Here is a 54,352-nt window from a genome sequence, read left to right on the forward strand (position 1 = left end):
GCGGCCCGTGCGGCGACGCCGGCGGGAAGGCCCCACGGTGCTGGACCGGCTGCGGGAGCGGGCCGGCAGCCTGCGCGCCGGTCCCGTGGTGGTGCTGGAACACCCCGAGGACGCCGTACCGGAGCCCGCGCCGCCGGAGGGGCGTCTCCCCGGCGACCTGGTCGTGCGCACCACCCCGGACCTCCGGCTCCAGCACGGCATGCAGGTGCCCCTCCTCGTCGACCTCGCCCACCTCTTCGTCTTCGACCAGCACGGCGACCGGATCTGCCCGTCCCCCGACCGGCTGCCCGACCTGGACGAGTGACCGCCCGCGGGGGAGGCGATGATGTCCCGGGACGCCGACGCCCCGGCCCGCCCGCCACCACGGGGGCGTCCGGCGGCCGAAGGGATGTCTGGCGCGCGAAAACTAACAGCGCTAGTTTGTGTGCCGGACGACGCAGCCCCGCCGGGAGGAAACGCAGCATGAAGGCACACGACGGCCTGTACATCGACGGCGCCTGGCGCCCGGCCGCGAGCACGGACGAGATCGAGGTCGTGAACCCGGCCGACGAGCGGGTCATCGCCAAGGTCCCGGCGGGCGGCGCGGCGGACGTCGACTCCGCCGTACGCGCCGCGCGCGCCGCCCTTCCCGCCTGGGCCGCCACACCGCCGGCCGAGCGGGCCGCACGTCTCACCGCCCTCCGGGACGCCCTCGCGGCCCGCAAGGACGAGATCGCCGAGACGGTCACCGCGGAACTGGGCTCCCCCCTCGCGTTCTCCCAGGCGGTGCACGCGGCCGTACCCCTCGCGGTCGCCGGCTCCTACGCCGAGCTGGCCGCCACCCACTCCTTCGAGGAGAAGGTCGGCAACTCCACCGTCCTGCACGAGCCGATCGGGGTGGTGGGCGCGATCACCCCCTGGAACTACCCCCTCCACCAGATCGTCGCCAAGGTCGCCCCGGCGCTCGCCGCCGGCTGCACGGTCGTCCTCAAGCCCGCCGAGGACACCCCGCTCACCGCCCAGCTGTTCGCCGAGGCGGTGCACGAAGCGGGCGTACCGGCAGGCGTGTTCAACCTGGTCACCGGCCTCGGCCCGGTCGCCGGCCAGGCCCTCGCCGAGCACCCGGGCGTGGACCTGGTCTCCTTCACCGGCTCCACGGCGGTCGGCCGGAGGATCGGCGCGGTGGCCGGCGGCGCCGTCAAGAAGGTCGCCCTGGAGCTGGGCGGCAAGTCCGCCAACGTGATCCTGCCGAGCGCCGACCTCGCCAAGGCGGTCAACGTCGGCGTCGCCAACGTGATGTCCAACTCCGGCCAGACGTGCAGCGCCTGGACCCGCATGCTGGTCCACCGCGACCGGTACGACGAGGCCGTCGAGCTGGCCGCGGCCGCCGCCGCGAAGTACGGCGACCGCATCGGTCCGGTGGTGAGCGCCGGGCAGCAGGCCCGGGTGCGCGGTTACATCGAGAAGGGTGTCGCCGAGGGTGCCCGCCTCGTCGCCGGCGGCCCCGACTCCCCGCGCGAGAAGGGCTACTTCGTCGACCCGACGGTCCTCGCCGACGTCACCCCGGAGATGACCGTCGCCCAGGAGGAGATCTTCGGCCCGGTCCTCACCGTCCTGCGCTACGAGGACGAGGAGGACGCCCTGCGCATCGCCAACGGCACGGTGTACGGCCTCGCGGGCGCCGTGTGGGCCGCGGACGAGGCCGAGGCCGTCGCCTTCGCCCGGCGCATGGACACCGGCCAGGTCGACATCAACGGCGGCCGGTTCAACCCCCTCGCGCCCTTCGGCGGCTACAAGCAGTCGGGCGTGGGCCGGGAACTCGGCGCGCACGGCCTCACCGAGTACCTCCAGACCAAATCCCTCCAGTTCTAAGAGGAGTCCGTCCGTCATGGCCGTACGTGCCGCCGTCCTGCCCGCCATCGGCGCCCCCCTGGAGATCACCGGGATCGAGCTGCCGGCCCCCGGCCCCGGGCAGGTCCGGGTCCGCCTCGCCGCCGCCGGCGTCTGCCACTCCGACCTGTCCCTGACCAACGGCACCATGCGGGTGCCGGTGCCGGCCGTCCTCGGCCACGAGGGCGCCGGCACGGTCGTCGCCGTGGGGGAGGGCGTCCCCCACCTCGCACCCGGTGACCCGGTCGTCCTCAACTGGGCGCCCTCCTGCGGCACCTGCCACGCCTGCGCGCTGGGTGAGGTGTGGCTGTGCGCCAACGCGATGAACGGCGCCGCCGCCGTCCACGCCCGCACCACCGACGGCACCGAACTGCGCCCCGGGCTGAACGTGGCCGCGTTCGCCGAGGAGACCGTGGTCTCCGCGTCCTGCGTGCTGCCCCTCCCGGAGGGCGTGCCGCTCACCGACGCTGCCCTCCTCGGCTGCGCCGTCCTCACCGGCTACGGAGCCGTCCACAACGCGGCGCGGGTCCGGCCCGGCGAGACGGTCGCCGTGTTCGGCGTCGGCGGGGTCGGCCTCGCCACCCTCCAGGCGGCCCGGATCGCCGGCGCGTCCCGCATCGTCGCCGTCGACGTCTCGCCCGAGAAGGAGGAGCTGGCCCGCGCGGCCGGCGCCACCGACTACGTCCTCGCCTCCGAGGGCACCCCGCGCGAGATCCGCTCTCTCACCGGCAAGCAGGGCGTCGACGTCGCCGTGGAGTGCGTGGGCCGCGCCGTCAGCATCCGCGCGGCCTGGGAGTCCACCCGCCGGGGCGGCCGTACGACGGTCGTGGGCATCGGCGGCAAGGACCAGCAGGTCACCTTCAACGCCCTGGAGCTCTTCCACTGGGGCCGCACCCTGTCCGGCTGCGTGTACGGCAACACCGACCCGGCCCGCGACCTGCCCGTGCTCGCCGCTCATGTGCGCGAGGGGCGCCTGGACCTCTCCGCGCTGGTCACCGAACGCATCGGCCTGGAGGGCATCCCGGCCGCCTTCGAGAACATGCTCGCGGGCAAGGGCGGCCGGGCGCTGGTCGTCTTCTGACGCTCAGGGCACCTTCTCGGGTCGCGGCTCCCCGGCCGCGACCCGGGTCGAGGGGCCACCGCGCGCCCGGGACCGCGACACCGCCACGCCCGCCAGACACAGCACGCCGCCCGCCAGGGTGAGGACCCCCGGTACCTCGCCGAGCGCCAGCCACGACATCAGCACCACCAACGCGGGCACGGCGTACGTCGTCGCGCCCATCCGGCTGGCGGTGGTGCGGGCGAGGGCGTAGGCCCAGGTGGTGAAGGCGAGAGCGGTGGGGAAGACACCCAGGTAGACCATGTTCAGGGTCGCCGGCAGGGGGGCGCGGGCGGCCTCGTGCACCAGCTGCCCGGCGAAGGGCAGGCAGGCCACCGCGCCCACCAGGCACCCGAACGTCGTCACCTGCAACGCGCTCGCGCTGCCCAGGGCGGGCTTCTGCGCGACGACACCCGAGGCGTAGGCCACGGCCGCGAGCAGGCACAGCGCCACACCGAGCAGCGAGGACCCGCCGCCGCCCGACATCGACAGCCCCACGGTCACCGCGCCCGCGAACGACACCGCCATGCCCGCGAGCAGTCTCGGCGGCATCGGATCCCCGAGCAGCCGCGAGCCCAGCAGGGCGATCAGCAGCGGGCCGATGTTCACGACCAGGGCCGCCGTCCCCGCGTCCACCTGCTGCTCGCCCCAGTTCAGGACGACCATGTAGAACCCGAACCACAGCAGCCCGGAGAGCAGGATCCCCCGCCAGGCGGCCCTGGGCGGCAGTCCTCCCCTGCGTACGGTCCAGATGACCCCCAGGGCGAGGGCGCCGGACGCCAGCCGGCCGAGGGCCAGGGCGCCGGGGGAGTAGGCGCTGCCCGCACTCCGGATCGACACGAAGGCGGAGGCCCACAGGACGACGGTGAGGGCTGCGGCGCCGGTGGCGAGTATGTGCGGACGGTTCCGGTCGAGCTTCATCATGCTCCCGAGGCTAGACAGACGTCAGAACAGCAGGCTGGCGGAATCCGGACACCTGCCCGCCGAGCCGCGCGAGGGTGGGACAGAACCATCACAGGGGCGCGAGGAACCGCGCGACCGGCCACAACGCCCCCGCACCCGACACACCACCGGAACTTCCGTCCCCGTGGCCGCGCTCACCGCAGGTCACCGGGCGCGATGCCCAGCAGGGCCGACAGCGCCCGCTCTCCTGAGGGAGTCACCTTCACCGCCCGCTCCGAGCCGATCCGGACGCACCACCCGGCGGCCAGCGCGTGCCCGCACAGCGCCGCCCCCGCCACCCCGGCGAGATGAGGCCGCCGCTCGGTCCAGTCGAGGCACGCCCGGGCCACGGGGCGCCGGCCCGAGCGGTCGAGGGAGATGCCCGCCGCGTCGAACCACTCCGTCCCCGCGTCCGTCAGCGCGAACCCCGTGTCCTGCCGCAGCAGCCCCCGCCGGGTCAGCGCGTCCGTGACCGCGATGCCCAGCCGCCCGGCGAGATGGTCGTAACAGGTGCGGCCCCGGGCCATGGCGGAGCCGGCACTCGACTCGCGCAGCGTCCGGGGCGGGCGCCGGACGTTCCGGGCCGGCACCTGCGCGACGAGGTCCTCGACGAGCTGCGCCACGCGCGCGTCGGCCAGCCGTACGTACCGGTGCCGGCCCTGCCGTTCCTCGGTGAGCAGGCCGCCGGCCACCAGCTTGCCCAGGTGCTCGCTCAGCGTGGAGGCGGCGACACCGGCCTGCCGGGCCAGCTCCCCGGCGGTCCAGGCCCGCCCGTCGAGCAGCGCGAGCAGACAGGCGGCCCGGGTCTCGTCCGCGACCAGCGCGGCGAAGGCGGCGAGGGCCGCCGCCCGGGAGTCCCTGGCGGAGTCCTTGGTGGTCATGGACCCAGCATGCGACACCGTCGCTTCGGCGCACACCGAAGTGCCGGAGGCCGGCTCACGCACTCTCCCGTGCCTGTTCGTACTGCTGCGCCAGCCCGTCGAGCAAGGCGCTCAGCCCCGTCTCGAAGGCGCGCTCGTCGATCTTCTCCTGCTGCTCGGAGAGCAGATGGGCCTGGCCGAGGTGCGGGTAGTCGGCGGGGTCGTACGCGCTCGCGTCGTCGACGAAGCCCCCGGCGAACGAACCGAGCGCGGAGCCCATGATGAAGTACCGCATCAGCGCGCCGATGGAGGTCGCCTGCGCCGGTGGCCAGCCCGCGTCGACCATCGCGCCGTACACCGCGTCGGCGAGCCGCAGGGCGGCGGGGCGGCGGCCCGGGCCCCGGGCGAGGACCGGGACGATGTTCGGGTGGTCGCGCAGGGCGGCCCGGTAGGAGACCGCCCAGTCGTGCAGCGCGGTCCGCCACTCCCGGCCGTCCTCGAACATCGACAGGTCCACCAGACCGCTGACCGAGTCGGCGACCGCCTCCAGGATCTCGTCCTTGGTGCGGAAGTGGTTGTAGAGCGAGGGTCCGCTGACCCCCAGCTCGGCGGCGAGCCGACGGGTGGAGACGGCCGCCAGGCCCTCCCGGTCCACGAGTTCCCGTGCCGTCTGGACGATCCGGTCGGTGCTGAGGAGGGGCTTGCGCGGTCGGGCCATGGCGCACATAGTAGGGCTGCGACTGGAAACTAGCAGTGCTAATTTAAATGTACGGCTTTCAAGATCCATCTGTGTGGGGTGATCTCGTGGTGAACCTGGGGCTCGACGAGGAGCAGGCGGCCGTACGGCGGCTCGCCCGGGACTTCGTGCAACGGGAGATCGCCCCCCACGTGGTCGCCTGGGACCGCGCCGAGGAGGTCGACCGGGGCATCGTGAAGAAGCTCGGCGAGGTCGGCTTCCTCGGTCTCACCGTCGCCGAGGAGTACGGCGGCTCCGGCGGCGACCACCTGTCGTACTGCCTGGTCACCGAGGAGCTCGGGCGCGGGGACTCGTCGGTCCGCGGAATCGTCTCCGTCTCCCTCGGCCTCGTCGCCAAGACGATCGCCGCCTGGGGGAGCGAGGAGCAGAAGCGGCGCTGGCTGCCCGGGCTGACCGCCGGCGATTACGTGGGCTGCTTCGGCCTCACCGAGCCGGGCACGGGCTCCGACGCGGGCAGCCTCACCACCCGGGCCGTCCGCGACGGCGACGAGTACGTCGTCAACGGCTCGAAGATGTTCATCACGAACGGGACCTGGGCGGACGTCGTCCTGCTCTTCGCCCGTTCCACCGACGCCCCCGGGCACAAGGGCGTGTCCGCCTTCCTGGTGCCCACCGACACCCCCGGGCTCACCCGCCGCACCGTGCACGGCAAGCTCGGCCTGCGCGGCCAGGCCACCGCCGAACTGGTCCTGGAGGACGTCCGGGTGCCCGCCTCCACGATGCTGGGCGCGGAGGGCAAGGGCTTCTCCGTGGCGATGTCCGCGCTCGCCAAGGGGCGCATGTCGGTGGCCGCGGGCTGCGTCGGCATCGCCCAGGCCGCGCTGGACGCGGCCGTCGGGTACGCCGGTGAGCGCGAGCAGTTCGGCAGGCCGATCGCCCACCACCAGCTGGTGCAGGAGCTGATCAGCGACATCGCGGTCGACGTCGACGCGGCCCGGCTGCTGACCTGGCGGGTCGCCGACCTGATCGACCGCGGTGAGCCCTTCGCGGTCGAGTCCTCCAAGGCCAAGCTGTTCGCCTCCGAGGCCGCCGTCCGTGCCGCCAACAACGCCCTCCAGGTCTTCGGCGGCTACGGCTACATCGACGAGTACCCGGTCGGCAAACTCCTGCGCGACGCCCGTGTGATGACCCTGTACGAGGGCACCAGCCAGATCCAGAAGCTGCTCATCGGCCGTGCGCTGACCGGGGTTTCGGCCTTCTGAGTACCAGCCTGAGTATTCCGGCGGATGTGGCGCGGACCACGTCCGCCGATCCTGGACGGCATGAGCGAGACAGCGGACAAGTCCCAGAACACGGCGGCCTTCTACGGCCAGGCCGTCGCATCCTTCGCCGTCGCCATGGCCGCGACGGCCATCGGCATCTTCAAACTCCACGCGGACGCCTGGGTCCGGGCCTTCCTCGGCATCGCCGTCCTGTACCTGGTCACGTCCGCCTTCACGCTGGCGAAGGTGATCCGGGACCGGCAGGACGGCGCACGGCGGGCGTACAACCCCTTCGAGAAACTCTGAGCCTCCGGCGGCGCCGGTGGGCGATCGGACTAAGCGCTCGCTCACCATCAGCGGTATGGTGGTGCTCCTGTGACCGAGAGGGGCCAACGAGCGATGAGTACGGCGGAGGAGACGACCGGCGGCGAAGTGGAGCCGTGGGAAGAGGTCACCCCTGACGCGGCCCGGCGTCTGCTCGTCGCCGCCGTGGAGGCCTTCGCCGAGCGCGGCTACCACGCGACGACGACCCGGGACATCGCGGGCCGCGCCGGCATGAGCCCGGCCGCGCTCTACATCCACTACAAGACCAAGGAAGAGCTGCTCCACCGGATCAGCCGCATCGGCCACGACAAGGCCCTCGACATCCTGCGCACCGCGGCGGGGCGCGAGGGCAGTGCCCGGGAGCGGCTGGCCGACGCCGTCAGCTCCTTCGTCCGCTGGCACGCGGGACGGCGCACCACCGCCCGGGTCGTTCAGTACGAACTCGACGCCCTCGGTCCCGAGGCCCGTGCCGAGATCGTCGCGCTGCGTCGCCAGGTGGACGCCGAGGTCCGCGGGATCATCGAGGACGGCGTGGCCGCGGGCGAGTTCGACGTGCCGGACGTACAGGGCACCACGCTCGCGGTGCTCTCCCTGTGCATCGACGTGGCCCGCTGGTTCACCGTGAACGGCCCGCGCACCCCGGAGCAGGTCGGCGCGCTCTACGCCGACCTCGTGCTCCGGATGGTGGGCGCCGGGTAGGTCCTCAGAAGTAGTACCGGGCCACCGACTCCGCGACGCAGACCGGCTTGTCGCCGCCCTCGCGCTCGACGGTGAAGGCGACGCTCACCTGCACACCGCCGGCGACCTCTTCGACGCCGGTGATCGTGGCGGTCGAGCGCAGCCGGGAGCCGACCGGGACGGGGGCGGGGAAGCGGACCTTGTTCGTGCCGTAGTTGACGCCCATCCGCACGCCTTCGACGCTGATCAGCTGCGGGCCGAACAGCGGCAGCAGGGAGAGCGTCAGGTAGCCGTGCGCGATCGTGGTCCCGAACGGACCCGCCGCGGCCTTCTCCGGGTCCACGTGGATCCACTGGTGGTCCCCGGTGGCCTCGGCGAACAGGTCGATCCGCTTCTGGTCGACCTCCAGCCAGTCGGTGTACCCCAGCTGCTCGCCCACGGCCGCCTTCAGCTCGTCGGGGGAGGTGAAGGTCCTCGGTTCTGCCATGTTCCCGGCCTCTCGCTCGCGTCTCTAAGCAACTGCTTAGCATGGTCGGGTGAGGAGTCGATGTCAACGGATCCCGGGACGGCCGGGTGGGTAATCTTTGAGGAGTGCCCCAGATTCCCGAGAAGATCCACGAGCTGACCGTCGGCCAGCTGTCCGCGCGCAGCGGCGCCGCCGTATCCGCCCTGCACTTCTACGAGTCCAAGGGCCTGATCGCCAGCCGTCGCACCACCGGCAACCAGCGCCGGTACGGCCGTGACACCCTGCGCCGGGTCGCCTTCGTCCGGGCGGCCCAGCGGGTCGGCATCCCGCTGGCCACGATCCGGGACGCCCTGGCCGAGCTTCCCGAGGAGCGGACGCCGACCCGCGAGGACTGGGCGCGGCTGTCGGAGAAGTGGCGCTCCGAACTGGACGAGCGGATCAGGCAGCTGAACCGGCTGCGCGACCACCTCACCGACTGCATCGGCTGCGGCTGCCTGTCCCTGGAGAACTGTGTCCTGTCCAACCCGGACGACGTGTTCGGCGAACGCCTGACGGGCTCGAGACTGCTGGCGGAGAACCGCTGAGCGCTGCGCCGAGCTGCGCGGCTTCGGCCGGGGTGGGTGCGGTTCGTCGCCGGGTGCGGGGCGGTCGTGGCCGGTCGCGCAGTTCCCCGCGCCCCTTCGGGGCGCGGGGACGGTCGCGCTGGTGCTCGCGCCCCTTCGGGGCGCTTGTGGGGGTCACTCGTACTCGGTGCCGCCCTTGCGGGTCAGGTAGGCGGGGCTCACCGCCTTGGCGATGGTGCGGCCGCCCGTCACCGGGCTGTGGCGCTCCACGGCGGGGCGGATCACCACGCCCTCCCGCAGGTGCAGTTCCCGGCCGGACACGGTCTCCCGGCCGCTCGCGAACTCAAGCACCCGCGCGACGTCGTACGGCCCCGCGTACAGCCGGGGCACCACCGGGACCTCCCCGGCCAGCAGCTCCGCCGCGTCCAGCCAGCGCACCGTGCCGTCCACCTCCGCCGCGACGTCGAACGCCGCGTACCCGAGCGTGTCCCGCCGTCCGTCGGCCCCGTACGACAGGTCCTGCACCCCCGCGCCGAACACCTCCCCGAAGATGCCGACCCGGCGGGCGCCGAGCCGCTCGGCCAGCCGGGCCGCCGCCTCGGCGACCCCGTGCCCGCGCACCGCCCGCCAGTACAGGTTCCGCGGATCCTCACGCAGGGCGAGGGACTTGGCCCCGAAGCCCTTGGAGGACACGTACCCCCGTCCCTCGTCGGTGATCCAGGTCAGCAGGCACGCCGAACCGTGCAGCTTCTCCGTCAGGACGACCGGCTCGCCCGGTGTGAAGATGTCCGGATACCGCTGGATGTTCTCGATGTCGACCCACGGCAGCAGACCCGGCGCCGACTCGACCTCCCCGCTCATCGTCGGCGGGACCGGCGGCACCCACTTGACGATGCCCAGCCGTTCCGCGAAGTCCGTCCCCTCGGCCGCCGCCCGCACCAGGTCGACCTCCGCCAGTGCGTTCGGCCGGCACACGATGCCCTGCGACAGCTCGCCGCGCAGCCGCACCGCCCTGACCCGGTTGGCCTCACCGCCCGCCAGCCGCCCGGTCAGCCCCAGTTCCTCGATCAGCGCGGCCGGGAGCACGGCCTGCTCGGGGATGTAGACGGCGGCCTCACCGGTGCGGTACGCGCCCTTGGCGACGACGGCCCGGTACAGGCCCACCTGGGCCAGTTCGAGCGCGTCCGCGTTCGGATGCTCGTGGACGGTCAGCACTTCGGCGGTGACGCGCAGCGTCGACATCGCGAACTCCTCGGGTGGGCGGGCACGTCGGTGCCCGTCAGGCGTGTCTCATCACCTCCCACTGTCCGCACGGGAAACGGGTGGAGCCACCGGATTCGGGCCTGCTACCGTCCACGCCGCCACCAACTCGGCGTTCGAGGCGGCCCGTCGGCCGTCCGGCAGCAGCAGCGTGTCCTCCAGGCCGATACGCGTCACCAGGCCGAGCCGGCCGGCCAGCCGCAGCACCGGCCAGGTGCCGCCCTCCTCCCCGTGCAGCAGCACCGGGCGGCCGGCCGCCGTGCCCAGCCGGGCCAGCAGGGCGCGTGCCGAGGCCTCGGCGGTCGCCGGGTCGGGATCGGTCACCTCGGCCAGCACCCGCAGCACCCGGGGCGCGAGCGGTGAGGCCGCGAACCGGGCCGCGCCGTCGGTGCCCGACCAGATGCCCGCCTCCACCCCCACACCCCGCTCCAGCAGGTGACCGGCGACGTCCTCCGCGCCCGGCTCATGCCAGTTGACCGACGCGAAGTCGGGCAGCACCGACCAGTCGCGCACCCGCGCGAGCCGGGCCGCCGGGTCGGGCTCCGCCCACGCGCCGGTGGTCACCCCGACCGGCACCCGCACCCGCGCCCTGATCGCCTCCAGCGCCGACGCGAGCACACGCGGGGAGAGACTCTCGTGGCCGCAAGGAGTCCTCGGGTGGACGTGGACCGACGTGGCCCCGGCCGCCACGGCGTCGGCCGCCGAACGGGCCAGTTCCCCGGGGGACATCGGGACCGCCGCGCCGTCGGCTGCCGACCGGCGCCCGTTGAGACACACCTGCACCATGTCACGATGGTGCCCACCGGCCCGGCGGTCATCCCGGACCGCCTCGAAGCCGGGAGTGCGGCATCCCCTGCGCACCCCCGGTGGAACCCGGCCCCTCAGGCCGACATCAGCAGCCGTTCACGCCGGGAGGACGCCAGCGCCCGCGGGGTGAGCACGGGCCGCGGCACCAGGATCCCGCAGTCCGTGCAGACCGGGCCGGACGACGGCTCGTGGTCGAGGCCGTACCGCCAGACCAGGCGCTGTCCGTCGCACACCGGGCAGGAGGAGCCCGGTGCCCGCTCCAGCGCGGCGATCAGCCGGCGCAGCACCTCGGCCAGCGGCTCGTCGGGGTGGACCCGCGGGTCGTCGCACCACGCGACCCCGAATCCGCCCCAGGTCAGCCGGTGCCAGTCGTCCACGCTGCCCGGCCTGCGCAGCCCGTCGTGCTTCTCCTTCCTGCGCCGCTCGGTGAACTCCGTCTCGTACGCGAACCAGACCGAACGGGCCTCCTCCAACTCCTCCAGCGCGGCCACGAGCCGCACCGGTTCGGGGGAGCGGTCCTCGGGGCCGAAGCCCGACCGGGAGCACAGATGGTCCCAGGTCGCCCGATGCCCGTAAGGGGCGAACTTCTCGAGGCACTTGCGCAGTGAGTACCGCCGCAGTGCCAGATCACAGCCCGGATCGCGTACCTGTCTCGCCAGACTCCGGAAACCGGCCATCGCCCTGCACCTCCGTCACACCTGCACCTGCACTTCGGTCACTTCGGCGTCGTCGCAAGGACGTCGTCGAGTAGACGTATCGACAGGCGAATCGGCTCCATCTCTTCTCGGGTTCTGCTTGCCGGACTTCAAAAACTGACGCATGTTCATCTTTGAACTGGGGGATACCGGCGGTAACGTTCGGCCACCCCTGTCGCTAGGAGCTGCCATGCCACGGCGAACCCCACGTAACGCCCTTGACAGAGTGAGAACGTCCCGCCGTCTCTTCGGGTTCCTGAAGACGGCGTCCGTATGCGTCCTGACGGCCGCACTTCTCTCCCCGCTCGGCCAGACCCCCGCCTCGGCGGCCGGCGCGGCCGCCGCCCCCGACTACTGCGGCGGCCGGTGCTCGGACATCCTGCCGCCCGGTGAGAACGGCAACGCGACACTCGCGCAGATCCTGCTCAACCAGGCCTTCGGCACCCAGCCCGCGCACGCCGAGGACCAGCTCGGACCGTACGCGGGGCTCGCCACGGGCTACCCGGCCCTCACCGACGCGAAGATCAACACCTTTTTCGGCGACGCCTCCTTCGGCGTCCCCGCGGACCAGATCGCCTCCACCGAGAAGCCGGCCGGCCGCGGCGATGTGACGATCGTCCGCGACAAGAAGACCGGTGTGCCGCACATCACGGGCACCACGCGCTACGGCACCGAGTTCGGCGCGGGATACGCGGCCGGCGAGGACCGGTTGTGGCTGATGGACGTCTTCCGGCACGTCGGCCGCGGCCAGCTCACGACCTTCGCGGGCGGCGCGGCCGCCAACCAGGGCCTGGAGCAGCAGTTCTACCGGAACGCCCCCTACACCGAGGCCGACCTCCAGGCGCAGATCGACAACGCGGTCGCGAAGAACGGCGCCCGCGGCCAGCAGGCGCTCGCCGACGTCAAGGCCTATCTGGACGGCATCAACGCCTACATCGACGCCTCCGACAGCGGCCGCTACTTCCCCGGCGAGTACGACCTGACCGGCCACAAGGACGTCATCACCAACGCCGGCACGATCGAGCACTTCAAGGTCACCGACCTGGTGGCGCTCGCCTCCGTGATCGGCTCGCTGTTCGGCTCCGGCGGCGGCGGCGAGGTCGACAACGCCCTCTCCCTGATGGCCGCCCAGGCCAAGTACGGCGTCGAGGAGGGCACCCGCGTCTGGGAGGCCTTCCGCGAGCGCAACGACCCCGAGGCCGTCCTCACCGTGCACGGCGGTGAGAGCTTCCCGTACGGCGCCAGGCCCGCCGACGCCCAGGGCGCGGCCCTGCCCGACGCCGGCTCGGTCGTCTCCGAACCGCTCGTCTACGACCGCACGGGCACCGGCGCGACCGCGAGCGCGAGAAGCATGTCCGCCACGGCCGCCAGGACCTCGCTCGGCTCGGCCCGGCGCGGCATGTCCAACGCCCTCGTGGTCAGCGGCAAGTACACCGCGAGCGGGCACCCCATCGCCGTCTTCGGCCCGCAGACCGGCTACTTCGCCCCGCAGCTGCTCATGCTCCAGGAGATCCAGGGCCCCGGCATCAGCGCCCGCGGCGCCTCCTTCGCGGGGCTGAGCATGTACGTCGAACTCGGCCGCGGCCAGGACTACTCCTGGAGCGCGACCACCTCCGGCCAGGACATCATCGACACCTACGCCGTCGAGCTGTGCCAGGACGACTACCACTACCTGTACCGCGGCACCTGCACCGCGATGGAGAAGCTCGAGCAGAAGAACGCCTGGAAACCGACCACGGCCGACGGCACCGCGGCCGGCTCCTACACCATGCGGGCGTGGCGCACGAAGTACGGACCGGTGGCGTACCGGGCCACCGTCGGCGGCAAGAAGGTCGCCTACACCACCCTGCGCTCCTCGTATCTGCACGAGGCCGACTCGATCGTCGGCTTCCAGATGCTGAACGACCCCGACTTCGTCAAGGGACCGCAGGACTTCCAGAGCGCGGCGCAGCACATCAACTACACCTTCAACTGGTTCTACGCCGACTCCCGGCACACCGCCTACTACAACAGCGGTGACAACCCGGTCCGGGCGGACGGTGTCGACGCCGAGTTCCCGGTGTGGGCGCGGCCCGCGTACGAGTGGCGGAACTGGGACCCGGCCGGCAACACGGCCGACTACACCCCGGCCTCCGCCCACCCCAACTCGGTCGACCAGGACTACTACGTCTCCTGGAACAACAAGCAGGCCAAGGACTACACGACGGCGTCCTGGGGCGACGGCTCCGTGCACCGCGGCAACCTGCTCGACGACCGGGTGCGGAGACTGGTCGCGGCCGGCGGGGTGACCCGCGCCCAGCTGGTGCAGGCCATGGCGGACGCGGCCCTGGCCGACCTGCGCGCCGAGGACGTGCTGCCCGACCTGCTCAAGGTGATCGACTCCTCGGCGGTGAGCGACCCCACGGCCGCCGCGGCGGTGGCCAAGCTCCGGGCCTGGGTGGGCGCGGGCGCCAGGCGCACCGAGACGTCGGCCGGCTCCAAGGCGTACGCCGACGCCGACGCCGTCCGCATCCTGGACGGCTGGTGGCCGCTGCTGGTCAAGGCCGAGTTCGAACCGGGGCTCGGCAGCGATCTGTACACGGCGATCACGCACAGCCTGCCCGTCGACGAGGCCCCGTCCGCCGGACACGGCCCGACCGGCTCGCACGCCGGCAGCTCCTTCCAGTACGGCTGGTGGAGCTATGTCGACAAGGACGTACGAGCGGTGCTCGGGGAGCACGTGCGGGGCGGCCTCGGCCGCACGTACTGCGGCGGCGGCAGCCTCACCGCCTGCCGGGACACGCTGATCAGCACGCTGAAGCAGGCGGCCGGTCTGACCGCCGCGCAGGTCTACCCGGGCGACGACCAGTGCTCGGCGGGCGACCAGTGGTGCGCCGACTCGATCGTCCAGCGCACCCTGGGCGGCATCAAGCACGGCCGGATCGGCTGGCAGAACCGGCCCACCTTCCAGCAGGTGGTGGAGTACACCTCGCACCGCTGAGGCGACACGGGCGGCGGGTCAGGCGATACGGCCCGCCGCCAGTACCACTCTTGCCAGTTCGGGGTGCACGATGTCGCTGTGCGCCCCGCTCGGCGCGCCCCCGCGCCGGACCACGGCCGCCACGTCGACGCTCACGCACCCCGACGCCGGCAGCGGCCCGGCCAGGGCCGCCGCGAGGTCCAGCCGGGCGGTGCCGGAGACCGCCTGCACCCCGTCGTGGCCCATGGCGCCCCATCGCGGGCCCAGCACGGCCGCGATCTCGTTGCCCGTGCAGGACCGGTCGTCCCCGGCCAGCCGGGACGCCAGCGGGTAGAACGTGCCGAGGGCCGAGTCGAAGTGCGAGTGACAGCACACGAGCGGGCCGTCGATCCGCCGTTCCCGGCCCTGGAGCGCCCCCGCCCGGTCCGGGGCGTGCGGCAGCCGGGCCGCGAACGCGTAGTGCGAGAAGGCGCCCTGGAGCAGCGTCACCGACTTCACGGCCCGCACCCCCTCGGGCAGCCCGCGCAGCGCGAAGGCGACCAGCCGCCCGCCGAAGCTGTGCCCGACCAGATGCACCCGTACCCCGGGTGCCGCCTCGGCCAGCCGCCCGACGAGCGGTCCGAGTCCGTGCTCGCCGACCGCGCCGGCCCGGCGTTTCATCGTGTGGTACGTCGCCTGCCGGAGCAGTTCCTTGGCGCCGTCCCAGGGGTTGGGGAGACCGAATCCCGCGGTCTCCCCCACCGGGTCCAGCGCGGCCAGGGCCCCGGCGAGTTCCTCGCAGACGCCCGCCGGGTCCAGCGTGAAGACGGCCGGCTCGCCCTCCTCGTCCGTGTCGGCGCCGCCGCGCCTCCCCTCGTCGACCAGCAGCCGCACCAGCCCGCCGAACTCCGTCAACCCGGCCTCGCCGCCCGGCCGTTCGTCGAGCATCCGGGCCAGCCGGTCGACCACCGTCGTCCGGTCCGGGAAGGTCTCCAGCAGTGCGCGCCGGGTGTCCTTGTCCAGTGCCGGGCGTGGTGCCGCCCCGGCCTCCTCGGCCGCCACGGACCGGGGGAAGTCCGGGATCGGTTCGTCGCTGAACCGCATCGACGGCCAGATCACGCCCACGTACCCGAGGCGTGCCCGGGGGGCGAGCTCCGGGACCGGGGCGAAGAAGCGCCGGTACAGCGCGGTCGCGCCCGAGCGGTCGTTGTTCCAGCCGTGCGCGAAGACGACCAGGTCACGGACCCCGCGGTCCCTGACCTGTGCCGTCAGCCGGTCGCGTTCGGGGCCGTCCACGTCCCCGTCCGCGTCGAAGGTCAACTCCCAGTAGGGAGTCACGCTCATCCCAGGATCCGCCATGCCAGGCTCCCTCGTCCCACCCCCGGAAACGACGCGTTACGGGCGTATCGTCCTGCGGCGGGACGGAGTTGGCCATACACCGCGTCTCACTTGTACAGCAGATACTCCTGACGGGTCCGCCGGAACGCGGCGAGTTCCTCCTGCCAGGCACCGGTCACCTCGTCGGTGCCGGCGCCCGCGTCGATCATCGTGCGTACCCGCGTGGAACCGGTCAGCTTGTCGATCCAGTCGTCCGACCGCCAGGCGAAGCCGTCCCACACCTTCCGTGCGGTCACCAGCAGCCCGATGCCCGTGCGCACGGGGTCGTAGGCGGCCCGGTCGTGGACGTGGATCTGCACCCCGCCGACGGTCTTGCCCTGGAACTTGGAGAACGTCGGCGCGAAGTACGCCTCCCGGAACCGGACCCCCGGCAGCCCGAGCCCGTTCGCGGCGGCGGCCCAGCGCCCGTCGACCCCCTCCGCGCCGAGCAGTTCGAAGGGCCTGGTCGTGCCCCGGCCCTCGGAGAGGTTGGTGCCCTCGAACATGCAGGTGCCGGAGTACACCAGCGCCGTGTCCGGGGTGGGCATGTTGGGGCTCGGCGGCACCCAGGGCAGTCCGGAGGCGTCGTAGAAGTCGGTGCGCCTCCAGCCCGTCATCAGCACGGTCTCCAGCGGGACCGGCGCGGCGAGGAACTCCCCGTTGAACAGCCGGGCCAGCTCCGCGACCGTCATGCCGTGCGCCTGCGCGATCGGCCGGCGGCCGACGAACGTGGCGAACTCCTTGTGCAGCACCGGGCCCAGGGCCGCGCGCCCGGTCACCGGGTTCGGGCGGTCGAGGACGACGAAGCGCTTCCCGGCGAGCTGCGCCGCCTCCATGCAGTCGTACAGCGTCCAGATGTAGGTGTAGAAGCGTGCGCCCGCGTCCTGGATGTCGAAGACGACCGTGTCGACACCGGAGGCGGTGAAGACGTCGGCCAGTGGGCGGCCGCTCTTGAGGTATGTGTCGTAGACCGGCAGGCCGGTCGCGGGGTCGTCGTAGCGGCCCTCGGAGCCGCCGGCCTGGGCGGTGCCGCGGAACCCGTGCTCGGGACCGAAGACGGCCGTCAACTGCACGCGGGGATCGGCGTGCATGACGTCGACGACATGGCGGACGTCCCTGGTGATGCCGGTGGGGTTGGTGACGATGCCCACACGCCGGCCGCTGAGCAGGGCGTATCCGTCGGCCGCGAGTCTCTCGAAACCCGTGCGCAGGCGACCGGTTGCGGCTGCCGTCGGCGGTCCGGGCGAGGCGGTGGCCGTGGCCGCTGCGAGTAAGGCTCTTCTGGACAGGTGCATGAGGTGACCTCCACGTCGAGCGCTTCCGCAGGCAGTGTGGCAGGCTGCGGGCCGTCTGTCGTTGATCGCGCAGTTCCCCGCGCCCTTGGTGGGTCGACCCTTCCGTAGCTACATACCGACTGGTTAGTCTGGCCCCGCGGAGCCGATGTGTGCCGCGCGACGTCGTGCCGAAGGAGACCGATGGTGAAAGCCGTGCTGGATGCGGGAGTGGTCGTCACCGGAGCCGGTGGCGGGATCGGGGCCGCGCTGGCCAGGCGGTTCGCCGCCGAGGGAGCCCGGGTCGTGGTGAACGACCTCGACGCGGACAAGGCCGCGGCGGTGGCCGAGGAGATCGGCGGGACCGCCGTCCCCGGCGACGCCTCCGCGATCGTCGCCGACGCCCGGGACGCGCTCGGCGGCACCGTCGACGTCTACTGCGCCAACGCCGGGGTCGCCTTCGAGGACGGCGGTGCCGACGGCCCGCTGGACGAGAGGACCTGGGGCCTGTCCTGGGACGTCAACGTGATGGCCCACGTCCGCGCCGCCCACGAGCTGCTGCCGGGCTGGCTGGAGCGGGGCGGCGGCCGGTTCGTCTCCACCGTGTCGGCCGCCGGGCTCCTCACCATGATCGGCGCCCCCTCCTACAGCGTCACCAAGCACGGCGCCTACGCCTTCGCGGAGTGGCTGTCCCTCACCTACCGCCACCGCGGCCTGAAGGTGCACGCGATCTGCCCGCAGGGCGTCCGCACCGACATGCTCGCCGCCACCGGCAGCGCCGGCGACCTGGTGCTCCACCCGACCGCGATCGCACCGGAAGCCGTCGCGGACGCCCTGTTCCGGGGCATCGAGGAGGACCGCTTCCTGATCCTGCCGCACCCCGAGGTGGCCGGCTTCTACCAGGCGCGGGCCGGCGACCCCGACCGCTGGCTGGCGGGCATGAACCACCTCCAGCGCACGTGGGAGGAGACCCGATGACCGCCCCCCGGTACGCCGACCGCCCCTGGCTGGCCCTCCTCGACGACGCCCAGCGCGCCCCCGTGGAGCCGGCCGACTCCCTTCTGCACGCCCTGCGCGACGCGGTCGAGGCGACCCCCGACCGGACCTTCCTCGCCTACTTCGACGCCCGGCTCGACTACCGCGAGGTGGACGAGCTGAGCGACGGCGTGGCGGCCCATCTCGTCGCGCGCGGGCTGGAGCGCGGCGACCGGGTGGCCGTCCTGCTGCAGAACTCCCCGCACTTCGTGCTGGCGCTGCTCGGCGCCTGGAAGGCGGGCGCGACCGTCGTCCCGGTCAACCCCATGTACAAGGCGGGCGAGGTCGCCCATGTCCTGCGGGACGCCGAGGTGTCCGCACTGATCTGCTCGGACCGGGCCTGGGAGTCGTACCTCCGGCAGACCGCGGCCGACTCGCCGGTGCGGATCGTGCTCACCGGCTGCGAACTGGACTTCCAGACCCGCGGCGACGCACGGGTGCTCACCTTCGAGCGGCTGCCGAAGCCCCCGGACACCGACGACCTCGTGGCGGTCGCCCGGCAGGGCGGCCGGGCACCCGGGGGCCGCACCCCGCGCCCCGACGACATCGCCCTGATCAGCTACACCTCGGGCACCAGCGGCGCCCCCAAGGGCGCCACCAACACGCACGGCAACATCATGCACAACGCCGAGCGCCAGCGGACCGGGCTCGACCTGCCCGACGCCCCCGTCTACTACGCGCTCGCGCCGCTCTTCCACATCACCGGCATGGTCTGCCAGCTCGGCGCCTGCCTGAACAGCGCGGGCACCCTGGTCCTCGCCTACCGCTTCGACCCCGGCGTCGTCCTGGAGGCGTTCGCCGAGCACCGCCCGCACTACACGGTCGGCCCGTCGACCGCCTACATGGCGCTCGCCGCCCACCCGGACGTCACCCGCGAGCACTTCACCTCCTTCGTGAACATCTCCTCGGGCGGCGCTCCCGTGCCGCCGGCCCTGGTGGACCGGTTCCGCGAGCGCTTCGGGCCGTACATCCGGGTCGGCTACGGCCTCACCGAGTGCACCGCCCCCTGCGCCTCCGTCCCGCCCGGTCTGGAGGCCCCCGTCGACCCCGTCTCCGGGACGCTGTCCGTAGGCCTGCCCGGCGCCGACACCGTCGTGCGCATCCTGGACGAGCGCGGCGCGGAGGTGCCGTTCGGCGAGCAGGGCGAGATCGTCGTACGGGGACCCCAGGTGGTCCCCGGCTACTGGCGGCGCCCCGAGGCCACCGCCGAGACCTTCCCGGACGGGGAGCTGCGCACCGGCGACATCGGGTTCATGGACGAGCGGGGCTGGCTGTACGTCGTCGACCGCAAGAAGGACATGATCAACGCGTCCGGCTTCAAGGTGTGGCCGCGCGAGGTGGAGGACGTCCTGTACACGCACCCCGCGGTGCGCGAGGCGGCCGTCGTCGGCGTCCCCGACGGCTACCGTGGGGAGACCGTCAAGGCCTATATCAGCCTCCGTCCGGGCGCCGCGACGGACCCGGACGAACTCTCGGAGTACTGCAAGGAGAGACTGGCCGCCTACAAGTACCCGAGGCAGGTGGAGATCCTGCCCGACTTGCCGAAGACGGCGAGTGGGAAGATCCTCCGTCGGGAACTGCGTTCCCGCGCGCAAGACGACAACGACGCCGGTCAGTAGGCGACGAGGAAAGGCAGGTGGCGGCAGTGCCCAGGACGACGGACGGAGACGGGACGCCCGTTCCGCAGCGGCTGCTGGCCGCCGCCACCCGGCTCTTCGCGGAGCAGGGTTACGACCGCACCTCGGTGCAGGAGATCGTCGAGGCGGCAGGCGTCACCAAGGGGGCGCTGTACCACTACTTCGGCTCCAAGGACGACCTCCTGCACGAGGTGTACGCGCGCATGCTCCGCGTCCAGCAGGAGCGGCTGGACGCCCTCGCGGACGCCGACGAGCCGGTGGAGAAGCGGCTCAGAGCCGCGGCGGCGGACGTCGTCGTCACCACCATCGAGCACCTCGACGACGCGATGATCTTCTTCCGCTCGATGCACCAGCTGAGCCCGGAGAAGAACAAGCAGGTCCGCGCCGAGCGCCGCCGCTACCACGAACGGTTCCGCGCCCTCGTGGAGGAGGGCCAGAAGGCGGGCGTCTTCTCCACGGCGACCCCGGCCGACCTGGTCGTGGACTACCACTTCGGCTCCGTCCACCACCTGTCGACCTGGTACCGCCCCGACGGCCCCCTCACCCCCCAGCAGGTCGCCGACCACCTCGCCGACCTGCTGCTGCGGGCGCTGCGGCCGTAGGACCGCCCGGCACGAGCGAGGGGCGGCCGCGCCTGCGGCCGCCCCTCGCGCACGTGCGCCTACAGGTACTTCTTCAACTCCCGCCGCGCCAGCGACCGCTGGTGCACCTCGTCCGGGCCGTCGGCGAGCATCAGCGTGCGGGCGCTCGCGTACAGCTCCGCCAGCGGGAAGTCCTGGCTCACGCCGCCCGCTCCGTGCAGCTGGATCGCGCGGTCCAGGATGCCGACCACCGCACGCGGAGTGGCGATCTTGATCGCCTGGATCTCCGTGTGGGCGCCCTTGTTGCCGACCGTGTCCATCAGCCAGGCCGTCTTCAGCACCAGCAGCCGCAGCTGTTCGACGGTGACCCGCGCGTCGGCGATCCAGTTCTGCACGACGCCCTGCTGGGCCAGCGCCTTGCCGAACGCGGTGCGCGAGACGGCCCGTCGGCACATCAGCTCGATGGCCCGCTCGGCCATGCCGATCAGCCGCATGCAGTGGTGGATCCGGCCCGGCCCGAGCCGCGCCTGGGCGATGGCGAAGCCGCCGCCCTCCTCGCCGATCAGGTTCGTGACGGGTACGCGGGCGTGGTCGAAGACCACCTCGGCGTGGCCGCCGTGGGAGTGGTCCTCGTAGCCGAAGACCTGCATCGCGCGCCGCACGGTGACGCCGGGGGTGTCGCGCGGGACCAGGATCATGGACTGCTGGCGGCGGATGTCCGCGCCGTCCGGGTCCGTCTTGCCCATCACGATGAAGACCTTGCAGTCCGGGTTCATCGCCCCGGAGATGTACCACTTGCGGCCGGTGACGACGTACTCGTCGCCGTCCCGCTCGATGTGCGTGGTGATGTTCGTGGCGTCCGAGGAGGCCACGTCCGGCTCGGTCATCGCGAACGCTGAGCGGATCTCGCCGGCCAGCAGCGGCTCCAGCCACTGCTTCTTCTGCCGCTCGTCGGCGAACTGCGCCAGCACCTCCATGTTCCCGGTGTCGGGCGCGGCGCAGTTCGTCGCCGTGGGCGCGAGGTGCGGGGAGCGGCCGGTGATCTCGGCGAGCGGCGCGTACTGGAGGTTCGTCAGCCCGGCACCGTACTCGGTGTCGGGCAGGAAGAGGTTCCACAGCCCCTGCCTGCGTGCCTCCGCCTTCAGCTCCCCGACCACGGCCGGGGTGTCCCACGGCGAGGCCAGCGCGGCCCGCTGCTCCTCGGCGACCGGCTCGGCCGGGTACACGTACTCGTCCATGAAGGCGAGGAGCCTGGCCCGCAGTTCCTCGGTGCGCGCGTCGAACGCGAAGTCCATGTCGGGTCAGCCTTCCTGAAGAGTGGTCAGTCCGTGGTCGATGAAGACGGGCACGAGCTCGCCGATCCGGTCGAAGCCGCGGCCGACCGTCTGGCCGAGCGTGTACCGGTAGTGGATGCCCTCCAGGATCACGGCGAGCTTGAACCAGGCGAACGCCTCGTACCAGGAGACGGCGGAGACGTCGCGCCCCGAGCGCGCGGCGTACCGCTCGACCAGCTCCCGCGGGGAGGGGTGGCCCGGCGCCTCGGCGGTGGTGGAGACCGGGGAGTGGGGCGTGCCGAGCGGCCGGCTGTACATCACCAGCAGACCGAGGTCGGTCAGCGGGTCGCCGAGGGTCGACATCTCCCAGTCGAGGACCGCCTTGATCTCGTCGTCGTCCCCGATCAGGACGTTGTCCAGCCGGTAGTCGCCGTGGACGACGGTGGGGGCGGGGGAGGCGGGCAGCTCCCGGCCGAGCGCCGCGTGCAGTTCGTCGATGCCGGGCAGCTCGCGGTTGCGGGAGGCGTCCAGCTGCTTGCCCCAGCGGCGCAGCTGCCGGTCCAGGAATCCCTCGGGGCGGCCGAAGTCCGCGAGCCCCACCTCGGCGGGGTCCACAGCGTGCAGCTCGACCAGCGTGTCCACGAGGGACAGCACCGCGTTTCGGGTGCGCTCCTCACCGAGCGGCGCGAGCTGCTGGGCGGTGCGGTACGGGGTGCCCTCGACGAACTCCATGACGTAGAACGGCGCCCCGAGCACCTCCTCGTCCTCGCAGAGCAGCACCGGGCGCGGCACCGGCACCCGGGTGGGGTGCAGGGCGTCGATCACGCGGTGCTCGCGCTTCATGTCGTGCGCGGTGGCCAGGACATGGCCGAGCGGCGGCCGTCGTACGACCCATCGGGAGGTGCCGTCGGAGAGCGCGTAGGTGAGGTTCGACCGTCCGCCCTCGATCAGCCGGCCGGTCAGCGGGCCGGTGACCAGACCGGGGCGCTCGCGGTCGAGCAGGGCGCGCAGCCGGTCCAGGTCGAGTCCGGGCGGGTGGTCGGCGCTCATACGTCACTCCTACGAACGGGCGAACAAGACCCGACTCATGATGCCGACCGGTCGGTATGTAGTCCAGTACGTGTGCCGAACACGGCGCGAAACGTGACCGGAGCCACCATAGGCCGACGGCTCCCCGGCCGGTGTGCGGGGGAGCCGTCGGCCCTGCGTCGCGAAAGGGGCGGAGGGTCAGTGATCGTCCCAGTGGTCGCCGTGCTCGGCGTGCCGGTGCCCGTCGTGCAGGTAGTCGACGTGGTCCCCGTGCGGCACCTGGGCGTGGCCGCACTCGTCGTGGTGCACGTGCTCGTGACCGTCGTGCGTGGTGTGCCCGGCCGGTTCGCACTCGTCCCAGTGGCCCTCGTGCTCCCGGTGCAGATGGCCGTCGTGCGCGTAGTCGAGGTGGTCGCCGTGCGGTACGGCCGGATGTCCGCAGTCCGGGCCGTGGGCGTGCGTCCCGTGTTCGGTGTGTTCCTGGTGAAGGGCGGTCATGGTGCTCACCTTCGAGGGGTACGGGGTGCTGACGACGGACAGGCTGTCACGCGAAAGCCGCATAGAGGGACATACCGGTTGCGTGGCGCACGAGTACCCCGGAGGGTCGAGGACATGAAGGGCATCAGCTACACCCGCTACGGCGGTCCCGAGGTGCTGGAGTACGGCGAGGTGCGCGACCCCAAGGTCGGCCCCGACCAGGTACTGGTCGAGGTGCGCGCCGCGGCCGTCAACCCGGTCGACTGGAAGTGCCGCGAGGGGTACCTGGACTCCGTCCTGGACGCCGTCTTCCCCGTCGTCCCCGGCTGGGACGTCAGCGGGGTGGTCGTCCGGCCCGGGCCCGCGGTCACCGAGTTCGCCGCCGGCGACGAGGTGATCGGATACGTCCGCGAGGACTTCCTGTCCCGGGGCACCTTCGCCGAGTACGTCGCCGCGCCCGTGCGCACGCTGGCCCGCAAACCCCCGGGCCTGTCCTTCGAGGAGGCCGCCGGACTCCCGCTTGCCGGGCTCACCGCCTACCAGGTGCTGGTGAAGGCGCTGGAGGTCGGGCGCGGGGACACGGTGCTGGTGCACGCGGCGGCCGGCGGGGTCGGCTCCCTCGCCGTGCAGATCGCCGCCCACCTCGGCGCCCGGGTGATCGGCACGGCGAGCGAACGCAACCACGACTTCGTGCGCGGCCTCGGCGGCGAACCCGTCGCCTACGGGGACGGCCTGGCCGAACGGGTGCGCGCACTGGCCCCCGCGGGGGTCGACGCCGTCTTCGACACCATCGGCGGGGACACCCTCCGGACGTCCGCCGAACTGCTCGCCCCCGGGGGCCGCCTGGCGTCCATCGCCGACCCGGAGGTGCTCGGCCACGGCGGCCGGTACTGCTTCGTCCGCCCCGACGCCGAGGACCTGGCGACCCTCGCCGGGCTGGCGGAGCAGGGTGTCCTCACCGTCCACGTCGAGGAGACGTTCCCGCTGGAGCGCACGGCCGACGCCCACCGCCGCAACCAGGAGGGCAGCACCCGCGGCAAGATCGTCGTCACGGTCGACCGGACCACCGGCGACGCCCCCTAGACCACCAGCACGGCCGCGCACACGGCCGTCGCCACCGCGCACAGCACCGCCGCGGCCGCGTGCCGGGGGGTGAACGCGGGCGGCGGGGTGCCGGCCGAGAGCGTGCGGATGCGGTGATGGGCCACACCGAGGAAGCCGAGCCACAGGGCACAGCACACCGCGCCCATCACCACCCCGGTCGCCGACCCGTCACGCAGCGCGGTCCGTACCGCGAGGACGGCGGCCACGGCGGCGGACAGGGTGGTACGGCGCCAGGCCAGACGCGTGCGCTCCGGCTGGAGCCCCGGGTCCCGGCCCGCCGTGCTCACCCCTCCCATCCGACCAGCACCACCACGACCATCGCCACGGCGACCACCGCGACGACCAGGCTCAGCAGGGCCGGGAACCGGGACGCGGGCAGATCCTCGCCGCGCCGCATCGCCCGCTCGCAGCGCACCCAGTGGTTCAGCGCCCGCAGGGAACACAGCACACCGGCGCCCAGCAGCGCCAGCGCGAGACCGACCCGCCAGCCCCAGCGCAGGTCCGGCAGGAACTGGTCCACCGCGAATCCGCCGCCGATCAGCGCGAGCGCCGTCCGCAGCCAGGCCAGGAAGGTGCGCTCGTTGGCCAGTGAGAACCGGTAGTCGGGCGTGCCACCCTCTTCCCGCACCTGCTCCGGCGCGAACCACAGCCGGATGTTGCGTACGAATTCGCTCACGCCGACGACCCTACCGGCGCCTCAGCCACCGGCCCGGAACGCCCGCAGCCGCTCATGGGCGGCCAGCCCGTCGGGCACCCACTCCCACTCGCCGAGCCGCCGCCCGACCTCCTCCTCGGACAGGAAGCCGTACCACTGGACCTCCTCGGCCTGGGGTTGTACGGGCAGCTCGCAGCGCACCTCGTACACCGCCGACCACCAGCTCTTCCCGGCCCCGTCGTCGTACAGGAACTTGAAGAGGAACGCCGGCCGGGGCAGTCCCCGCACGCCCAGCTCCTCCTCGGCCTCCCGCAGGGCCGCCTCGTCGTAGGACTCGCCCGCCCCGACGACCCCGCCGACGAACAGGTCGTACAGGGAGGGGAACACCAGCTTGCCGGCCGTGCGCCGGTGCACGAAGAGCCGGCCGGCCGCGTCCCGGGCCTGGACGAACACACAGCGGTGGCGCAGCCCGAGGGCGTACGCCTCGCCGCGCGGGCGCCGGTCGACGACCCGGTCGTGCTCGTCGACGATGTCGAGGATCTCGTCAGCGGGGTTCATGCCCCCATCCAAGCAGCCGGGTTCAGCGCCGCTGTAGGTCACCGCGGCGCGTCTCCGGGGTGCCGCAGGGCATCGCCGGGTGCAGACCGAGCAGGACGATGCCGGTGACGACGGCCGCGAGCCCGGCCGCCTCCCAGGCCAGCGCCCCGGTGTCGGTGCGCAGCCGGTCCCCGAGGAAGCCCACCCCGCACAGGATCCCGGCGAGCGGCTCCGCCGCGGTGAGCGCGGGCAGCGACATGCGCAGCGGCGCGGTCTCGAACGCGCTCTGCACCAGGATCAGCCCGCTGACGCCGCACGCCAGCACACCGTAGGGCTGCCAGCCGGTGAGCAGCTCGGTGAAGCCGCCGTCGGAGAACAGCGTGCCGCTGACCCGGGTCAGCGCGTCCTGCACCCCGTACAGCAGCCCGGCGGCGGTGGCCAGCAGGACCGGCCCCCAGTTGAGCCGGGAGCGCTTGCCGTACGTCGTCAGGACGAGCGCGGCGCCCACCATGGCACCGATGATCAGCCAGTGCCGCAGCGGATCGTCCACGGCGCTGCCGCCGCGCGGTTCGCCGGCCATGATGAACGTGCTCACGCCGCCCGCGAGCAGCAGCAGACCGGCCCAGCCCTGGCGGCCGAGCGGCTGTCTGGTCTGGTGGCGGGAGAGGGCGAGCGCGAACAGCAGGTTGGTCGCGAGGAGCGGCTCGACCAGGGAGATCTCCCCCTTGCCGAGGGCGATCGCGCCGAGAACCATGCCGGCCACCATCAGGCCGAGCCCGCCCAGCCAGCGCGGCACCCGCATCAGGTCCAGCAGCAGCCGGAACGACAGGTAGTCGCTCAGCGGTGCATTCTGCGCCGCGTTCTGCTGGAGCACGAAGCCGAAGCCAAGACAGCAGGCAGCACTCACGGCGAGAAGGAGAACCAGAACGGACACGCTGCGTACCTCGATCATCCGGCCGGACCACGGACGCGTAGTCGCCGACTGTAGCGCTCCCGGGACCCCGTCGACCCGGAGAGTGCCCGGAACCGGGCAGTTGACTCGGTCACGCCACCCGGTCGGGCACAAGGCGCACCGAGGCGGGGGCGTACGTCCGGCCATGGTCCGTGGCCCGGCCGCCCGGCGCCATGGCGTACGCCACAGATCGCCGCCGAAAGCCCCGCAGGAGGCTCCCCACCTGCACCCCTGATTCTCAAGTTCCGTTTCACGCAAGGTAGTTCAAGGAGGCAACACCGCGGTTCCGCTTGACGCCATCCATGGCGGGGGGTTTGCTGTGCGTGATCGGTCGATGGCAGCCCGAGAAACAGGAAGTCCCGCGGTGCCCCCTCTCCCGCCCCTGCTCGGCGCACGCCGGGCCCGCACGGACCAGTCCGGCGACGCGCCGGACGCACCCGGCGCCTTCGACCACGCCCTCGACGACGAGGGGCTGCGCACCGCTCGCGCCGCCCTCGCCCAGGGCCGTCGGCAGGCCGCCCGCTCCCTGCTGCTGCACACCGGTGACGACTGGGACCGCCGAGCCCACCGCCTGACCGTCCTCGCGCGGGAACCGTACGCCGCCGCCTGGGCCCACGACTGGGCGCAGGCCGAGCCCGGCTCCGCCGACGCCGCCACCCTGTACGCCCTGGCCCTCGTACGACGCGCCCTGCGCGGCAAGGAGGACCCTGGCGGCGCCCGCGAGGCCTGTGACACGGCCGCTGCGCTCGCCCCGGCCGACCCCACCCCATGGCTCGGCCTGCTGCTGCTCGCCCGCCGCCTCGGCACCGAGCGCGAGGTGCTCGGCGCCTTCGCCGAGATCCGCCGCCGGCACCCCGAGCACCACCACGCCCACCACCTGCTGATCGCCCGCCTCGCCGAACGGCCCCCGGGCGGCCGGCCCGAGGCCCATGAGGCGTACGACGTCGCCGAACGGGCCGCCGCCGAGGCCCCCGCCGACTCCCCGCTGGCCGTCCTCCCGGTCGTCGCCCACGCCGAGCGGTTCCGCGTCATCACCGCCGCGGGACTCGCCCCGGCCGCCTCCGGGCACTGGGCCGGCCCCCGGGCCCGCGGCGTCCTGCGCGCCTGCTTCGACTGGTGGCTGGAGTGGGAGCACGACGACCACCCCCGGCGCCACCTCGACCTCAACCACCTGGCCTTCGCCTTGTCCTCGGCCGGCCGTCCGGCCGAGGCGGCACCCCTGTTCCAGCGCATCGGCGAGCACGTCACCGCGGCGCCCTGGTCGTACGCGCACCCGGACCCCCGCGCCGCATTCCATGCGGCCCGCGCCCGCGCGCTCGGCCGGTGAGCGGCCGCCGTGGGTGAGAAGTGATGACGGAACTCTTACCGGTGACCCGATTCCCTGGCCCCGCCGGGTCCCGAGTGTTCGAATGAACAGGTGAACCCCGAACGACCCGAACCACCGGAGGAACCGGACGGACGCCCGATCGGCCGCCGCGTCTTCCTCGGCACCCTCGGCCTGGGCGCGCTCGGCGTGGCCACCGCGCCCGTACTCCAGCGCGGCCTCGAAGGACTGCTCGGCTCCGTCGCCGGCAAGGACCCGACGGGCCTCACCGGCCTGCTGCCCAACGGCGGCGGCTTCCGCTACTACTCCGTCGCCGCCTCCGTCCCGCACCGGAGCGCGGCCGACTACCGCCTCACCGTCGACGGGCTGGTCGACCGCCCGCGCGGCTACACCCTCGCCGAACTGCGCGCCCTGCCGCAGACCCGGCTGGTCAAGGACGTCCAGTGCGTCACCGGCTGGCGCGTCCCGGGCACCCCCTTCCAGGGCGTACGGCTCGCCGACCTGCTCGACGCGGCCGGCGTCCGCCCGTCGGCCAGGGCCATCCGCTTCACCTGCTTCGACGGCACGTACACCGAGAGCCTCACCCTCGCCCAGGCCCGCCGGCCGGACGTCCTGGTCGCCCTGCGCATGCAGGACAAGGACATCGGCCACGACCACGGGGGTCCCGTCCGCCTCTACGTCGCCCCGATGTACTTCTACAAGTCGGCCAAGTGGCTCTCCGGCATCACGGTCACCGACCGGGTCCGGCCCGGCTACTGGGAGAACCTCGGCTACGACGTCGACGCCTGGGTGGGCCGCTCGAACGGACGGACCGATGAGCCTACGAGCTGAGACCCCGGCCCCGCCGGGCGCCCGCGTCCGCCGCTTCGGCCGGTCGCAGCGCTGGGTGCACCGCACGACGGCGGCCCTGATGGGGGTGTGTGTGGTGACGGCGGCCGTCCTCTACATCCCGCAACTGGCGGTCATGGTCGGCCGCCGGGCCCTGGTGGTCCGGGTCCACGAGTGCGCGGGCCTCGCCCTGCCGGTACCGGTGCTGCTGGGCCTCGTCTCCCGGGGCTTCCGCGCCGACCTGCGCTTCCTCAACCGCTTCGGCCCGCACGACCGGATCTGGCTGCGCGCCGCGCTCCGCCGCGACCGGTCGCCCGCCTCGCGCCCGGCCGGGAAGTTCAACGCGGGCCAGAAGGTCTACGCCGCCTGGATCGCCGGTGCGACGCTGGTCATGCTCGGCACGGGCCTGATGATGTGGTTCACGCGGCTCACCCCGCTGGTGTGGCGCACCTCGGCGACCTTCGTCCACGACTGGCTGGCCCTGACCATCGGCGTGGTCCTCGCGGGTCACATCGGCATGGCGCTGGGCGACCCCGAGGCCAGGAGGGGCCTGCGGACGGGATCGGTGAGCGGGGAGTGGGCGGAGCGGGAGCACTCCCTGTGGCGCCCCTGACGGCGACCGGACTCCGCTGAGGGAGTGCGGCCGGCACAAGGGCGACACGGCGCACGACGACGGTATTTGGCCCCCGCGCGGCCCGCCGTCCCGGGACCGGCGGGCCGACGGCGCCTCAAGGGGCGCCGACGCGGGGTAACCGGAACCTACGCTTCCCAAAAGCAAAAGGGAAGCCCTCATTCCTGTTGACCGCTCGACGTGCGGCGACGCACTCTGAACCCCACGCGCCACAGAGGAGGAGCACGATGAGCCGAGCCACCGACACCGTCCGCGTCGTCGAGTACTGGACGGACCGGGACACCCACGTGATCATTCCCGTCCAGCGCTGCGAAGAGGTCGACCGCATGAGCGACGCGCAGCTGATCTCACGGTTCGGGGACCCCGAGCACGGGACGGTCGCCCGCATCGTCCACTAGGGACACGCAGGGACGCGCCGGGACACGCGGATACGCCGGTGGCACCCCGCTCAGTCGGTGAAGTCCAGCAGCACCTTGCAGGACCGCTCCCGGTCGGCGGCCAGCGCGAACGCGGCCTCCGCTTCGGCCACGGGCGTGACGGCGCTGATCAGCCCGTCGAACTCACCGCGGGCCGCGAGCAGTTCGAGGGCGTCGTCGAACTCGTCGGCGAACCGGAACGACCCGCGCAGCTCGATCTCCCGGCTCACCACGAGGTTGCCGGCGAACGGGCTCCACCCCGGCGGCAGCATCCCGAGCTGCACGACCACGCCTCCGCGCCGCACCAGCCGCAGACACGTGTCCAGACCGGCCGCGACCCCCGAGGCCTCGACGGCCACGTCCACGTCCTCCGGCCACCCGGAGTCGCCGGCGTCGTCGGCCCGTACGAGCGTGTCGGCGCCGGCGACGGCCGCGTACCGCAGCGCCTCCGGTACCAGGTCGGTCACCGTCACCCGGGCCGCACCGGCCGCCTTCGCCGCCGCGACCACCAGGCATCCGATCGGTCCGGCCCCGGTCACCAGCACATGCAGCCCGGACACGTCACCGGCCCGCCGCACGGCGTGCAGGGCCACCGACAGCGGCTCGGCGAGCGCGGCCCGCCGCAGTCCGAGACCGGCCGGCAGCTCCCTCAACTGCTCGGCCGGTACGGTCACTTGTGCGGCGAACCCGCCCTGGACGTGCGGTGTGCGGGCCGCGCTGCCCAGATAGCGGGTGTCACGGCACACGTTCGCCCGCCCGTCGGCGCACTCCGGACAGACGCCGCACGGCGTGGCCGGATGCACGGCGACCGCCGTACCCGGGGCCGGACCGGCCGCGTCCGCCCCGTAGGAGACCACCGTCCCCACCACCTCGTGACCGAGGACCAGCGGCTCCCGGAGCCGGAAGTCCCCGACCCCGCCATGCCGCCAGTAGTGCAGATCGGACCCGCACACCCCGCCGTACCGGACGGCCACGAGCGCCTCACCGGGCCCCGGTTGGGGAGCGGGCAGCTCCGTCACCCGGAGGTCGCCGGCACCGTGGATCACACAACCCAGCACACCCACCGCCCCCTTCACAGCACGCTCGTCATGCCGCCGTCGACGTACAGCACCTGGCCGCCGACGAAGTCCGCTGCGGGCGAGGCGAGGAAGAGCAGTCCGCCCACCAGGTCCTCGGTACGGCCCCAGCGGCCGGCCGGGGTGCGCCCGCGCACCCACGTGCTGAACTCCTCGTCCGCCACCAGGGGACGGGTCAGCTCGGTCTCGATGTAGCCGGGGCCGAGGCCGTTGACCTGCACACCGTACGGTCCCCAGTCCGCGCACATGCCCTTGGTGAGCATCTTCAGCGCGCCCTTGGTCGCCGCGTACGGCGCGATGCCCGGCCGGACGACCTCGCTCTGCAGCGAGCAGACGTTGACGATCTTGCCGTGGCCGCGTCGCGTCATGCCCCGGGCGGCCTCCCGGCCGACGAGGAACGCACTCGTGAGGTTGGTGTCCAGCAGGCGGTGCCAGTTCGCGTCGGTGAATTCCAGCAACGGGGCGCGCAGCTGCATGCCGGCGTTGTTCACCAGGATGTCGAGCGGGCCCACCCGCTCCTCGACGTCGGCGATCCCGGCGGCCACGGCCGGGCCGTCGGTCACGTCGAACACCGCCGTGCGGACGTCACCGGGCAGCTTCGCGGCGGCCTCGGCCAGCCGGTCGCCGTCGCGCCCGTTGAGGACCACCGTGCAGCCGGCCTCGGCCAGGCCCCGCGCCAGCGCGAGTCCGATGCCCCGGCTGGAGCCGGTGACCAGGGCCGTGCGGCCGCCGATGTCGAAGAGGGGGTGAGCCGTCATCGCCGTAACGCTCCTAGATCACCAGGGACAGCAGCAGGATCAGGCCGCCGGCAACCACCGAGATGATCGTCTCCATCACCGACCAGGTCTTCACCGTCTGCCCGACGGTCAGCCCGAAGTACTCCTTCACCAGCCAGAAGCCGGCGTCGTTGACATGGCTGAAGAAGAGCGAGCCCGCGCCGATGGCCAGCACCAGCAGGGCCGCGTGGGTGGTCGACATGTCGGCCGCGAGCGGCGCCACCAGACCGGCCGCCGAGACCGTCGCCACCGTCGCCGAGCCGGTCGCCAGCCGGATCGCCACCGCGATCAGCCAGGCCAGCAGCAGCGCCGGGATCGACCAGTCCTTGGAGACGTCCAGGATCATCTGGCCCACCCCGGAGTCGATCAGCGTCTGCTTGAAGCCGCCGCCGGCACCCACGATCAGCAGGATGCCCGCGATGGGCATCAGGCCCTTCTCGACGGTCTGCTGGAGGCGGTCCTTGCCGAAGCCGGCCGGCCGGCCCAGCGTGAAGAAGCCGACGAGGACGGCGGCGAGCAGGGCGATCAGCGGGGAGCCGATGACGTCGAAGACCCGCTGCGTGGAGTTCGCGGGGTCGTCGATGACGATGTCCACCAGCGCCTTCGCCAGCATCAGCACCACGGGCAGCAGCATGGTGAACAGGGTCGCGCCGAAGCCCGGGCGGCGCTCCAGCTCGTCCGAGGCGCGCTGGGGCAGCATCCGGTCGGGCGCCGGGACGTCGACCCAGCGGGCCGCGACCTTCGAGAACAGTGGACCGGCGATGATCACCGTGGGGACGGCGACCAGGAGACCGAGCGCCAGCGTCACACCCAGGTTGGCCTTGACCGCGTCGATCGCGACCAGCGGGCCGGGGTGCGGCGGGATCAGGCCGTGCATCACGGACAGACCCGCGAGGGCGGGGATGCCGATGCGCATGACGGAGTAGTTGCCGCGCTTGGCGACCATCAGCACGACCGGGATCAGCAGCACGATGCCGACCTCGAAGAACAGCGGCAGGCCGATCACGGAGGCGATCAGCACCATCGCCCAGGGCATGGCACGCCCGCCCGCCTTGGCGAGGATCGTGTCGACGATCTGGTCGGCACCGCCGGAGTCGGCGAGCAGCTTGCCCAGGATCGCCCCGAGCGCGATCAGGACGCCGACGCCGGCCACGGTGGTGCCGAGCCCGGTGGTGAAACTGACGATGGCCTTGTCGAGCGGCGCTCCGGCGACCGCACCGAGCACCAGTGAACCGATGGTCAGGGCAAGGAAGGCATGCAACTTGAACTTGGTGATGAGCAGGACGATCACGGCGATGCCCACCAGGACGGCTATGCCCAGCTGGGCATGTCCGGCGGAGGTGATCGGCGCGGGCGCGTCCGCTGCCAGCATCTCGACGCTGAGTCTGGTCACGGGGGTTCCCTTGTGAAGACGGGGGGGACGGGGGTGAGGTGTTACTCGGATGCGAGGGGAAGCGCGTCCAGCGCCCGTACGGCGCGTTCGGTGATCTCCTGGCGGCTGCCCGCGACGTCCACGGCGACTCCCGCCTCGTCCGCCCCCAGCGGCTGCAGCGTGGCGAACTGGGAGTCCAGCAGCGCGGTCGGCATGAAGTGCCCCTGGCGCTGCGTCATCCGGTCCTCGATCAGCTTCCGGTCACCGGTGAGATGCACGAACACGACGCCCGGGGCCACGGCCCTGAGCCGGTCGCGGTACGACCGCTTCAGCGCCGAGCTGCTGACCACCCCGCCGAGCCCGGCCCGCCCGTGCGCCCAGTGCCCGATGGCCTCCAGCCAGGGCCACCTGTCGCTGTCCTCGAGCGGGATCCCGGCGGACATCTTGGCGATGTTGGCCGGGGGGTGGAAGTCGTCGCCCTCGGCGTACGGAACGCCCAGTCGCGCGGCGAGCAAGGGACCGATGGTGGTCTTGCCCGTCCCCGCGACGCCCATCACGACGACGACCTGGGGGGTACGCATCACTGCCTCGCTGTCTTCCTCGACATCCGACGCCACGTCGGCGTCGCCACACTGAAACCTATTAGGTACGACGAATTCAAGAGTGTGTGACGTATAAGTCTGACTTTTTGTCTCCGTGATCCAGGTCGTACGCTGAGTGCATGACCACACCGGGCCGGGGGCTGCACGGCCACGTACTGGACACCCTCGGCCCCGCGATCACCGCGGGCGAGTACCCGCCGGGCAGTGTTCTGCGCACGGACGAACTCGCCCAGCACTTCGAGGTGTCACGCTCCGTGATGCGCGAGGCGGTCCGTGTCCTGGAGTCCATGCACCTGGTCGAGTCCCGCCGCCGCGTCGGCGTCACGGTCCGCCCGAAGGCCGAGTGGAACGTCTACGATCCGCAGGTCATCCGCTGGCGCCTGGCCGGCGCCGACCGCCCGCACCAGCTGCGCTCCCTGACCGTGCTCCGCTCGGCGGTCGAGCCCCTGGCCGCGGCCCTGGCCGCCCGGCACGCCACGGCGGAGCAGTGCGCCGAACTCACCGAGTGCGCCCTCGGCATGGTGGCCAACTCACGCGGCCACCGGCTGGAGAAGTACCTCATCCACGACATCGCCTTCCACCGCGTCGTCCTCAACGCCTCGGGCAACGAGATGTTCGCCCGCCTCGGCGACGTCGTCGCGGAGGTCCTCGCGGGCCGCACCCATCACGAGGTCATGTTCGAGGACCCCGACCCGGCGGCCGTGACCCTGCACGTACAGGTGGCGGAGGCGGTCCGCGCCGGCGACGCGGCACGTGCCGAGGAACTGACCCGCCAGATCACCGTGGGCGCCCTCCAGGAACTGGACATCCTGGCGCCCTAGCCGGTCTCACTCCCGCTCTTCGGGAAACTCCCCGTCCACGTACACCCACGCCCCGTCCACCCGCTCGAACCGGCTCCGCTCCAGCAGCGAACCGCCCCGGTAGGACGCCCGGAAGGTCACCGTGCCCGCGCTGTGGAAGGCCGACCCGTCGGTGGCGTCCAGGATCTCCAGACCCGTCCACCTCGTCCCCGGGTCGAGCTCCAGCCGCCCGGGCCGGGTCCGCGGATGCCAGGTGCGCAGCAAGTAGCCCGCGTCCCCCTTCACGAACGCGCTGTACCGCGAGCGCATGAGCAGCTCCGCGGTCGGGGCGGCCGTCGAGCCGCCGTGGAAACGGCCGCAGCAGGCGTCGTAGGACGCGGGGAGCCCGCAGGGGCAGGTGCGCGAGGTCATGACGCACATTCTGCCCGGACAGGGGAGGCGTCCACCGCGGCCCGGGTGCACAGTGGAAGGGGCGTGGTCGCCGCGCCCCGCCAAGGCGCGGGCAACCGCGCGACCAGCCACGACGGACCGGCAGGCGACCGGCGGCCCGTAGCGGCCCGACCCGCGGAGCGAGGTGGCGGACGATGACCCGACCGGTGAGCAGCCGTGCTCCGGCCATCAAGGAATGGCGGCTGAACCTGTACCTGTCCGAGCACGACCCGGACACCACTGCCCGGATCGTCCTCGACACCGGCGACAACGTCCTGGAGAGCCACGCCGAGGCCCGGCGCAGCCCCTACGACCAGGCGATACCCGACATCGGCGACGAACTCGCCGCCGGCCGCGCCCTCATCGCCATGGGCCGCCTGCTGCTGCGCGCGGCCGACGGGGACATGAGGGAGACGGGAGCCGCCGACGCGGAGGGCCCCTCCCCGCTCTGGCTGGCCCGGGAGTGACGGAGCGGCACCATGCTCTTCACCGACCGGACCGAGGCGGGACGGCAGCTGGGCAGCCGCCTGCGGCACCACCTCAGGGGCCAGGACGTCGTCGTGCTGGGGCTGCCCCGCGGCGGGGTACCGGTCGCCGCGGAGGTCGCCGAGGCACTCGGCGCGCCGCTGGACGTCTGCCTGGTCCGCAAACTGGGCGTGCCCTACCAGCCCGAACTCGGCATGGGTGCCATCGGCGAGGACGGGGTGCGGGTCGTCAACGAGGAGGTACTGCGGCACACCGGCGTCGGCCGGGCCGACCTGGACCGGGTCGAGGCGCACGAGCGTACGGTCCTCGACCGGCGGGCGGCCCGCTACCGCGGTGCACGCGCCCCCGTCACGGTCACCGGCCGGACCGCCGTGGTCGTCGACGACGGAGTGGCCACGGGCTCCACCGCCAGGGCCGCCTGCCGGATCGCCCGGGCCCGCGGGGCGGCCCGCATCGTGCTGGCGGTACCCGTGGCACCACGGGACCTCGCCCGCCGGCTCGGCGACGACGCCGACGTCGTCGTCTGCCTCGACACCCCCGCCGACTTCTTCGCCATCGGCCAGTTCTACGGCGACTTCACCCAGGTCGACGACGAGGAGGTCACCGCCTGCCTGCGACGGGCCGCCGCCCGCCACGGCCGGGCCACCGGCACCCCCGGCCATGACCACGAGGTCGAACCGGTCGCCGGCACCGTACGCCTGCGCGGACGGCTCACCCTGCCGGCCGGCGCCACCGGCGTCGTCGTCTTCGCCCACGGCAGCGGCAGCAGCCGGCACAGCCCCCGCAACCGGTTCGTCGCCCAGGGACTGAACCGGGCCGGACTCGGCACCCTGCTCTTCGACCTGCTCACGGAGGACGAGGAACGCGACCGGGCCAACGTGTTCGACATCCGCCTGCTCGCCGAACGGCTGGCCGGCACCACCGACTGGCTGCGCGGCCGCCCCGGCGCCGAAGGGCTCGCCGTCGGCTACTTCGGCGCCAGCACCGGCGCCGCCGCCGCCCTGTGGGCCGCCACCGAACCCTCCGCACGCCCCGCCGCCGTCGTCTCCCGCGGCGGCCGGCCCGACCTCGCCGGGGCGCGCCTGCCCGCGGTGACCGCGCCCACCCTGCTCGTCGTGGGCGGCGCCGACCCGCTGGTCCTCGAACTCAACCGCGCGGCACAGGCCCGGCTGAGGTGCGAGAACCGGCTGGAGACCGTCCCCGGTGCCACCCACCTCTTCGAGGAGCCCGGCACCCTGGAGCGGGTGACCGACCTGGCCCGCGACTGGTTCACGGACCACATGGCTCCCGCGCACGTGTAGGCCGGACCGTGCACGAGGGACGCCTCACCCTCTTCCTCGCCGGTGACGTCATGCTCGGCCGGGGCGTCGACCAGATCCTCGCGCACCCCGGCGACCCGGCCCTGCGCGAGGACTGGGTGCACGACGCCCGCGACTACGTCGCCCTCGCGGAGGCCGCGAGCGGCCCGATACCCCGGCCCGCCGATCCGGCCTGGCCGTGGGGCGAGGCACTGCCCGCCCTGGACCGCGCCGCACCCGACGTCCGCGTGCTCAACCTGGAGACCGCCGTCACCGCGGACGGCGACTTCGCGCCGGGCAAGGGCGTCCACTACCGCATGAACCCCGCCAACCTGCCCTGCCTGGCCGCGGCCCGCCCCGACGTCTGCACCCTCGCCAACAACCACGTGCTCGACTTCGGGCCGCGCGGCCTCGCGGACACCCTCGAGGCGCTGACCGCGGCCGGCCTGCGCGCGGCCGGCGCCGGCCCGGACCCGGACACCGCGTGGCGGCCCGCGGCCGTCCCCCTGCGCACCGGCGGACGCCTGCTGGTCCTCTCCTTCGGCATGCCGTCCAGCGGCATCCCGCACAGCTGGGCCGCCACCGCCGAGCGGCCCGGGGTGGCCCTCGTGGCCGCTCCCACCGAACGCGCCGCGGCCCTCCTCGCCGGCCGGCTGCGAGCGCGAAGACGGCCCGGCGACCTCGTGGTCGCATCCGTCCACTGGGGCTCCAACTGGGGACACACCGTCACCCGCGCCGAGATCCGCTTCGCCCGCGCGCTCGTCGACGCCGGGGTCGACGTCGTCCACGGCCACTCCTCGCACCACCCGCGCCCGGTCGAGGTGTACCACGACCGGCTCGTCCTCTACGGCTGCGGCGACCTCGTCAACGACTACGAGGGCATCGGCGGCCACGAGCTCTACCGGGACGACCTGCGACTGCTGTACCTGGCCTCCCTGGACGGCGGCACCGGCCGGCTGACCGGCCTGCGCATGGTGCCCCTCCTGGCGCGCCGGATGAGCCTCACGCACGCCTCCGCCCGGGACACGGCCTGGCTGCGCGCCACCCTCGACCGGCACGGCCGCGACCTGGGCACCCGCATCGACCTCGGACCCGACGGCACCCTCACCGCACGGCCCCTGCGCCCGGGCCCGCCCCGCTGAACGCGCCACCCGGGCGGGCGGGGCGGACGCCGGGCAACGCAAAAGGCCCCTGCAGAGCAGGGGCCTCGCTGGTGTCCGAGGGGGGACTTGAACCCCCACGCCCGATAAAGGGCACTAGCACCTCAAGCTAGCGCGTCTGCCATTCCGCCACCCGGACAAGGTGTCTGTCGCGCGGGGTTTCCCTCGCGGCGACGAAGGAAACATTACCAGGCTTTCGGGGGTGCCTGATCACACCCCGTCCGGGCAGCGGCCCGGCGTGAACGGCATGTGACGGGCCGGTACCGGTCTTTGGCCCGGGCAGGGGGCGGAGAGAGGATGAGGTGACCACCGGCAGGGACGCCGCCGGCACGACGGCGGACGGGACGACCGGCGGACAGGCAGCAGTGACAGCGGGAGGAAGCAGCGTGAGCGAGACGGACACGGCCAGGAGCGTCACCGGCGAGGACGAGGTCGTGGACCTCTGCCGCGAGCTGATCCGGTTCGACACCAGCAACTACGGCGACCACTCCGGACCCGGTGAGCGCAAGGCCGCCGAGTGGGTGGCCGAGAAGCTCGCCGAGGTCGGCCTGGAGCCACAGATCTTCGAATCGCATCCGGGGCGCGCCTCGACGGTGGCCCGCATCGAGGGCGAGGACCCGTCCCGGCCCGCGCTGCTCATCCACGGGCACCTGGACGTCGTACCGGCCAACGCGGTCGACTGGACCCACCACCCCTTCTCCGGCGAGATCGCCGACGGGTGCGTGTGGGGGCGCGGAGCGGTCGACATGAAGGACATGGACGCGATGACCCTCGCGGTCGTGCGGGACCGGCTGCGCAGCGGACGGCGGCCCCCGCGGGACATCGTGGTCGCCTTCCTCGCGGACGAGGAGGCCGGCGGCACCTACGGCGCCCGGCACCTGGTCGACAACCACCCCGAGCTGTTCGAGGGCGTCACCGAGGCGATCAGCGAGGTCGGCGGCTTCTCCTTCACGGTCAGCGAGCAGCGGCGGCTCTACCTGATCCAGACCGCCGAGAAGGGCATGCACTGGATGAAGCTGACCGTGGCCGGCACCGCCGGGCACGGGTCGATGATCCACCGCGACAACGCCATCACAGAGCTGTCGGAGGCCGTCGCCCGGGTCGGCCGGCACACGTTCCCGGTCCGTGTCACCAAGACCACCCGGGCCTTCCTCGACGAGTTGGGCGACGCCCTCGGCACCGAGCTGGACCCGGAGGACATGGAGTCCACCATCGCCAAGCTCGGCGGCATCGCCAAGCTCATCGGCGCGAGCCTGCGCAACACGGCCAATCCCACGCAGCTGAACGCCGGCTACAAGGTCAACGTCATCCCGGGCGAGGCCACCGCCCACCTCGACGGCCGGTTCCTGCCCGGCCACGAGGAGGAGTTCCTCGCGGACCTCGACCGGCTCCTGGGCCCGAACGTGCGGCGCGAGGACGTGCACTCCGACAAGGCGGTGGAGACCACGTTCGACGGGGCGATCGTCGAGGCCATGCAGTCCGCGCTGCTCGCCGAGGACCCGGCGGCGAAGGCGATCCCCTTCATGCTGTCCGCCGGCACCGACGCCAAGTCCTTCGACGACCTGGGCATCCGCGGCTTCGGCTTCGTGCCCCTCAAGCTGCCGCCGGAGCTGGACTTCGCGGGCATGTTCCACGGGGTGGACGAGCGGGTGCCGGTGGACGGGCTCCAGTTCGGCGTGCGGGTGCTCGACCGCTTCATCGACGCCTCGTGAGGCCTTTTCACCGGGTAATCGGCCAGTCGTACGAGATCGACTGAGAAGGGTGAATGCGACGATAGGCTCGTAGCTTCATTAGTTCCTCCTCGTTACTGGTGATGTGACTCCGCACCTTGGAGTCGCATTGCCAACGAGGAGGAACAATGATCAAGAAGGTCGTCGCTGCTGCGGCTGCCACCGGTGGGCTGGTTCTCGCGGGTGCGGGCCTCGCCGTCGCCGATTCCGGTGCCCAGGGTGCCGCCGTGCACTCCCCGGGTGTCCTTTCCGGCAACGTCATCCAGGTGCCCGTGCACGTCCCGGTGAACGTCTGCGGCAACACGGTCAACGTGATCGGGCTCCTGAACCCCGCCTTCGGCAACACCTGCATCAACAAGTGACGCCGGCTCCCTGAGGGGGCGTCTTTTTGCGAGCCGTCGGCCTCGGAGCGCGCGCCATGCGCTCCGAGGCCGACCGGCCTTTCTGCACCGTTCCATGTCCCGGACCGGTGTACGCGGAATTTCGAAGGCAGGGGGGAACTCAGCATGCGACAAGGCACCCGCAAGGGCCTGATGACCATGGCCGCGGCGACCGGTGTGATCGCCGCCGCGAGCGGCTACGCCCACGCCGACTCGGGCGCGCACGGCACCGCCGGCGGCTCACCCGGCGTACTGTCCGGCAACACGGTGCAGGCGCCGGTGCACGTGCCGGTGAACGTCTGCGGCAACACCGTCGACGTCGTCGGGCTCCTCAACCCGTCGGTCGGCAACACCTGCGCCAACCGGGGCGGTGGGTCCGGGGGTTACGGCGACTCGGGCCACGGCGGTTCGGGCCACGACGGCTCGCACGCCGGCGGCCGCACCGGCGGCTCACCGGGCGTCGGTTCCGGCAACACCGTGCAGGTACCGATCGACGTCCCCGTGAACGTCTGCGGCAACAGCGTCGACGTCATCGGCGCCGGAAACGCCACCACGGGTGACGACTGCGTCAACGGCGGAGGCGGTCACCACACCCCGCCGGGAGACGGCCACGGCAACCCGCCCGGCCACCCGGGGCAGCCCGGGCATCCCGGCCACCCGGGGCACCCCGGAACTCCCGGTCACCCCGGCACCCCGGGTCACCCGGGTACTCCCGGTCACCCCGGCACTCCTGGTACGCCGGGCCACCCCGGAGGGGGCACGCCCGGCAAGGGCGGCCACACGTCCCACGGGTCCACCCAGGTCCACGCGCAGACCGCCGGTTCGACCCGGACACCCGCCACCGCTCAGCTCGCCCACACCGGCAGCGACGTCCCGCTGGGCCTGGCCCTGCCGGTCGGCGCCGGGGCGCTGCTCGCGGGCGCGGTCCTCTACCGCAAGGCACGGGCCGCGGCGTAACCCGACGCCGGACACGCAGCGGGCCCCGCCGTCCCGGCGGGGCCCGCTGCGTTCACCTGTCCTGTCCTGTCCGGTTCCTGTCCGTCCGTCTCACCAGGTGGCGCGCACCTGGCGGATGATCCGCCGGCGCAACCGCACCCTGCGGCTGCCGTCGCGCAGCAGGCTCAGTCGGTCCAACTCCCAGTGTCCGTACTCGGCGTGGTCGGTCAGCAGACGCGTGGCGTCCTTGCGGGACACCCCGCGAGGCACGTACACGTCGACAAATTCGTATTCCGGCATCGCATCTATTGTGCGGGCTGGTGCCCGGTACGGATAGCGTCTGCACTATGTCTGATGCTGCGCAGCCCACCGCTGCCGAGGTACGCGCCGCCGCCGAAGCGGTGAAGACCGCGCTCGACCGTCACCTGGCTGCGGTCGAAGGCCGGTCGGGGGAGGACGACCCGGCCGTCTCCGAGGCGTTCAACCAGCTGGCCGCGGCCGCCGAGGCGTACGACGAGGTGCTCTACGACCGCTACGACGAAGTCACCCCCTTCGAGATCCCGGGTGCGGAGGACACGCTGCCGCCCTACGCCGGGCCCGAGGAGCCGAACGCGATCAGCGTGCTGATCCGCCGCGACTACACCGTGGCGGAACCCCAGCGGCTGCTGGCGCAGGCCCAGCGGGTCGAGGCGGCCGAGTACGAGGACGTCGGCGGCAACGGAAACGGTGCCGGCACGACGCTCCCCGGGTCGCTGGGCATCCTCTTCGGCGAGTTCGAACCGGACGAGATCGCTTCCCGGCACAAGGAGTTCGGCCTCGAGGAGGGCGACTCCACGCTCTGGGTCACCGCGACCGACGAGGCGCCCGAGGCCGGGGAGTGGCTGGAAGCCCCGTTCGAGCAGGTCGATCCGCAGCAGGTGGTGTGCCGGTTCGACGTCAGTGCCGTCTTCGACGACGAGGACGACGACCAGGACGACGAAGACGATCTCGAATTCGTCGAGGACACGGGCGACGTGGACGAGGCCGTGGACGCGGACGAGGCCGAGGACGCCGGGAAGTGATCCCGGCCCGCGGTGCCGTCACGGCCACTGGCCGGCACGGCACCGCCGGACCCCGCCGTCGCGGCTGACGGCCGCCGCGACGGGGGAGCGGGACGGCGTCAGTCCGGCGTCGGCACCTGCGCGCGCAGCAGCGTCTGGAGCCGGGTCGTGCGCGGCTTGGCCGTGATCTCCGCGACCGCCTTCGGCAGCGCCTGCTCCACTCCGTGCACCACGGACAGATGCCGCTCCGCCCGGCCGAACGCCGTGTACACCCAGGGCCTGCTGAGGGCCTGTGCCGCGTCGCCGGGCAGCACCACGACGGCCGCGGGCCAGCGCGCGCCCACCGCCTGGTGCGCGGTGAGCGCCCAGCCGTGCCGGACACATGCCTCCACCCGCTCCCTCGGTACGACCACGGGGGCGCCCGCACAGGTCAGATGCAGCCCCTCGGTGTCGGCCTTCACCACCACGCCCGGGACGGCACGGCCCGGCGCGGGGGAGTGGACGATCCGGTCGCCCGGGTCGAAGCCGCCGAAGCGGCCCGGACCGGGGTTGAGCCGCTCCTTCAGGGCGGAGTTGAGAGCCCGCGTGCCCACGGCACCGCCGTGCCCCGGGGTGATGACCACGGTCTGCTCGGCCGGGACGCCGATCGCCCGCGGTACCGAGTCGGCGACCAGCTGCACGGTCCGGTGCACGGCCTCGCCCGCGTCCCGCACCGGCACGATGACGATCTCCTTGCCGGGCGCGTCCACCTGGTTCAGCTCGCCCACGCCGACACCGGAGACCAGTTCGCCCAGCGGGCCGGGGTCGGGGACGCGGGAGGCGACCTGGGGGCAGCAGCGAGCGGCGAGGAGATCTGTGAAGACCCGCCCCGGACCGGCCGACCACAGCACACCGGGATCGCCGCTGAGCAGCAGCCGGGCACCGTCGGGCAGCGACTCCACCAGCATCGCGGCGTGCTCCACGTCCAGCTGGGGCGCGTCCATCACGATCAGCAGATCGAGTTCCAGCGCACCGTCGGCGTCCCGGCCGGGCCCCTCGGCGCCGGACAGCAGACCGTCGACCGTGCCCACACCGTGCTCCGCCGGCTCCCGGCCGGAATGCGCCGCGAGGCGGTCCCGCCCGTACGCGGTGTGACAGGCGGCGAAGGCCCGCAGGCCCGCGGCACGGGCGGCGTCGAGCAGCGCGGCCGGTTCGGCGCGGGCCGCCTCCCCGCCTGTGTGCAGCACCAGGCCGTGCGCCGCGACCGCGCGGACCAGCTCGGCCGGGCCTCGGGACACCCCGGCGACGGCCGCCTCCCAGGCCTGCTCGGCCTCCTTCGACGGGGAGTTGACCAGCCGGGCCAGGCCGTCGGCGAGGCTCTCCTCCGCCATCGCGTACCGCTCCAGGGCGACGAGGACCCGGACCGGCCGCTCGGCTTCCTCCTCCTCGGCGTCCTCCGCCCGCACCGCCGGGGCGCCGGGCTCGTCCAGCGGGTCCTGGAACATCAGGGCCTCGCCCTCGGCGAGCGCTTCCTGCACCGCCTCGTCCGGGCCGGGCACGCCCTGCCGGCCCAGAGCCGTGGTGAGCGTGGACAGATCCAGGGCGGTGTGGCCGGCCGCTGCGGCCTGCTCCAGCAGCCAGACCGTGAGCGCGCGGCCCCGCCGCTCGTCGTCCGGACCGCACGCGGCACCGAGCAGCGCCCGCGCGAAGCCGTCGGCCTGCTCGGGCCTGACACCGGCGGCCCGGAGCAGCTGCCACGGGTCCTCCCTCAGTGCCGTGTCGGCGCCCTCACCGAGAGCCGCGGCCACCTGGTAGGCCAGGGAGTCCGGTGCGCCGCCCTCGGTCAGCACCCGGCGCGCGGCCTCCACGACCTGCGGGGCGGGCGTGTCGGACACGACGGGCGCGACGGGCACGGCAGGGCCAGGGACGGGCGCGGGCTGTGGACGCCGGACGGGCTCCGGAGCCGGGTCCCGGGGGGCGGGCGCCGGTCCGGCCGGCACCGCGGCCACCGGTTTACGGCCGCTCTCCACGGCGCGTACGGCCGCGAGCAGGTCGGCCGCCGTGCCGCTGAGCTTGGCACCGCTCGCGATCGGGGCGTCGCGTTCGGCCTTGCGCCGCTCGATGCGCTCCCGCTCGACCCGCTGCGCGGCCAGCTCGGCCGCCGCCTCGGACTGCCCGGCGGAGGCGCTCTCCTCGCCACCGGCGAGGCCCGCGTCCCCCTCGGTGCCGCCGGTGCCGCGGGTCTCCCCGGTGTCCTGCCCGGACCCCTCCGGCTCCCCGGTGTCCTGCGCACGGCTCTCCTCGGGCGCCGCTTCCCGGCCGGCGGTCTCCGGATCGTCCGGCGTCCCCGGCCCGGCTTCCTCCGTGGTCTCCGGCTCCGTGCTCACAGCGTGCTCCAGTCGTGATCGGGATAGCGGTGCACGGGCGCCGACACATCGTCGAGCGCCCGGCAGATCTCGTCAGGAAGACTAAGGGCCTCCACTGACAATGCGGCCGTGAGCTGCTGCGCGTTGCGCGCGCCGACGATCGGCGCGGCCACACCCGGCCGGTCCCGGACCCAGGCGAGCGCCACCTGGAGCGGGGTGACCGCGAGCCCGTCGGCGGCGGTCGTCACCGCGTCCACGATGCGCGTCGCCGTGTCGTCGAGGTACGGCTCGACGAACAGCGCCAGATGCTCGGAGGCGCCGCGCGAGTCCGGGGGAGTGGCATGGCGGTACTTGCCGGTCAGCACCCCCCGCCCGAGCGGCGAGGACGGCAGCAGACCGACACCGAGATCGAGCGCGGCGGGCAGCACCTCGCGCTCCGCGCCCCGCTGGAGCAGCGAGTACTCCAGCTGCGTGGCGGCCAGCCGGGTCCGGATGCCCGGCGCCGCGAGCTGCCAGGTGGCCGCCTTGGCGAGCTGCCAGCCGCAGAAGTTGGAGACGCCCGCGTACCGGGCGCGCCCGCTGCTGACCGCCAGATCGAGAGCCTGGAGCGTCTCCTCGAGCGGGGTCTCGGGGTCGTAGGCGTGCACGTGCCACAGGTCGACGTGATCGGTGCCCAGGCGGGCCAGGGACGCGTCGAGCGCGGCGAGCAGGTGGCCGCGCGAGCCGTCGTAGCGGCGTTCGGGATCGGGGACGCTGCCCGCCTTGGTGGAGATCACCAGTTCCCGGCGCGGCACCAGGCCGTCCATGAGCCGCCCGAGCAGGTACTCCGCCTCCCCGTCGCCGTACACGTCCGCCGTGTCGACCAGGGTTCCGCCGGCATCCCAGAACGCCTTCAGCATGTCCGCGGCGTCGTGCTCGTCGGTGTCCCGGCCCCAGGTGAGGGTGCCGAGCCCGATCCGGGACACACGCAGGCCGGTACGGCCGAGATGCCTCTGCTCCATGCGGGCGAGATTACTGGCCAGAACCTCTGCCGTGGGTGGCCTGTGGACAACCGGTTCCGCCCAGGTCCTGCGCACTCCGGCCGCCCGTCCGCCCTGCGGACCCTGCCCCCGGGCGCCACCGCGCGCTAGGGTCACCCCCACAGGGACGTTACTCACGGGTAAGGGGAATGGGCCATGCAGCTCGGGATCAACCTCGGCTACTGGGGTGCCGGAATGGACGGGGACAATCTGGCCGTGGCCCAGGAGGCCGACCGGCTGGGCTTCTCCGTGTGCTGGGCCGCCGAGGCCTACGGGTCCGACGCGGCCACGGTGCTCAGCTGGGTCGCCGCGCAGACCGAGCGCATCGACGTCGGCTCCGCCATCTTCCAGATCCCGGCCCGGCAGCCCGCGATGACCGCGATGACGGCGGCGACGCTCGACTCCCTCTCCGGCGGCCGGTTCCGGCTCGGCCTCGGCGTCTCCGGACCGCAGGTCTCCGAGGGCTGGTACGGCGTCAAGTTCGACAAGCCGCTGGCGCGCACCCGCGAGTACGTGGAGATCGTCCGCCGGGCGATGACCCGGGAGCGGCTGACCTACGAGGGCGAGCACTGGACGCTGCCGCTGCCCGGCGGCCCGGGCAAGCCGATCAAGCTCACGGTCCACCCGGAGCGGGAGCACATCCCGCTGTACATCGCCGCGATCGGCCCGAAGAACCTGGAGCAGACCGGCGAGATCGCCGACGGCGCGCTGCTGATCTTCCCCGCCGCGGAGCACCTGGAGGACACCACCCTCAAGTACCTGCGCGCGGGCCGGGAGAAGGCGGGACTCACCCTCGACGGCTTCGACGTCTGCCCGACCCTGCCGCTCGCCGTCGGCGAGGACAAGGACGTGGCCCGGCTCGCGGACACCTTCCGCCCCTACACCGCGCTGTACGTCGGCGGCATGGGCAGCGCCAAGCAGAACTTCTACAACCAGCTCGCACAGCGCATGGGTTACGAGAAGGAGGCCGCCGAGATCCAGCAGAAGTACCTGTCCGGGGACAAGCAGGGCGCGGCGGCCGCCGTGCCGCAGGACCTCATCGACAAGACCGCGCTGCTGGGCTCCGTCGACCGCATCGCCGACCGGATGAAGGCCTACGCGGCCGCCGGCGTGACCACCCTGAGCCTGGCGCCCGCCGGCTTCACGCTCGACGAGCGGCTCGCCTCCCTGCGGGCCGGCAGCGAGGCCCTGGAGCGCGCCGGCCTCGCCTAGCGGGGGAAGTTTCCGCGGCCGTGGTGGGGGCTCGGGGGTCTTCCCCGCCACGGCCGTCACGGGGATCAACGCGCCCGGCGGCAGGCGGTTACGACCTCGGCGCGTCCGTCTTTCGGTCGATCGGCTCACCCCCTGTTGCAGTCCCACTCCGCCCGCAATTGACTCGTTCTTTGCGGAATCCTGCAGAGAGGTGTCTGCCATGCTGTCGGCCAAGCGTCTGTTCCAGGAGATCCTCGGCAACGACGAGTCCTTCCGGCTCTTCTGCTCCATCGCCGCGGGCGGAGAGGCCCAGGGCGGCTGGGAGAACGGGCGCATCGCCGCACTGGTACCGCACAGCCGGCGGGCCCTCGCCCCCAAGATCGCCCGCCACGGCGCCGACGAGGACAAGCACGGCCGCATCTTCACCGCCCTGCTGCGCAGACGCGGGCTCACCCCGTGCCCCGTCCCGCCCGAGACCGACTACACGATGCTCCTGGAACGGCGCGGCATCGGCCTCGCCCACGACCGGCTCGCCCGGCAGGAACCGCTGACCGAACGCGACCTCGTCGTCTACCTCGCGCACAGCAGGGTCACCGAACAACGCGCCTGCGAACAGATGCGGCTGCTCCTCCGGCACTTCGCCGGCCACCCGGAGATCGGCCGCGCCGTCCGCGTGATCGCGCACGACGAGGACAACCACCTCGCCTACACCCACGAGGAACTGCTGCGCCTCGCCGCCGCCGGGCACGGCCCGCTGATCCGGCGCACCCTGCGCGCGTGCGCGCTCGCCGAGATCCGTGTCCACCGCGACGTCAGCCTCGCCGTCATGGCCCGCATGGGCCGCATCCTCGGCTGGCCGGGACCCAGGGCCGCGCTGCTCGCCGCCGCCATCCACACCGTGTACGCATGGGAACGCCTCGCCGGCTGGCGCCGCATGGTCACCCTCCGCATGCCCGAGCGCCGTGACGCCCTCGGCGGCCCGGAACCCGCCCCGGCCGCCGAGTTCGCCTGAAGCCGCCTCACAGCCAGCCTCGCCGCTTGAACAGCCGGTACAGCAGCACCTCCAGCACGGCCATCACGACGATCACCACCGGGTACGCCCACAGCCAGTGCAGCTCGGGCATGTGCTCGAAGTTCATGCCGTAGATCCCCGCGATCATCGTGGGGACCGCCGCCATCGCCGCCCAGGCCGAGATCTTCCGCATGTCGTCGTTCTGTCGCACGCTCATCTGCGCCAGATGCGCCGACAGGATGTCCGACACCAGCCTGTCCAGGCCGTCCACGGACTCGTTGACCCGCATCAGGTGGTCGCTCACGTCACGGAAGAAGGGCCGCGCCTTCTCGTTCACGAACGGCACCTCGCCGCCGAGCTGCCCCACACCGGCCAGCCGGGTCATCGGCACGGCCAGCGGGCCGGTGGCCCGGCGGAACGTCAGCACCTGCCGTTTGAAGGTGTAGATCCGGGACGCGGTGTTGCGCGAGCCGCCGGTCTCCGGCTGGAACACCTCCGTCTCCAGCTCCTCCAGGTCGGTCTGCAGCTCCGTCGCCACGTCCAGATAGTGGTCGACGACGGCGTCGGAGATCGCGTACAGCACCGAGGTGGGGCCCTTGTCCAGCATCTCGGGCTCCGCCTCCAGCCGGTGCCGTACGGCCGCCAGCGGCGAACCCACGCCGTGCCGGACGGTCACCGCGAAACCGTCGCCTATGAAGATCATGATCTCGCCGGTCGAGACGGTGTCGCTGTCCGGCTCGTACGCGACCGGCTTGAGCACCAGGAACAGCGAGTCGTCGTACACCTCGAGCTTCGGGCGCTGATGCGCCTTGAGCGCGTCCTCCACGGCCAGCGGATGCAGCCCGAACTCCCGGGTGACCAGGTCGAACTCCCGCTCCGACGGCTCGTGCAGCCCGATCCACACGAAGCCGCCCGCCGCCCGCGCCTCCTCGAGCGCGTCCGACAGGTCCTCCGGGCCCTCCGTACGGTGCCCGTGCCGGTAGATGGCACAGTCCACGATCACGTGGTGCATCCTCCCTTCGCCCGGTCCCCGCCGCTCGGCGGCGACCACCTACCCTTGCCGCATGCCCACCCTGATCCTCGTAAGGCACGGACGGTCCACCGCCAACACCTCGGGCGTGCTCGCCGGGTGGTCGCCAGGCGTCGCCCTGGACGAGCGCGGTGCCGCGCAGGCCGCCGCGCTGCCCGGCCGGCTCGCCGGCCTGCCCGTCTCCGAGGTGGTCGTCAGCCCGCTCCAGCGCTGCCAGGAGACCGTCCGGCCGCTGCTGGAGGCCCGCCCGGAACTGCGCCCCCACACCGACGAACGGATCGGGGAGTGCCACTACGGCGACTGGACCGGCCGCAAGCTCGCCGAGCTCACGGACGAGCCGCTGATGGAGGTCGTCCAGGCCCACCCGTCGGCCGCCGCCTTCCCCGGCGGCGAGTCCATGCGGGCCATGCAGACCCGCGCCGCCGAGGCCGTACGCGAGTGGAACGCGCGCGTGGAACGCGACCACGGCGCCGACGCCGTCTACCTGATGTGCTCCCACGGTGACATCATCAAATCCCTCGTCGCCGACGCCCTCGGACTCCATCTCGACCTCTTCCAGCGGATCTCCGTGGAACCGTGTTCCATCACCGCGATCCGCTACACCCGCCTGAGGCCGTTTCTCGTTCGCCTCGGCGACACCGGGGATTTCGCTTCCCTCGCCCCGCGCGAGGAACCCGGCGAGGGCGACGCACCGGTCGGAGGCGGTGCGGGCGCACCGTGATCGTCGGGCGCAGTAGGGTGAAGCGATCCACCGCGTCACCCATCCGTATGGCCCGCACCACCGAAACTCTCGAATCCACTGGAGACAGGACGTGTCCCGTCAGGTGTTCCTCTACGACCAGCCGGACCGCTTCGTGGCCGGCACGGTCGGACTGCCCGGGCGCCGTACGTTCTTCCTCCAGGCCACCGCAGGCCCCCGGGTGACCAGCGTGGCCCTGGAGAAGACCCAGGTCGCCGCACTCGCCGAGCGCATGGACGAACTGCTCGACGAGGTCGTGCGCCGCAGCGGAGGCAGCGCCGCGGTCCCCGCCATGGCACCCACCGAAGTCGCCGACAGCGCCCCGCTGGAGACCCCCATCGAGGAGGAGTTCCGCGTCGGCACCATGGCCCTGGCCTGGGACGGCGAGGACCAGTGCATGATCGTCGAGGCGCAGGCCCTCGTCGAACTGGACGCGGACAACGACGAGGACCTGGCCGAGGCCGAGGAGCGGCTGCTCCAGGACGAGGAGAACGGGCCCCCGATGCTGCGGGTCCGGCTGAGCGGCGCGCAGGCCAGGGCCTTCGCCAAACGCGCCCTGGACGTCGTCAACGCCGGGCGGCCGCCGTGCCCGCTGTGCAGCCTCCCGCTCGACCCGGAAGGACACGTATGTCCGCGCCAGAACGGATACCGCCGCGGAGCGTGACGGACGACGGCACGGCCGCCGCCGACCTGCTCGCGCACGGTGAGCTGACCGTACGCGGCCGCATCCGCGAGGCGTCCAACGCGGCACTGTTCTGCACGGTCGCCCACGACGGCGTGCGGGCCTCCTGCATCTACAAGCCCGTGGCCGGGGAGCGCCCCCTGTGGGACTTCCCCGACGGCACCCTCGCAGGCCGGGAGGTGGCCGCCTACGAGGTCTCCGAGGCCACCGGCTGGGGCCTGGTACCGCCCACCGTCCTGCGCGACGGGCCGTACGGCGAGGGCATGTGCCAGCTCTGGATCGACGTCCACGCCGAGGCCGAGCTGCTCGCCCTGGTCGACGGCGAGGAACCGGATCCGGGCTGGAAGGCGATCGGCTTCGCCGAGGTCGGCGAGGGCCGCACCGCGCTGCTCGTGCACGCCGACGACGAGCGGCTGCGCCGGCTCGCCGTCCTCGACGCGGTGATCAACAACGCCGACCGCAAGGGCGGCCATCTGCTGCCCACCGCCGACGGCCGGCTCTACGGCATCGACCACGGCGTCACCTTCAACGTCGACGACAAGCTGCGGACGCTGCTGTGGGGATGGGCCGGGGAACCGCTGACCCCGGAGGCGGCCGACGTCCTGCGAGGGCTGCGGGAGACCCTGGACGGCCGGCTGGGACAGCGGCTGGCCGGACTCCTCACCGCCGCCGAGATCGACGCCACGCGCGCGCGTGTCGACGCGCTGCTCACCGCCGGCCGGCACCCCGAACCGAGCGGGGAGTGGCCGGCGATTCCATGGCCGCCGGTGTGAGCCCGGGCGCTGCCCGCACACCGCCGCCGGGGGCGCGGGAGGGTTCGAACGGTCTTCCGGCCCGATCCCGTTCGTTGCCGCAGCTCGCCGCCGGTTAGGCTCATGTACATGCATGCCTGGCCCGCTTCCGAGGTCCCCGCCCTGCCTGGTCAGGGCCGCGACCTGAGGATCCACGACACCGCGACCGGCGGCCTCGTCACCCTCGACCCCGGTCCCGTCGCCCGCATCTACGTGTGCGGCATCACGCCGTACGACGCGACCCACATGGGTCATGCGGCGACCTACAACGCGTTCGACCTCGTCCAGCGCGTGTGGCTCGACACCAAGCGGCAGGTCCACTACGTCCAGAACGTGACCGACGTCGACGATCCGCTGCTGGAACGCGCGGAGCGGGACGGCGTCGACTGGGTCGCCCTCGCCGAGAAGGAGACGGCCCTCTTCCGCGAGGACATGACCGCCCTGCGAATGCTCCCGCCCCAGCACTACATAGGCGCCGTCGAGGCGATACCCGGCATCGTCCCGCTGGTGGAGAGGCTGCGCGAACTCGGCGCCGCCTACGAGCTGGAGGGCGACGTCTACTTCTCCGTCGAGTCCGACCCGCACTTCGGCCAGGTCTCGAACCTCGACGCGGCCGCCATGCGGCTGCTGTCCGCCGAGCGCGGCGGCGACCCGGACCGCCCGGGCAAGAAGAACCCCGTCGACCCGATGCTGTGGATGGCGGCCCGCGAGGGCGAGCCCAGCTGGGACGGCGGCTCGCTCGGCCGGGGCCGGCCCGGCTGGCACATCGAGTGCGTGGCCATCGCCCTCGACCACCTCGGGATGGGCTTCGACGTCCAGGGCGGCGGTTCCGACCTGGCGTTCCCGCACCACGAGATGGGCGCCTCGCACGCCCAGGTGCTCACCGGCGAGTTCCCGATGGCCAAGGCGTACGTCCACGCCGGCATGGTCGCCCTGGACGGCGAGAAGATGTCGAAGTCCAAGGGGAACCTGGTCTTCGTCTCCCGGCTGCGCCGCGACGGCGTCGACCCCGCCGCCATCCGTCTGGCGCTGCTCGCCCACCACTACCGCGCCGACTGGGAGTGGACCGACCAGGTGCTGCGGGACGCCGTCGGCCGTCTCGGCCGCTGGCGCGCGGCGGTCTCCCGGCCCGACGGACCGTCCGCCGACGCCCTCGTGGAGGAGATCCGCGAGGCCCTGGTGAACGACCTGGACGCGCCCGCGGCCCTCGCCGCGGTCGACCGCTGGGCGGCCCGCCAGGAAGACGAGGGCGGTACCGACATCGGGGCGCCGGGCCTGGTGAGCCGGGCGGTGGACGCACTGCTGGGCGTGGCCCTGTGACCACCGGCGGCAGCGACCGGTAGACAGCGACGAGGGGGCGGTTCCCGGCCGGGAACCGCCCCCTCGTCCATGTCCTCAGTCCTCCGGGCCGTCCTCGTCCTCGCCCTTCGGGCCGCTCCCGGCCGCACCGCCGGAACCGCCGGAGGTGTCCGGCTTCGGCGGGCGGGGCCTGCCGCCCGGGTTGTCCCGCAGGTACGAGCCGCCCTCGCCGCCCTCCGCCGTCGCGTGGCCGCCCGGCGGACCGGCGTCCCGGCGCCGCAGGTACCGCTCGAACTCGCGGGCGATCGCCTCGCCCGACGCCTCCGGCAGCTCGGCCGTGTCCCGGGCCTCCTCCAGCGTCTGCACGTACTCGGCGACCTCGCTGTCCTCGGCGGCCAGCTGGTCCACGCCCACCTGCCAGGCGCGCGCGTCCTCGGGCAGCTCGCCCTGCGGGATGCGCAGGTCCAGCAGGTCCTCCAGACGGTTGAGCAGTGCCAGGGTGGCCTTCGGGTTCGGCGGCTGGGAGACGTAGTGCGGGACGGCCGCCCACAGCGACACCGCCGGCACCCCGGCGTGCGCGCACGCCTCCTGGAGGACGCCGACGATGCCCGTCGGGCCTTCGTACTTGGTCTCCTCCAGGTCCATCCGGCGGGCCAGGTCCGCATCGGACGTGACCCCGCTGACCGGCACCGGACGCGTGTGCGGGGTGTCCCCGAGCAGAGCGCCCAGGACGACCACCAGTTCCACGCCCAGCTCGTGCGCGAAGCCGAGGAGCTCGTTGCAGAACGAGCGCCAGCGCATGGACGGCTCGATGCCGCGGACCAGCACCAGATCGCGCGGCTTGTCGCCGCCGACACGGACCACCGACAGCCTCGTCGTGGGCCAGGTGATCTTGCGCACACCGTCTTCCATGAACACCGTGGGGCGGTTCACCTGGAAGTCGTAGTAGTCCTCGGCGTCCAGGGCCGCGAACACCTCGCCCTTCCACTCGCGTTCCAGATGCGCGACCGCCGTGGAGGCGGCGTCGCCGGCATCGTTCCAGCCCTCGAACGCGGCCACCATGACTGGGTCGATCAGCTCGGGAACCCCCTCCAGCTCGATCACCCAGTGCCTCCTTCCGACGTGCCCTCGCTTGACCCACCAACCTTACGGCGTCCGGCGGGGGCGTCCGCAGCCCCCTTGTGCGGGGCGGTGCACGGATCACTGCCCCGATCCCCACCCCGGAACACCCCCGGTCGGCGCGGAGCCCGCGCGGCTCGTCACCGGGATTCCCCGGGGTGACGCGCGAACGCGGCGCCGCCCCGGTGGGTGGCGCCGCGCCGTGCCGGGTTCCGTCAGCCGAACGCCTTGACGGCCTGGTAGTACGTCCACGCCGTGCCGTTGCAGGTGGTCTTCGTGGCGCCGGAGTAGCCGTTGCACACCCGCTTGAGGTCCTCGTACAGGGCGCTGTCCAGGCGCGCCTTGTTGGCGCTGAAGGTGCCGGCCGCCTTGTAGTTGCGGTAGCCGAAGTCGTGGCGGGCGCAGGAGAGCGAGAAGGGGAAGCCGAAGGGGTTGTCCGGGGAGGAGCTGCAGTAGTCGGTGGACCAGTCGAACTGGTAGGCGGCCCAGGCCGACTGGTTCGCCCGGGCCGCGGCCCACGTGTTGTAGCTGGACGCGCTGGTCTGCGTCCAGGCGGCGAGCACCTGGGGCTTGTCGGCGGGAGCCGCGGTGGCCGAGCCGGCGGTCGCGGTGACGGTGAGCAGGGCCATGGCCGAGGCGGCGAGGCCGGTGGCGAGTCTGCGGTGCATCCCACACCTCCATGAGACCTGCGACCCGGCCATCGGACCGCAGGTGCATGACAATGAAGGCGGGGGCTGTAGGTCCCCTTTAACGGGCTGAGGCCGCTCTCGACGGGGCGAGACGGGGACGGCGGCCGCCGCCCCCCGTACGCCTCACCGTCCTGTCAGCTCCAACTCCAGCAGCCACTCCACGACTTCGGTGTGGTGCCGGGCCTGCCGCGGATCCACGCCCCACACGTACAGCCCGTGCCCGGCGACCACCACGGCGGGCATGCGGGGGTCCCGGGCCGCCTCCAGCCGGTCGCCCAGCTCCCTCATGTCCTGGCTGTTGGCGATGACCGGCAGCGTCACCGCGACCCCGTGCGCGGGCTGCCCGATCCCCTTGAGCATCTCCAGGTCCCGCAGGACGATCCCGCCGGGCCTCCGGCGGCCCATCGCCACCGACGCCACCGTATGAACGTGCACCACCGCACCCGCGCCGGTCGACGCGGCCACCCGCGCGTGCAGTGCGGCCTCCGCCGACGGCCGGCCCCCCTGCACGGCCGCGCCCCGCTCGTCCACCAGCACCACGTCGGCGGAGGTCAGCTCCCCCTTGTCGCGGCCGCTCGCGGTCACCGCGAGCCGCAGCGGATCACGGGAGAGCACCACGGACAGGTTCCCCGACGTCCCCCGCATCCAACCGAACGAGGCGAAACGGGCGGACTCGGCGGCCAGCACCGCCCCCGCTCGAGCCAGGTCCCGCGCACCGCCGCCCGCGCTCACCCGCCACTCCGCACCACGGTGATCCCGTCGA

General features: G+C 73.0%; 59 protein-coding genes and 1 tRNA gene (2 of these 60 only partly in view). 30 read left to right on the forward strand and 30 right to left on the reverse strand.

Annotation, left to right across the window (positions count from 1 at the left end; all coding sequences use genetic code 11):
* The 3 genes from BLW57_RS30550 to BLW57_RS30560 all read left to right on the forward strand — a co-directional run.
* Positions 1–304, forward strand: the final stretch of a protein-coding gene (locus BLW57_RS30550) for an ABC transporter ATP-binding protein (RefSeq protein WP_093478947.1). Its footprint begins 1,037 nt before the window's first position; 304 of the gene's 1,341 nt are visible here — the last part of the coding sequence; its start codon lies off the left edge, out of view; its stop codon occupies positions 302–304.
* 158 nt (positions 305–462) lie between these two features.
* A complete protein-coding gene (locus BLW57_RS30555; RefSeq protein WP_093478949.1) occupies positions 463–1,851 on the forward strand; it encodes an aldehyde dehydrogenase family protein in 1,389 nt (462 codons plus the stop codon).
* A gap of 16 nt (positions 1,852–1,867) precedes the next feature.
* Positions 1,868–2,950 carry a Zn-dependent alcohol dehydrogenase gene (locus BLW57_RS30560; RefSeq protein WP_093478950.1) on the forward strand — a complete coding sequence of 361 codons (1,083 nt, stop codon included), beginning with the start codon at positions 1,868–1,870 and terminating at the stop codon, positions 2,948–2,950.
* Between the two features lie 3 nt (positions 2,951–2,953).
* Here BLW57_RS30560 and BLW57_RS30565 read toward each other — a convergent pair whose 3' ends face one another.
* From BLW57_RS30565 to BLW57_RS30575, 3 genes are all read right to left on the reverse strand, one after another.
* Positions 2,954–3,889, reverse strand: a complete 936-nt coding sequence (locus BLW57_RS30565; RefSeq protein ID WP_371127869.1) for a DMT family transporter — start codon at positions 3,887–3,889, stop codon at positions 2,954–2,956.
* Between the two features lie 176 nt (positions 3,890–4,065).
* A complete protein-coding gene (locus BLW57_RS30570; RefSeq protein ID WP_093478953.1) occupies positions 4,066–4,791 on the reverse strand; it encodes an ArsR/SmtB family transcription factor in 726 nt (241 codons plus the stop codon).
* A 55-nt stretch (positions 4,792–4,846) separates the two neighbouring features.
* A complete protein-coding gene (locus BLW57_RS30575) occupies positions 4,847–5,488 on the reverse strand; it encodes a TetR/AcrR family transcriptional regulator (RefSeq protein ID WP_093478955.1) in 642 nt (213 codons plus the stop codon).
* Between the two features lie 89 nt (positions 5,489–5,577).
* Between BLW57_RS30575 and BLW57_RS30580 the strand changes: the two genes are divergently transcribed.
* The 3 genes from BLW57_RS30580 to BLW57_RS30590 all read left to right on the forward strand — a co-directional run bounded on the left by BLW57_RS30580 (position 5,578) and on the right by BLW57_RS30590 (position 7,752).
* Positions 5,578–6,729 (forward strand): acyl-CoA dehydrogenase family protein, encoded by a 1,152-nt coding sequence (locus BLW57_RS30580; RefSeq protein ID WP_093480961.1) that lies wholly within the window; start codon positions 5,578–5,580, stop codon positions 6,727–6,729.
* Between the two features lie 60 nt (positions 6,730–6,789).
* Positions 6,790–7,035 carry a YiaA/YiaB family inner membrane protein gene (locus tag BLW57_RS30585; RefSeq protein WP_093480962.1) on the forward strand — a complete coding sequence of 82 codons (246 nt, stop codon included), beginning with the start codon at positions 6,790–6,792 and terminating at the stop codon, positions 7,033–7,035.
* Between the two features lie 93 nt (positions 7,036–7,128).
* A complete protein-coding gene (locus BLW57_RS30590) occupies positions 7,129–7,752 on the forward strand; it encodes a TetR/AcrR family transcriptional regulator (protein WP_093478956.1) in 624 nt (207 codons plus the stop codon).
* A 4-nt stretch (positions 7,753–7,756) separates the two neighbouring features.
* Here BLW57_RS30590 and BLW57_RS30595 read toward each other — a convergent pair whose 3' ends face one another.
* The gene (locus tag BLW57_RS30595; protein WP_093478958.1) at positions 7,757–8,218 is read right to left on the reverse strand and encodes a MaoC family dehydratase; all 462 of its coding nucleotides are present in this window, start codon (positions 8,216–8,218) and stop codon (positions 7,757–7,759) included.
* A 104-nt stretch (positions 8,219–8,322) separates the two neighbouring features.
* Here BLW57_RS30595 and soxR point away from each other — a divergent pair, with 104 nt between their 5' ends.
* Positions 8,323–8,781 carry a redox-sensitive transcriptional activator SoxR gene (gene soxR / locus BLW57_RS30600; RefSeq protein ID WP_093478959.1) on the forward strand — a complete coding sequence of 153 codons (459 nt, stop codon included), beginning with the start codon at positions 8,323–8,325 and terminating at the stop codon, positions 8,779–8,781.
* A 153-nt stretch (positions 8,782–8,934) separates the two neighbouring features.
* Here soxR and BLW57_RS30605 read toward each other — a convergent pair whose 3' ends face one another.
* The 3 genes from BLW57_RS30605 to BLW57_RS30615 form a co-directional block, all read right to left on the reverse strand.
* The gene (locus tag BLW57_RS30605; protein WP_093478961.1) at positions 8,935–10,002 is read right to left on the reverse strand and encodes an RNA ligase (ATP); all 1,068 of its coding nucleotides are present in this window, start codon (positions 10,000–10,002) and stop codon (positions 8,935–8,937) included.
* Positions 10,003–10,053: 51 nt separating this feature from the next.
* The gene (locus BLW57_RS30610) at positions 10,054–10,806 is read right to left on the reverse strand and encodes a 3-keto-5-aminohexanoate cleavage protein (RefSeq protein WP_093478962.1); all 753 of its coding nucleotides are present in this window, start codon (positions 10,804–10,806) and stop codon (positions 10,054–10,056) included.
* Between the two features lie 95 nt (positions 10,807–10,901).
* Positions 10,902–11,504: a hypothetical protein gene (locus tag BLW57_RS30615; protein WP_093478964.1), complete on the reverse strand. Its 603-nt coding sequence runs from the start codon at positions 11,502–11,504 to the stop codon at positions 10,902–10,904.
* A 208-nt stretch (positions 11,505–11,712) separates the two neighbouring features.
* On the opposite strand from BLW57_RS30615, the gene BLW57_RS30620 reads away from it, so the two are divergent.
* Positions 11,713–14,502, forward strand: coding sequence for a penicillin acylase family protein (locus BLW57_RS30620; protein ID WP_093478965.1), 2,790 nt, complete (start codon positions 11,713–11,715; stop codon positions 14,500–14,502).
* A gap of 18 nt (positions 14,503–14,520) precedes the next feature.
* Here the strand turns inward: BLW57_RS30620 and BLW57_RS30625 are convergent, their stop codons facing one another.
* A complete protein-coding gene (locus tag BLW57_RS30625) occupies positions 14,521–15,819 on the reverse strand; it encodes a serine-threonine protein kinase (protein ID WP_176985782.1) in 1,299 nt (432 codons plus the stop codon).
* An 86-nt stretch (positions 15,820–15,905) separates the two neighbouring features.
* Entirely contained in the window at positions 15,906–17,132 is a 1,227-nt protein-coding gene (locus BLW57_RS30630) for an exo-beta-N-acetylmuramidase NamZ family protein (protein ID WP_093478967.1), read from the reverse strand.
* A gap of 180 nt (positions 17,133–17,312) precedes the next feature.
* Between BLW57_RS30630 and BLW57_RS30635 the strand changes: the two genes are divergently transcribed.
* Genes BLW57_RS30635 through BLW57_RS30645 form a run of 3 tightly spaced genes read left to right on the forward strand, consistent with a single transcriptional unit; the run spans position 17,313 to position 20,382 of the window.
* Positions 17,313–18,086, forward strand: coding sequence for an SDR family oxidoreductase (locus tag BLW57_RS30635; protein ID WP_093478968.1), 774 nt, complete (start codon positions 17,313–17,315; stop codon positions 18,084–18,086).
* Positions 18,083–19,762: a class I adenylate-forming enzyme family protein gene (locus BLW57_RS30640; protein WP_093478970.1), complete on the forward strand. Its 1,680-nt coding sequence runs from the start codon at positions 18,083–18,085 to the stop codon at positions 19,760–19,762. The genes BLW57_RS30635 and BLW57_RS30640 overlap by 4 nt, the downstream gene beginning before the upstream one ends.
* Positions 19,763–19,788: 26 nt before the next feature.
* A complete protein-coding gene (locus tag BLW57_RS30645; protein WP_093480964.1) occupies positions 19,789–20,382 on the forward strand; it encodes a TetR/AcrR family transcriptional regulator in 594 nt (197 codons plus the stop codon).
* A 59-nt stretch (positions 20,383–20,441) separates the two neighbouring features.
* On the opposite strand, the gene BLW57_RS30650 is transcribed toward BLW57_RS30645, so the two are convergent.
* The 3 genes from BLW57_RS30650 to BLW57_RS30660 form a co-directional block, all read right to left on the reverse strand.
* On the reverse strand, positions 20,442–21,656 hold the full coding sequence (locus BLW57_RS30650) for an acyl-CoA dehydrogenase family protein (protein ID WP_093478971.1): 1,215 nt from the start codon (positions 21,654–21,656) through the stop codon (positions 20,442–20,444).
* A 6-nt stretch (positions 21,657–21,662) separates the two neighbouring features.
* On the reverse strand, positions 21,663–22,685 hold the full coding sequence (locus BLW57_RS30655) for a phosphotransferase family protein (protein ID WP_093478973.1): 1,023 nt from the start codon (positions 22,683–22,685) through the stop codon (positions 21,663–21,665).
* 177 nt (positions 22,686–22,862) lie between these two features.
* Positions 22,863–23,162 (reverse strand): hypothetical protein, encoded by a 300-nt coding sequence (locus BLW57_RS30660; RefSeq protein ID WP_093480965.1) that lies wholly within the window; start codon positions 23,160–23,162, stop codon positions 22,863–22,865.
* Between the two features lie 114 nt (positions 23,163–23,276).
* On the opposite strand from BLW57_RS30660, the gene BLW57_RS30665 reads away from it, so the two are divergent.
* Positions 23,277–24,224, forward strand: a complete 948-nt coding sequence (locus BLW57_RS30665; RefSeq protein ID WP_093478974.1) for an NADP-dependent oxidoreductase — start codon at positions 23,277–23,279, stop codon at positions 24,222–24,224.
* On the opposite strand, the gene BLW57_RS30670 is transcribed toward BLW57_RS30665, so the two are convergent.
* From BLW57_RS30670 to BLW57_RS30685, 4 genes are read right to left on the reverse strand one after another with little or no spacing between them, the layout of a single operon-like run.
* Positions 24,221–24,541, reverse strand: coding sequence for a DUF202 domain-containing protein (locus BLW57_RS30670; RefSeq protein WP_093478976.1), 321 nt, complete (start codon positions 24,539–24,541; stop codon positions 24,221–24,223). The two genes, BLW57_RS30665 and BLW57_RS30670, sit on opposite strands and share 4 nt — an antisense overlap.
* A complete protein-coding gene (locus BLW57_RS30675; RefSeq protein WP_093478977.1) occupies positions 24,529–24,921 on the reverse strand; it encodes a YidH family protein in 393 nt (130 codons plus the stop codon). Before BLW57_RS30675 ends, BLW57_RS30670 begins: the two co-directional genes overlap by 13 nt.
* 21 nt (positions 24,922–24,942) lie before the next feature.
* Positions 24,943–25,458 carry an NUDIX domain-containing protein gene (locus tag BLW57_RS30680; protein WP_093478978.1) on the reverse strand — a complete coding sequence of 172 codons (516 nt, stop codon included), beginning with the start codon at positions 25,456–25,458 and terminating at the stop codon, positions 24,943–24,945.
* Positions 25,459–25,480: 22 nt separating this feature from the next.
* On the reverse strand, positions 25,481–26,371 hold the full coding sequence (locus BLW57_RS30685; RefSeq protein ID WP_093480966.1) for a DMT family transporter: 891 nt from the start codon (positions 26,369–26,371) through the stop codon (positions 25,481–25,483).
* A 382-nt stretch (positions 26,372–26,753) separates the two neighbouring features.
* Here BLW57_RS30685 and BLW57_RS30690 point away from each other — a divergent pair, with 382 nt between their 5' ends.
* The 4 genes from BLW57_RS30690 (at position 26,754) to BLW57_RS41570 (ending at position 29,570) form a co-directional block, all read left to right on the forward strand.
* Positions 26,754–27,716, forward strand: coding sequence for a hypothetical protein (locus tag BLW57_RS30690; RefSeq protein WP_093478980.1), 963 nt, complete (start codon positions 26,754–26,756; stop codon positions 27,714–27,716).
* Positions 27,717–27,806: 90 nt separating this feature from the next.
* On the forward strand, positions 27,807–28,544 hold the full coding sequence (locus tag BLW57_RS30695; RefSeq protein ID WP_093478981.1) for a molybdopterin-dependent oxidoreductase: 738 nt from the start codon (positions 27,807–27,809) through the stop codon (positions 28,542–28,544).
* Positions 28,528–29,154, forward strand: coding sequence for a cytochrome b/b6 domain-containing protein (locus tag BLW57_RS30700; protein WP_093478983.1), 627 nt, complete (start codon positions 28,528–28,530; stop codon positions 29,152–29,154). Before BLW57_RS30695 ends, BLW57_RS30700 begins: the two co-directional genes overlap by 17 nt.
* Before the next feature lie 245 nt (positions 29,155–29,399).
* Positions 29,400–29,570, forward strand: a complete 171-nt coding sequence (locus BLW57_RS41570; protein WP_176985783.1) for a hypothetical protein — start codon at positions 29,400–29,402, stop codon at positions 29,568–29,570.
* A gap of 50 nt (positions 29,571–29,620) precedes the next feature.
* Here BLW57_RS41570 and BLW57_RS30705 read toward each other — a convergent pair whose 3' ends face one another.
* From BLW57_RS30705 to BLW57_RS30720, 4 genes are read right to left on the reverse strand one after another with little or no spacing between them, the layout of a single operon-like run.
* On the reverse strand, positions 29,621–30,646 hold the full coding sequence (locus BLW57_RS30705) for an L-idonate 5-dehydrogenase (RefSeq protein ID WP_093480967.1): 1,026 nt from the start codon (positions 30,644–30,646) through the stop codon (positions 29,621–29,623).
* Between the two features lie 14 nt (positions 30,647–30,660).
* A complete protein-coding gene (locus tag BLW57_RS30710; RefSeq protein WP_093478984.1) occupies positions 30,661–31,422 on the reverse strand; it encodes an SDR family oxidoreductase in 762 nt (253 codons plus the stop codon).
* A 13-nt stretch (positions 31,423–31,435) separates the two neighbouring features.
* On the reverse strand, positions 31,436–32,833 hold the full coding sequence (locus BLW57_RS30715) for a GntP family permease (RefSeq protein ID WP_093478986.1): 1,398 nt from the start codon (positions 32,831–32,833) through the stop codon (positions 31,436–31,438).
* A gap of 41 nt (positions 32,834–32,874) precedes the next feature.
* A complete protein-coding gene (locus BLW57_RS30720; protein WP_093478987.1) occupies positions 32,875–33,393 on the reverse strand; it encodes a gluconokinase in 519 nt (172 codons plus the stop codon).
* Positions 33,394–33,533: 140 nt separating this feature from the next.
* Here BLW57_RS30720 and BLW57_RS30725 point away from each other — a divergent pair, with 140 nt between their 5' ends.
* Positions 33,534–34,235 (forward strand): FadR/GntR family transcriptional regulator, encoded by a 702-nt coding sequence (locus tag BLW57_RS30725; protein WP_093478989.1) that lies wholly within the window; start codon positions 33,534–33,536, stop codon positions 34,233–34,235.
* 6 nt (positions 34,236–34,241) lie between these two features.
* Here BLW57_RS30725 and BLW57_RS30730 read toward each other — a convergent pair whose 3' ends face one another.
* A complete protein-coding gene (locus BLW57_RS30730; protein ID WP_093478990.1) occupies positions 34,242–34,625 on the reverse strand; it encodes a YchJ family protein in 384 nt (127 codons plus the stop codon).
* Between the two features lie 173 nt (positions 34,626–34,798).
* On the opposite strand from BLW57_RS30730, the gene BLW57_RS30735 reads away from it, so the two are divergent.
* Genes BLW57_RS30735 through BLW57_RS30745 form a run of 3 tightly spaced genes read left to right on the forward strand, consistent with a single transcriptional unit; the run spans position 34,799 to position 37,569 of the window.
* Complete coding sequence (locus BLW57_RS30735) at positions 34,799–35,110, forward strand: dsRBD fold-containing protein (RefSeq protein ID WP_093478992.1); 312 nt, start codon at positions 34,799–34,801, stop codon at positions 35,108–35,110.
* 12 nt (positions 35,111–35,122) lie between these two features.
* On the forward strand, positions 35,123–36,430 hold the full coding sequence (locus BLW57_RS30740; protein WP_093478993.1) for a phosphoribosyltransferase family protein: 1,308 nt from the start codon (positions 35,123–35,125) through the stop codon (positions 36,428–36,430).
* Between the two features lie 8 nt (positions 36,431–36,438).
* Positions 36,439–37,569 carry a CapA family protein gene (locus BLW57_RS30745; RefSeq protein WP_093478995.1) on the forward strand — a complete coding sequence of 377 codons (1,131 nt, stop codon included), beginning with the start codon at positions 36,439–36,441 and terminating at the stop codon, positions 37,567–37,569.
* 69 nt (positions 37,570–37,638) lie between these two features.
* Here the strand turns inward: BLW57_RS30745 and BLW57_RS30750 are convergent.
* A tRNA-Leu gene (locus BLW57_RS30750) sits at positions 37,639–37,726 on the reverse strand.
* 247 nt (positions 37,727–37,973) lie between these two features.
* On the opposite strand from BLW57_RS30750, the gene BLW57_RS30755 reads away from it, so the two are divergent.
* From BLW57_RS30755 to BLW57_RS42910, 3 genes are all read left to right on the forward strand, one after another.
* A complete protein-coding gene (locus BLW57_RS30755; RefSeq protein WP_093478996.1) occupies positions 37,974–39,299 on the forward strand; it encodes a M20/M25/M40 family metallo-hydrolase in 1,326 nt (441 codons plus the stop codon).
* Positions 39,300–39,445: 146 nt separating this feature from the next.
* On the forward strand, positions 39,446–39,679 hold the full coding sequence (gene chpH / locus BLW57_RS30760; RefSeq protein WP_073899767.1) for a chaplin ChpH: 234 nt from the start codon (positions 39,446–39,448) through the stop codon (positions 39,677–39,679).
* Positions 39,680–39,823: 144 nt separating this feature from the next.
* Positions 39,824–40,654 carry a chaplin gene (locus BLW57_RS42910; protein WP_093478998.1) on the forward strand — a complete coding sequence of 277 codons (831 nt, stop codon included), beginning with the start codon at positions 39,824–39,826 and terminating at the stop codon, positions 40,652–40,654.
* Positions 40,655–40,744: 90 nt separating this feature from the next.
* On the opposite strand, the gene BLW57_RS30770 is transcribed toward BLW57_RS42910, so the two are convergent.
* Entirely contained in the window at positions 40,745–40,933 is a 189-nt protein-coding gene (locus BLW57_RS30770) for a DUF5703 family protein (RefSeq protein WP_005485166.1), read from the reverse strand.
* Positions 40,934–40,980: 47 nt separating this feature from the next.
* On the opposite strand from BLW57_RS30770, the gene BLW57_RS30775 reads away from it, so the two are divergent.
* On the forward strand, positions 40,981–41,694 hold the full coding sequence (locus BLW57_RS30775) for a hypothetical protein (RefSeq protein WP_093478999.1): 714 nt from the start codon (positions 40,981–40,983) through the stop codon (positions 41,692–41,694).
* Between the two features lie 98 nt (positions 41,695–41,792).
* Here the strand turns inward: BLW57_RS30775 and BLW57_RS30780 are convergent, their stop codons facing one another.
* Both BLW57_RS30780 and BLW57_RS30785 read right to left on the reverse strand, forming a co-directional pair.
* Positions 41,793–44,039, reverse strand: a complete 2,247-nt coding sequence (locus BLW57_RS30780) for a helix-hairpin-helix domain-containing protein (protein ID WP_093479001.1) — start codon at positions 44,037–44,039, stop codon at positions 41,793–41,795.
* A complete protein-coding gene (locus tag BLW57_RS30785; RefSeq protein WP_093479002.1) occupies positions 44,036–45,019 on the reverse strand; it encodes an aldo/keto reductase in 984 nt (327 codons plus the stop codon). Before BLW57_RS30785 ends, BLW57_RS30780 begins: the two co-directional genes overlap by 4 nt.
* A 174-nt stretch (positions 45,020–45,193) precedes the next feature.
* On the opposite strand from BLW57_RS30785, the gene BLW57_RS30790 reads away from it, so the two are divergent.
* On the forward strand, positions 45,194–46,249 hold the full coding sequence (locus BLW57_RS30790; protein ID WP_093479004.1) for an LLM class F420-dependent oxidoreductase: 1,056 nt from the start codon (positions 45,194–45,196) through the stop codon (positions 46,247–46,249).
* Positions 46,250–46,448: 199 nt separating this feature from the next.
* Positions 46,449–47,240 (forward strand): hypothetical protein, encoded by a 792-nt coding sequence (locus BLW57_RS30795; protein ID WP_093479005.1) that lies wholly within the window; start codon positions 46,449–46,451, stop codon positions 47,238–47,240.
* Positions 47,241–47,247: 7 nt separating this feature from the next.
* On the opposite strand, the gene corA is transcribed toward BLW57_RS30795, so the two are convergent.
* Positions 47,248–48,243, reverse strand: a complete 996-nt coding sequence (gene corA, locus BLW57_RS30800) for a magnesium/cobalt transporter CorA (protein WP_176985784.1) — start codon at positions 48,241–48,243, stop codon at positions 47,248–47,250.
* 61 nt (positions 48,244–48,304) lie between these two features.
* Between corA and BLW57_RS30805 the strand changes: the two genes are divergently transcribed.
* The 4 genes from BLW57_RS30805 to mshC all read left to right on the forward strand — a co-directional run bounded on the left by BLW57_RS30805 (position 48,305) and on the right by mshC (position 51,802).
* Complete coding sequence (locus BLW57_RS30805; protein ID WP_093479008.1) at positions 48,305–48,991, forward strand: histidine phosphatase family protein; 687 nt, start codon at positions 48,305–48,307, stop codon at positions 48,989–48,991.
* Positions 48,992–49,082: 91 nt separating this feature from the next.
* Positions 49,083–49,673, forward strand: coding sequence for a DUF3090 domain-containing protein (locus BLW57_RS30810; RefSeq protein WP_073899746.1), 591 nt, complete (start codon positions 49,083–49,085; stop codon positions 49,671–49,673).
* Positions 49,637–50,464: an SCO1664 family protein gene (locus BLW57_RS30815; RefSeq protein ID WP_093479010.1), complete on the forward strand. Its 828-nt coding sequence runs from the start codon at positions 49,637–49,639 to the stop codon at positions 50,462–50,464. Before BLW57_RS30810 ends, BLW57_RS30815 begins: the two co-directional genes overlap by 37 nt.
* 108 nt (positions 50,465–50,572) lie before the next feature.
* Positions 50,573–51,802, forward strand: coding sequence for a cysteine--1-D-myo-inosityl 2-amino-2-deoxy-alpha-D-glucopyranoside ligase (gene mshC / locus BLW57_RS30820; RefSeq protein WP_093480968.1), 1,230 nt, complete (start codon positions 50,573–50,575; stop codon positions 51,800–51,802).
* A 75-nt stretch (positions 51,803–51,877) separates the two neighbouring features.
* On the opposite strand, the gene BLW57_RS30825 is transcribed toward mshC, so the two are convergent.
* The 4 genes from BLW57_RS30825 to mtnC form a co-directional block, all read right to left on the reverse strand.
* A complete protein-coding gene (locus BLW57_RS30825; protein WP_093479011.1) occupies positions 51,878–52,885 on the reverse strand; it encodes a PAC2 family protein in 1,008 nt (335 codons plus the stop codon).
* Positions 52,886–53,115: 230 nt separating this feature from the next.
* A complete protein-coding gene (locus BLW57_RS30830) occupies positions 53,116–53,568 on the reverse strand; it encodes a phospholipase (RefSeq protein WP_093479013.1) in 453 nt (150 codons plus the stop codon).
* 144 nt (positions 53,569–53,712) lie between these two features.
* Positions 53,713–54,321 (reverse strand): methylthioribulose 1-phosphate dehydratase, encoded by a 609-nt coding sequence (gene mtnB, locus BLW57_RS30835; protein WP_093479014.1) that lies wholly within the window; start codon positions 54,319–54,321, stop codon positions 53,713–53,715.
* Positions 54,318–54,352, reverse strand: the end of a protein-coding gene (gene mtnC / locus BLW57_RS30840; protein ID WP_093479016.1) for an acireductone synthase. The gene runs 685 nt beyond the window's last position; the window shows 35 of its 720 coding nt (coding positions 686–720); its start codon lies beyond the right edge, outside the window; its stop codon occupies positions 54,318–54,320. Before mtnC ends, mtnB begins: the two co-directional genes overlap by 4 nt.

It is taken from the genome of Streptomyces sp. 1222.5 (assembly GCF_900105245.1).
GTDB lineage: Bacteria > Actinomycetota > Actinomycetes > Streptomycetales > Streptomycetaceae > Streptomyces > Streptomyces albidocamelliae.

Excerpts from the sequence above, each read along its gene's own strand:
- BLW57_RS30555 (WP_093478949.1), top strand. The coding sequence starts at position 463 with ATGAAGGCACACGACGGCCTGTACATCGACGGCGCCTGGCGCCCGGCC.
- BLW57_RS30680 (WP_093478978.1), bottom strand. The coding sequence starts at position 25,458 with ATGAACCCCGCTGACGAGATCCTCGACATCGTCGACGAGCACGACCGG.
- BLW57_RS30570 (WP_093478953.1), bottom strand. The coding sequence starts at position 4,791 with ATGACCACCAAGGACTCCGCCAGGGACTCCCGGGCGGCGGCCCTCGCC.
- BLW57_RS30770 (WP_005485166.1), bottom strand. The coding sequence starts at position 40,933 with ATGCCGGAATACGAATTTGTCGACGTGTACGTGCCTCGCGGGGTGTCC.
- BLW57_RS41570 (WP_176985783.1), top strand. The coding sequence starts at position 29,400 with ATGAGCCGAGCCACCGACACCGTCCGCGTCGTCGAGTACTGGACGGAC.
- BLW57_RS30560 (WP_093478950.1), top strand. The coding sequence starts at position 1,868 with ATGGCCGTACGTGCCGCCGTCCTGCCCGCCATCGGCGCCCCCCTGGAG.
- BLW57_RS30775 (WP_093478999.1), top strand. The coding sequence starts at position 40,981 with ATGTCTGATGCTGCGCAGCCCACCGCTGCCGAGGTACGCGCCGCCGCC.
- BLW57_RS30660 (WP_093480965.1), bottom strand. The coding sequence starts at position 23,162 with ATGACCGCCCTTCACCAGGAACACACCGAACACGGGACGCACGCCCAC.
- BLW57_RS30575 (WP_093478955.1), bottom strand. The coding sequence starts at position 5,488 with ATGGCCCGACCGCGCAAGCCCCTCCTCAGCACCGACCGGATCGTCCAG.
- BLW57_RS30700 (WP_093478983.1), top strand. The coding sequence starts at position 28,528 with ATGAGCCTACGAGCTGAGACCCCGGCCCCGCCGGGCGCCCGCGTCCGC.
- BLW57_RS30655 (WP_093478973.1), bottom strand. The coding sequence starts at position 22,685 with ATGAGCGCCGACCACCCGCCCGGACTCGACCTGGACCGGCTGCGCGCC.
- BLW57_RS42910 (WP_093478998.1), top strand. The coding sequence starts at position 39,824 with ATGCGACAAGGCACCCGCAAGGGCCTGATGACCATGGCCGCGGCGACC.
- BLW57_RS30615 (WP_093478964.1), bottom strand. The coding sequence starts at position 11,504 with ATGGCCGGTTTCCGGAGTCTGGCGAGACAGGTACGCGATCCGGGCTGT.
- BLW57_RS30735 (WP_093478992.1), top strand. The coding sequence starts at position 34,799 with ATGACCCGACCGGTGAGCAGCCGTGCTCCGGCCATCAAGGAATGGCGG.
- BLW57_RS30585 (WP_093480962.1), top strand. The coding sequence starts at position 6,790 with ATGAGCGAGACAGCGGACAAGTCCCAGAACACGGCGGCCTTCTACGGC.
- BLW57_RS30710 (WP_093478984.1), bottom strand. The coding sequence starts at position 31,422 with ATGACGGCTCACCCCCTCTTCGACATCGGCGGCCGCACGGCCCTGGTC.
- BLW57_RS30635 (WP_093478968.1), top strand. The coding sequence starts at position 17,313 with ATGGTGAAAGCCGTGCTGGATGCGGGAGTGGTCGTCACCGGAGCCGGT.
- BLW57_RS30640 (WP_093478970.1), top strand. The coding sequence starts at position 18,083 with ATGACCGCCCCCCGGTACGCCGACCGCCCCTGGCTGGCCCTCCTCGAC.
- BLW57_RS30605 (WP_093478961.1), bottom strand. The coding sequence starts at position 10,002 with ATGTCGACGCTGCGCGTCACCGCCGAAGTGCTGACCGTCCACGAGCAT.
- BLW57_RS30665 (WP_093478974.1), top strand. The coding sequence starts at position 23,277 with ATGAAGGGCATCAGCTACACCCGCTACGGCGGTCCCGAGGTGCTGGAG.
- BLW57_RS30610 (WP_093478962.1), bottom strand. The coding sequence starts at position 10,806 with ATGGTGCAGGTGTGTCTCAACGGGCGCCGGTCGGCAGCCGACGGCGCG.
- BLW57_RS30670 (WP_093478976.1), bottom strand. The coding sequence starts at position 24,541 with ATGGGAGGGGTGAGCACGGCGGGCCGGGACCCGGGGCTCCAGCCGGAG.
- BLW57_RS30795 (WP_093479005.1), top strand. The coding sequence starts at position 46,449 with ATGCTGTCGGCCAAGCGTCTGTTCCAGGAGATCCTCGGCAACGACGAG.
- BLW57_RS30830 (WP_093479013.1), bottom strand. The coding sequence starts at position 53,568 with ATGCACCGCAGACTCGCCACCGGCCTCGCCGCCTCGGCCATGGCCCTG.
- BLW57_RS30805 (WP_093479008.1), top strand. The coding sequence starts at position 48,305 with ATGCCCACCCTGATCCTCGTAAGGCACGGACGGTCCACCGCCAACACC.
- chpH (WP_073899767.1), top strand. The coding sequence starts at position 39,446 with ATGATCAAGAAGGTCGTCGCTGCTGCGGCTGCCACCGGTGGGCTGGTT.
- BLW57_RS30740 (WP_093478993.1), top strand. The coding sequence starts at position 35,123 with ATGCTCTTCACCGACCGGACCGAGGCGGGACGGCAGCTGGGCAGCCGC.
- BLW57_RS30790 (WP_093479004.1), top strand. The coding sequence starts at position 45,194 with ATGCAGCTCGGGATCAACCTCGGCTACTGGGGTGCCGGAATGGACGGG.
- mshC (WP_093480968.1), top strand. The coding sequence starts at position 50,573 with ATGCATGCCTGGCCCGCTTCCGAGGTCCCCGCCCTGCCTGGTCAGGGC.
- BLW57_RS30620 (WP_093478965.1), top strand. The coding sequence starts at position 11,713 with ATGCCACGGCGAACCCCACGTAACGCCCTTGACAGAGTGAGAACGTCC.
- BLW57_RS30630 (WP_093478967.1), bottom strand. The coding sequence starts at position 17,132 with ATGCACCTGTCCAGAAGAGCCTTACTCGCAGCGGCCACGGCCACCGCC.
- BLW57_RS30725 (WP_093478989.1), top strand. The coding sequence starts at position 33,534 with ATGACCACACCGGGCCGGGGGCTGCACGGCCACGTACTGGACACCCTC.
- BLW57_RS30565 (WP_371127869.1), bottom strand. The coding sequence starts at position 3,889 with ATGAAGCTCGACCGGAACCGTCCGCACATACTCGCCACCGGCGCCGCA.
- BLW57_RS30815 (WP_093479010.1), top strand. The coding sequence starts at position 49,637 with ATGTCCGCGCCAGAACGGATACCGCCGCGGAGCGTGACGGACGACGGC.
- BLW57_RS30730 (WP_093478990.1), bottom strand. The coding sequence starts at position 34,625 with ATGACCTCGCGCACCTGCCCCTGCGGGCTCCCCGCGTCCTACGACGCC.
- BLW57_RS30625 (WP_176985782.1), bottom strand. The coding sequence starts at position 15,819 with ATGGCGGATCCTGGGATGAGCGTGACTCCCTACTGGGAGTTGACCTTC.
- BLW57_RS30590 (WP_093478956.1), top strand. The coding sequence starts at position 7,129 with ATGAGTACGGCGGAGGAGACGACCGGCGGCGAAGTGGAGCCGTGGGAA.
- BLW57_RS30595 (WP_093478958.1), bottom strand. The coding sequence starts at position 8,218 with ATGGCAGAACCGAGGACCTTCACCTCCCCCGACGAGCTGAAGGCGGCC.
- BLW57_RS30720 (WP_093478987.1), bottom strand. The coding sequence starts at position 33,393 with ATGCGTACCCCCCAGGTCGTCGTCGTGATGGGCGTCGCGGGGACGGGC.
- BLW57_RS30785 (WP_093479002.1), bottom strand. The coding sequence starts at position 45,019 with ATGGAGCAGAGGCATCTCGGCCGTACCGGCCTGCGTGTGTCCCGGATC.
- BLW57_RS30650 (WP_093478971.1), bottom strand. The coding sequence starts at position 21,656 with ATGGACTTCGCGTTCGACGCGCGCACCGAGGAACTGCGGGCCAGGCTC.